Source organism: Mesorhizobium sp. BR1-1-2 (assembly GCF_020165435.1).
Lineage (GTDB): Bacteria > Pseudomonadota > Alphaproteobacteria > Rhizobiales > Rhizobiaceae > Mesorhizobium.
Genome location: NZ_JAIUID010000008.1, coordinates 1 through 57,064 on the forward strand (window position 1 = coordinate 1; position 57,064 = coordinate 57,064).

General features: G+C 64.0%; 49 protein-coding genes and 1 tRNA gene (1 of these 50 cut by a window edge). 20 read left to right on the plus strand and 30 right to left on the minus strand.

From position 1 onward, the window contains the following. Positions 1-157: 157 nt before the first annotated feature. Complete coding sequence (locus LB551_RS19075; RefSeq protein ID WP_224629732.1) at positions 158-1,078, minus strand: hypothetical protein; 921 nt, start codon at positions 1,076-1,078, stop codon at positions 158-160. Between the two features lie 355 nt (positions 1,079-1,433). Here LB551_RS19075 and LB551_RS19080 point away from each other — a divergent pair, with 355 nt between their 5' ends. After that, on the plus strand, positions 1,434-2,675 hold the full coding sequence (locus LB551_RS19080; protein ID WP_224660123.1) for a helix-turn-helix transcriptional regulator: 1,242 nt from the start codon (positions 1,434-1,436) through the stop codon (positions 2,673-2,675). Between the two features lie 390 nt (positions 2,676-3,065). Next, on the plus strand, positions 3,066-3,245 hold the full coding sequence (locus tag LB551_RS19085) for a hypothetical protein (protein ID WP_224660124.1): 180 nt from the start codon (positions 3,066-3,068) through the stop codon (positions 3,243-3,245). A gap of 234 nt (positions 3,246-3,479) precedes the next feature. On the opposite strand, the gene gyrB is transcribed toward LB551_RS19085, so the two are convergent. Then, positions 3,480-5,951 carry a DNA topoisomerase (ATP-hydrolyzing) subunit B gene (gyrB, locus tag LB551_RS19095; RefSeq protein WP_224660125.1) on the minus strand — a complete coding sequence of 824 codons (2,472 nt, stop codon included), beginning with the start codon at positions 5,949-5,951 and terminating at the stop codon, positions 3,480-3,482. Positions 5,952-6,369: 418 nt separating this feature from the next. Continuing rightward, entirely contained in the window at positions 6,370-6,939 is a 570-nt protein-coding gene (locus tag LB551_RS19100; RefSeq protein WP_140550315.1) for an NADPH-dependent FMN reductase, read from the minus strand. Between the two features lie 230 nt (positions 6,940-7,169). On the opposite strand from LB551_RS19100, the gene LB551_RS19105 reads away from it, so the two are divergent. After that, a complete protein-coding gene (locus LB551_RS19105) occupies positions 7,170-8,540 on the plus strand; it encodes a cytochrome P450 (RefSeq protein WP_224660126.1) in 1,371 nt (456 codons plus the stop codon). Positions 8,541-8,561: 21 nt separating this feature from the next. On the opposite strand, the gene LB551_RS19110 is transcribed toward LB551_RS19105, so the two are convergent. The 7 genes from LB551_RS19110 to LB551_RS19140 all read right to left on the minus strand — a co-directional run bounded on the left by LB551_RS19110 (position 8,562) and on the right by LB551_RS19140 (position 14,840). Next, on the minus strand, positions 8,562-9,536 hold the full coding sequence (locus tag LB551_RS19110; RefSeq protein ID WP_224629742.1) for a complex I NDUFA9 subunit family protein: 975 nt from the start codon (positions 9,534-9,536) through the stop codon (positions 8,562-8,564). A 278-nt stretch (positions 9,537-9,814) separates the two neighbouring features. After that, positions 9,815-10,096 (minus strand): hypothetical protein, encoded by a 282-nt coding sequence (locus LB551_RS19115; RefSeq protein WP_140512869.1) that lies wholly within the window; start codon positions 10,094-10,096, stop codon positions 9,815-9,817. A 236-nt stretch (positions 10,097-10,332) separates the two neighbouring features. Next, positions 10,333-11,334 (minus strand): Ldh family oxidoreductase, encoded by a 1,002-nt coding sequence (locus LB551_RS19120; RefSeq protein WP_224660127.1) that lies wholly within the window; start codon positions 11,332-11,334, stop codon positions 10,333-10,335. 74 nt (positions 11,335-11,408) lie between these two features. After that, positions 11,409-12,218: an ABC transporter permease gene (locus tag LB551_RS19125; protein ID WP_140497262.1), complete on the minus strand. Its 810-nt coding sequence runs from the start codon at positions 12,216-12,218 to the stop codon at positions 11,409-11,411. Beyond that, on the minus strand, positions 12,218-12,883 hold the full coding sequence (locus LB551_RS19130; RefSeq protein WP_140497260.1) for an ABC transporter permease: 666 nt from the start codon (positions 12,881-12,883) through the stop codon (positions 12,218-12,220). The genes LB551_RS19125 and LB551_RS19130 overlap by 1 nt, the downstream gene beginning before the upstream one ends. A gap of 287 nt (positions 12,884-13,170) precedes the next feature. After that, positions 13,171-13,971 (minus strand): transporter substrate-binding domain-containing protein, encoded by an 801-nt coding sequence (locus LB551_RS19135; protein ID WP_224660128.1) that lies wholly within the window; start codon positions 13,969-13,971, stop codon positions 13,171-13,173. Positions 13,972-14,024: 53 nt separating this feature from the next. Next, entirely contained in the window at positions 14,025-14,840 is an 816-nt protein-coding gene (locus tag LB551_RS19140; protein ID WP_318012739.1) for an ABC transporter ATP-binding protein, read from the minus strand. 211 nt (positions 14,841-15,051) lie between these two features. Here LB551_RS19140 and LB551_RS19145 point away from each other — a divergent pair, with 211 nt between their 5' ends. The 4 genes from LB551_RS19145 to LB551_RS19160 all read left to right on the plus strand — a co-directional run bounded on the left by LB551_RS19145 (position 15,052) and on the right by LB551_RS19160 (position 19,066). Further along, complete coding sequence (locus LB551_RS19145) at positions 15,052-15,924, plus strand: dimethylarginine dimethylaminohydrolase family protein (protein WP_224660129.1); 873 nt, start codon at positions 15,052-15,054, stop codon at positions 15,922-15,924. Further along, positions 15,894-16,565, plus strand: a complete 672-nt coding sequence (locus LB551_RS19150) for a TetR family transcriptional regulator C-terminal domain-containing protein (protein ID WP_140497252.1) — start codon at positions 15,894-15,896, stop codon at positions 16,563-16,565. The genes LB551_RS19145 and LB551_RS19150 overlap by 31 nt, the downstream gene beginning before the upstream one ends. Then, the gene (locus LB551_RS19155; RefSeq protein WP_224660130.1) at positions 16,565-18,145 is read left to right on the plus strand and encodes a 5-guanidino-2-oxopentanoate decarboxylase; all 1,581 of its coding nucleotides are present in this window, start codon (positions 16,565-16,567) and stop codon (positions 18,143-18,145) included. The genes LB551_RS19150 and LB551_RS19155 overlap by 1 nt, the downstream gene beginning before the upstream one ends. A gap of 213 nt (positions 18,146-18,358) precedes the next feature. After that, positions 18,359-19,066 carry an SDR family NAD(P)-dependent oxidoreductase gene (locus LB551_RS19160; protein WP_224660131.1) on the plus strand — a complete coding sequence of 236 codons (708 nt, stop codon included), beginning with the start codon at positions 18,359-18,361 and terminating at the stop codon, positions 19,064-19,066. Positions 19,067-19,173: 107 nt separating this feature from the next. Here the strand turns inward: LB551_RS19160 and rpsA are convergent, their stop codons facing one another. From rpsA to aroA, 3 genes are all read right to left on the minus strand, one after another. Beyond that, positions 19,174-20,871 carry a 30S ribosomal protein S1 gene (gene rpsA, locus LB551_RS19165; protein WP_140497246.1) on the minus strand — a complete coding sequence of 566 codons (1,698 nt, stop codon included), beginning with the start codon at positions 20,869-20,871 and terminating at the stop codon, positions 19,174-19,176. Between the two features lie 203 nt (positions 20,872-21,074). Beyond that, positions 21,075-21,725: a (d)CMP kinase gene (gene cmk / locus LB551_RS19170; protein WP_224660132.1), complete on the minus strand. Its 651-nt coding sequence runs from the start codon at positions 21,723-21,725 to the stop codon at positions 21,075-21,077. Between the two features lie 256 nt (positions 21,726-21,981). Further along, complete coding sequence (aroA, locus tag LB551_RS19175; RefSeq protein WP_224624762.1) at positions 21,982-23,340, minus strand: 3-phosphoshikimate 1-carboxyvinyltransferase; 1,359 nt, start codon at positions 23,338-23,340, stop codon at positions 21,982-21,984. Between the two features lie 207 nt (positions 23,341-23,547). Here aroA and LB551_RS19180 point away from each other — a divergent pair, with 207 nt between their 5' ends. From LB551_RS19180 to LB551_RS19190, 3 genes are all read left to right on the plus strand, one after another. Further along, the gene (locus LB551_RS19180; RefSeq protein WP_140497238.1) at positions 23,548-23,937 is read left to right on the plus strand and encodes a TIGR02300 family protein; all 390 of its coding nucleotides are present in this window, start codon (positions 23,548-23,550) and stop codon (positions 23,935-23,937) included. Between the two features lie 173 nt (positions 23,938-24,110). Further along, positions 24,111-24,186 (plus strand) — tRNA-Ala (locus LB551_RS19185). Between the two features lie 290 nt (positions 24,187-24,476). Then, positions 24,477-24,962 carry a hypothetical protein gene (locus LB551_RS19190; RefSeq protein ID WP_140550304.1) on the plus strand — a complete coding sequence of 162 codons (486 nt, stop codon included), beginning with the start codon at positions 24,477-24,479 and terminating at the stop codon, positions 24,960-24,962. Here the strand turns inward: LB551_RS19190 and LB551_RS19195 are convergent. The 5 genes from LB551_RS19195 to LB551_RS19215 form a co-directional block, all read right to left on the minus strand. Beyond that, positions 24,952-25,470 carry a hypothetical protein gene (locus LB551_RS19195; protein ID WP_224624763.1) on the minus strand — a complete coding sequence of 173 codons (519 nt, stop codon included), beginning with the start codon at positions 25,468-25,470 and terminating at the stop codon, positions 24,952-24,954. The genes LB551_RS19190 and LB551_RS19195 overlap by 11 nt on opposite strands. Further along, entirely contained in the window at positions 25,463-28,345 is a 2,883-nt protein-coding gene (locus tag LB551_RS19200) for a sarcosine oxidase subunit alpha family protein (RefSeq protein WP_224660133.1), read from the minus strand. The genes LB551_RS19195 and LB551_RS19200 overlap by 8 nt, the downstream gene beginning before the upstream one ends. Then, positions 28,342-28,608, minus strand: coding sequence for a sarcosine oxidase subunit delta (locus tag LB551_RS19205; RefSeq protein ID WP_224624765.1), 267 nt, complete (start codon positions 28,606-28,608; stop codon positions 28,342-28,344). Before LB551_RS19205 ends, LB551_RS19200 begins: the two co-directional genes overlap by 4 nt. 34 nt (positions 28,609-28,642) lie before the next feature. After that, positions 28,643-29,896, minus strand: a complete 1,254-nt coding sequence (locus tag LB551_RS19210; protein WP_224624766.1) for a sarcosine oxidase subunit beta family protein — start codon at positions 29,894-29,896, stop codon at positions 28,643-28,645. Positions 29,897-29,991: 95 nt separating this feature from the next. Beyond that, positions 29,992-30,651: a TetR/AcrR family transcriptional regulator gene (locus LB551_RS19215; RefSeq protein ID WP_224624767.1), complete on the minus strand. Its 660-nt coding sequence runs from the start codon at positions 30,649-30,651 to the stop codon at positions 29,992-29,994. A 264-nt stretch (positions 30,652-30,915) separates the two neighbouring features. Between LB551_RS19215 and LB551_RS19220 the strand changes: the two genes are divergently transcribed. Further along, entirely contained in the window at positions 30,916-32,355 is a 1,440-nt protein-coding gene (locus LB551_RS19220; protein ID WP_140550298.1) for an aldehyde dehydrogenase family protein, read from the plus strand. 57 nt (positions 32,356-32,412) lie between these two features. Continuing rightward, positions 32,413-32,994 (plus strand): DUF1349 domain-containing protein, encoded by a 582-nt coding sequence (locus LB551_RS19225; protein ID WP_140550297.1) that lies wholly within the window; start codon positions 32,413-32,415, stop codon positions 32,992-32,994. 31 nt (positions 32,995-33,025) lie between these two features. On the opposite strand, the gene LB551_RS19230 is transcribed toward LB551_RS19225, so the two are convergent. The 4 genes from LB551_RS19230 to LB551_RS19245 form a co-directional block, all read right to left on the minus strand. Then, the gene (locus LB551_RS19230; protein WP_224624768.1) at positions 33,026-34,555 is read right to left on the minus strand and encodes a mercuric reductase; all 1,530 of its coding nucleotides are present in this window, start codon (positions 34,553-34,555) and stop codon (positions 33,026-33,028) included. Further along, positions 34,545-35,888, minus strand: coding sequence for a glucoamylase family protein (locus LB551_RS19235; protein WP_224624769.1), 1,344 nt, complete (start codon positions 35,886-35,888; stop codon positions 34,545-34,547). The genes LB551_RS19230 and LB551_RS19235 overlap by 11 nt, the downstream gene beginning before the upstream one ends. Positions 35,889-36,105: 217 nt before the next feature. After that, positions 36,106-36,858, minus strand: a complete 753-nt coding sequence (locus LB551_RS19240) for an SDR family NAD(P)-dependent oxidoreductase (RefSeq protein WP_140550294.1) — start codon at positions 36,856-36,858, stop codon at positions 36,106-36,108. 195 nt (positions 36,859-37,053) lie between these two features. Beyond that, positions 37,054-37,833 carry a helix-turn-helix transcriptional regulator gene (locus tag LB551_RS19245; RefSeq protein ID WP_224624770.1) on the minus strand — a complete coding sequence of 260 codons (780 nt, stop codon included), beginning with the start codon at positions 37,831-37,833 and terminating at the stop codon, positions 37,054-37,056. 87 nt (positions 37,834-37,920) lie between these two features. On the opposite strand from LB551_RS19245, the gene LB551_RS19250 reads away from it, so the two are divergent. The 5 genes from LB551_RS19250 (at position 37,921) to LB551_RS19270 (ending at position 45,318) form a co-directional block, all read left to right on the plus strand. After that, positions 37,921-40,086: a hydantoinase/oxoprolinase family protein gene (locus LB551_RS19250; protein ID WP_224660134.1), complete on the plus strand. Its 2,166-nt coding sequence runs from the start codon at positions 37,921-37,923 to the stop codon at positions 40,084-40,086. Positions 40,087-40,099: 13 nt separating this feature from the next. Beyond that, on the plus strand, positions 40,100-42,295 hold the full coding sequence (locus LB551_RS19255; RefSeq protein ID WP_224660135.1) for a hydantoinase B/oxoprolinase family protein: 2,196 nt from the start codon (positions 40,100-40,102) through the stop codon (positions 42,293-42,295). Positions 42,296-42,300: 5 nt separating this feature from the next. Next, positions 42,301-42,807 carry an acetone carboxylase subunit gamma gene (locus LB551_RS19260; protein ID WP_224624773.1) on the plus strand — a complete coding sequence of 169 codons (507 nt, stop codon included), beginning with the start codon at positions 42,301-42,303 and terminating at the stop codon, positions 42,805-42,807. A 124-nt stretch (positions 42,808-42,931) separates the two neighbouring features. Further along, positions 42,932-43,759 (plus strand): SDR family NAD(P)-dependent oxidoreductase, encoded by an 828-nt coding sequence (locus tag LB551_RS19265; protein WP_224660136.1) that lies wholly within the window; start codon positions 42,932-42,934, stop codon positions 43,757-43,759. A gap of 257 nt (positions 43,760-44,016) precedes the next feature. Then, a complete protein-coding gene (locus LB551_RS19270; RefSeq protein WP_224660137.1) occupies positions 44,017-45,318 on the plus strand; it encodes an O-antigen ligase family protein in 1,302 nt (433 codons plus the stop codon). Positions 45,319-45,535: 217 nt separating this feature from the next. Here LB551_RS19270 and LB551_RS19275 read toward each other — a convergent pair whose 3' ends face one another. After that, positions 45,536-46,789: a polysaccharide biosynthesis/export family protein gene (locus LB551_RS19275; protein ID WP_224660138.1), complete on the minus strand. Its 1,254-nt coding sequence runs from the start codon at positions 46,787-46,789 to the stop codon at positions 45,536-45,538. A 110-nt stretch (positions 46,790-46,899) separates the two neighbouring features. Continuing rightward, complete coding sequence (locus tag LB551_RS19280) at positions 46,900-47,577, minus strand: sugar transferase (protein WP_140550286.1); 678 nt, start codon at positions 47,575-47,577, stop codon at positions 46,900-46,902. Between the two features lie 599 nt (positions 47,578-48,176). Here LB551_RS19280 and LB551_RS19285 point away from each other — a divergent pair. Further along, positions 48,177-48,452 carry an exopolysaccharide production repressor exox gene (locus LB551_RS19285; protein ID WP_140550285.1) on the plus strand — a complete coding sequence of 92 codons (276 nt, stop codon included), beginning with the start codon at positions 48,177-48,179 and terminating at the stop codon, positions 48,450-48,452. A 17-nt stretch (positions 48,453-48,469) separates the two neighbouring features. On the opposite strand, the gene LB551_RS19290 is transcribed toward LB551_RS19285, so the two are convergent. The 6 genes from LB551_RS19290 to LB551_RS19315 all read right to left on the minus strand — a co-directional run bounded on the left by LB551_RS19290 (position 48,470) and on the right by LB551_RS19315 (position 54,320). Then, entirely contained in the window at positions 48,470-50,314 is a 1,845-nt protein-coding gene (locus tag LB551_RS19290; RefSeq protein ID WP_224660139.1) for an ABC transporter ATP-binding protein, read from the minus strand. Between the two features lie 6 nt (positions 50,315-50,320). Then, on the minus strand, positions 50,321-51,292 hold the full coding sequence (locus LB551_RS19295) for a serine kinase (protein WP_224660140.1): 972 nt from the start codon (positions 51,290-51,292) through the stop codon (positions 50,321-50,323). Beyond that, on the minus strand, positions 51,289-53,205 hold the full coding sequence (locus LB551_RS19300) for a lasso peptide isopeptide bond-forming cyclase (RefSeq protein ID WP_224660141.1): 1,917 nt from the start codon (positions 53,203-53,205) through the stop codon (positions 51,289-51,291). The genes LB551_RS19295 and LB551_RS19300 overlap by 4 nt, the downstream gene beginning before the upstream one ends. A 3-nt stretch (positions 53,206-53,208) precedes the next feature. Next, positions 53,209-53,583 (minus strand): lasso peptide biosynthesis B2 protein, encoded by a 375-nt coding sequence (locus tag LB551_RS19305; protein ID WP_224660142.1) that lies wholly within the window; start codon positions 53,581-53,583, stop codon positions 53,209-53,211. Positions 53,584-53,701: 118 nt separating this feature from the next. Next, positions 53,702-54,001: a PqqD family protein gene (locus LB551_RS19310; protein ID WP_224660143.1), complete on the minus strand. Its 300-nt coding sequence runs from the start codon at positions 53,999-54,001 to the stop codon at positions 53,702-53,704. 166 nt (positions 54,002-54,167) lie between these two features. Next, positions 54,168-54,320 (minus strand): lasso peptide, encoded by a 153-nt coding sequence (locus LB551_RS19315; protein WP_140497189.1) that lies wholly within the window; start codon positions 54,318-54,320, stop codon positions 54,168-54,170. A gap of 524 nt (positions 54,321-54,844) precedes the next feature. Between LB551_RS19315 and LB551_RS19320 the strand changes: the two genes are divergently transcribed. Together LB551_RS19320 and LB551_RS19325 are read left to right on the plus strand one after the other, a co-directional pair. After that, positions 54,845-55,972 carry a nucleotidyltransferase family protein gene (locus LB551_RS19320; protein WP_224660144.1) on the plus strand — a complete coding sequence of 376 codons (1,128 nt, stop codon included), beginning with the start codon at positions 54,845-54,847 and terminating at the stop codon, positions 55,970-55,972. A 70-nt stretch (positions 55,973-56,042) separates the two neighbouring features. Further along, positions 56,043-57,064, plus strand: partial view of a glycosyltransferase family 2 protein gene (locus tag LB551_RS19325; protein WP_224660145.1) — the 5' portion only. Its footprint extends 1 nt past the window's final position; only the first 1,022 of its 1,023 coding nucleotides appear in the window; the start codon lies at positions 56,043-56,045; the stop codon is cut by the window's right edge — 2 of its three bases fall inside, at positions 57,063-57,064.

Sequence of the window (57,064 nt, forward strand, 5' to 3'; positions counted from 1 at the left end):
ACAAGGACGGCACCATGATGCTGCTCGGCGACGCCAAGAAGATGACCGAGGAAATCGTCAAGGCCATGGATCACTGACCCGACGGTGTTGATCACAACGAACGGAAAGGAGCCCGGTTCGATGCCGGGCTCTTTGGTTTCCGGTGTCACGTCCGCATTCAACGGCTGGTCAGGAACACCTCCTCCTCGTCGTCGCGCTGCCTGCCGCCAAGGGCGGCGGCTGCACTGGCGATGAAGGCGCCGATGACAAGCGACAGGGCGCCGAGAAGCGCAAAGGTGGCGCTTGCCTTCCTCGCCGCGTCGGCTGCCTGCTGCGCCTTGACTTTCGCGTCTTGCGCTTTCGCAAGCAGCGTGTCGACCCGCGTCTTGGCGTCTGCCTCGGAGAGGCCGGTGCGCGCGGCGACCAATTGTGCAAGGTAGGTCTTGTCTTCAGCCGACACCTCGCCTGCGGCGGCACCGGCGATCAGGATGCGAGAGGCCTGCCCGGCCGCGGCGGCTTCGTCGCCTGGATTGGCAGCCGCGAGCTTCGTTGGATCAGCCGGCCGGAACAGCGAATCAACCAGATAGGAGGTCGCATTGTCGACCGAGGCGTTGCCGGCATTGGCGGAGGCGCCGGCTGACGCTCCCATTGCAGCGCCGGCAGCCACATTGGACGCGGCCTGTACGCCCGAACCAATCGCGGCGGAAAGCGCCGAGCCGAGCACGCCGACGACCAGCAATGTGGCGAGTGCCCAGGCGAGGAAGCCGTGCGCGGTATCACGGAAATAGACCTCGTCGGTGTGAATGCCGACCCATTTGGTGCGCAGTCGGCCCGCCAGGTACCCGCCGACGCCCGACGACAGCCATTGCACGACAATGAGCCAGATGGCAGTCGATACCGCGAAAGTGGTGGCCGAGGCACCGGAACCCGACCACGGCGAAATCATGCTCAGTCCAAGGCCCGAGCCGAGCAGCATGAGGATGAAGGTCAGCGTCGAAGCCGCGAAGGCGCCGGCGATGATGGGGCCCCAACTGACGGCCGTGGCCGACGATTCCGTTGAAGTTGACGCGCCGACAGCCGTTAGGGTGGAGGACTGCATGGCGGCCCCCTATCGCATGAAAAGCATGAGGAGAATGATGATCGGAATCGGAACTCCTAGCAACCAGAGTAAGATGCCGCGTCCCATGAAAGCCTCCTGCAAGAGATTGTGATCGACATCGTCACAATGTCTTGGAAGGCCTTCTGTTCCGGCGCGGCTTCATTATTGGCGCTCGTGGAGCACGCAAGGATTCAAAAAGCTGGTTGGAGGCTGAGACCTCAAATGTCCAGGTTGGCCGATTGCGGTCTCATCGGCACCAAATCCCGCAAAGCGGAGAAACTATGCCGATTGACCGGGGCTCCCTTCCCTGAAACGATAGTTACGCCGGGGGAAAGCAAATGAATCTCAAGCGGATTTGGCTATTCGCGATCGTTCTACTGCTGGGCGCACGATCGAGAGCAGCAGCTGGTGGAAAGGGTTCAACGTGATCGGCTTGGACGGAGTCTCCGCCAACGCGTTATCCGACACCATCGGCACGATCTATGACTGCGCGCTCGATCCGCACCAGTGGCCCGACACTTGCCGAAAGATTGCCGCACTGTGCGAAAGCACGGGGGGCGGAATATGCGTTCATGATATGCGGCAGGTGCAAAATGACCAGTTGTTTGTCTTCGGATACCAACCAGAATTCCTTGATAGGCTGGGGAGCCACTATGCAGAAAGTCCGATGGCGGCAGCGGATATCGTCGCCGAAATCGGCCACGTCAGTGCGCTCTCCATGGAAGAGCTCGAATTGGCCGAAAGCCGGTTCCATCAAGAAGTGCTGAAGCCGTTCGGACTACTAGATATAATCTGGTTTCCGGCGTTGAGGACTGGGGGGCGGATGGCCTCGATGCATGCCTCCAGGAGCGACGCGGCTCCGCATTACCAGCAGCGTGAAATCAGCCTGTTCAAACTTCTTTCACCACATGTCTGCCGCGCACTCGCGATCTCAGATGCACTCGACATTAGAGCGCTGAGGTCGGAAATGCTGGAAAAGACGCTTGATGTCCTTGTCGCGGGTGTTTTCCTTACCGCACGGGATGGCCGCGTGGTCTATATGAACGCCGCTGCCGAGCGCCAAGTCAGAACCGGCAATTCCATCCGCATCGTGAACAACCGCATTTTTCCGGCCGATCCCGCGGCGCGCGCGGCGCTGTCGAAATCCATTGACGAGGCGTCGCGAGATGACATCGACAAGGATATGAGCGAACATTCCGTGGCGATCCCCGGTGTGAACGGCGCCGGCTATGTCGCAACCCTCCTTCCGGTCGATCGCGGCGAGCGACGCGGCATTGTCGCGCCGTTTGCGGCATCGGTCGCTCTGTTCATGCAGGATCCCGTTCAGTCACCACTCATGCCGGGCGAGGCCTTTGCCAGGCTTTATAAGCTGACCGGCGGCGAGCTCCGTGTGCTTCTGGCGCTTGCCCAAGGGCTGAGCGGCAAAGAAGCGGCTGACATGCTCGGCATCAGCGAGCCGACCGTGCGCACCCACTTGCAGCACATCTTCTCCAAGACCGACACGCCCCGGCAGTCGGACCTCCTGCGCCTGTTGCAGAACTCGACGCCGGCGATCCGGGGCCCACAGCGACCGGCATTGGTTCCTGGCCGGTTCTGACGCGGCCTGGCTCTCGTTCGTGACCTAGGCGGCCGGACCGGCGAAACCGCGATCAACTGCGTTTTTGAGCGCGGCGAACTATTTTCCGTCATCCACAATGTCGGCGGCATGGCCAGCTGGCCGGTGAAAATGGCAGGTACGCTGCCCATGGCCGACGAGCCCGAGCTGCAAGACCCCGAAGGCGGCACGGCAAAATAGCAAAACAGTCTCATTGGTTCCGATGACGCGGCGGCTGCGGTCGATTGCATAACATCTCGCATCGCCAATCTTGGACGGTCGCCATGCTTGCTCCTGCCGAACCGCTGGCTTCACCTTGGACGACACCGTCGGAGAGCCCTTTGATCACATGTTTCTCGAGCATCGGCCGGCATGCAGAAGGATAGGCAACAGATGGACCCGCAAACGACTTCCCTCGCATTAGCGAAAGACAGAACGCTCCAGGAGACAGAGCATACATTCGCGATGCGGCTTGCACGGGTGTTCAAACGTGCGAAGAAAGCTCCCATCGAGAGCTATCCGATCACCTCCGCGGAGAAAGCTCTGATTGCCAACCTCATGGCGATGCGTTGATAGCGCAAACTTGCCGCCAGCATGTCAGGTGCTTCCAGCCACCAACAAGGATATCGGCCGCCAGCCGCGGCTCAGTATCGTCCCGCGAGCCATAGAGTTGGCTCCGACGAGTCCCGCCATAATACCGATCGCATCGAGCGCGATTAAAACAAGCCCTTCCGGGAATGTCTGGCGCAGGCTGCCTCTGGGCGGACGCGAACGAAATCGCAGAGGTTTGTGGCCCGCGTCCAGCGCTCAAATGTCCAGGTTGGCCACTGAAAGCGCGTTGTCCTGGATGAACTCGCGCCTCGGCTCGACCTCGTCGCCCATCAGCCGCGAGAACAGCGAATCGGCATCGGTGGCGTCGTTCACCTTGACCTGCAGCAGCGAACGCACGTTCGGATCGAGCGTGGTTTCCCAAAGCTGCTCGGCGTTCATCTCGCCCAGGCCCTTGTAGCGCTGCATGGTCAGGCCCTTGCGGCCGGTCGCAAACACCGCGTTGAGCAGTGCCAACGGTCCCGAGATGGGTTCCGAGACATCCTTGCGGCGCAGCACGGGCGGCGCCCCATAGACGTCGCTGAGCCGTTGCGCGTAGCGGTCGAGCTGTCGCGCATCGGCTGAATTGATCAGCGCCATGTCGAGATGGGCGTATTCCTTGACGCTGCGCACCGTGCGTTCGAAGACATAGCCGCCGATACCCTCATTCGAAGTCGACATCCGGCCGGTCCAGCCGCGCTCGGTGTCCTCGGCAATGATGTCGAGACGTTGCGCGATCCGCTCCGCCATTGCATTGGCGCGGCCAAGATCGGCGACGATGTCGGCGTTCAGCCCGCCGGCGATCGCCGCCTGTTCCACGACGCCCCTGTTGTAGCGCGTGTGCAGGCCGTTGATGAGTTGGCGCACGGCAAGCGCATCGTCGATTGCCGCCCGCAGGTCCTGCCCGGCGCGAACCTCGCCGGAGCCGAGCGTGAGCGAGGCTTCTTCCAGCCCCGAGCCGATCAGGAATTCCTCGAACGCGCTTTCGTTCTTGATGTATTGCGAGCTCTTGCCGCGCGTCACCTTGTAAAGCGGCGGCTGGGCGATATAGAGATGGCCGCGTTCGATCAATTCCGGCATCTGCCGGAAGAAGAAGGTGAGCAGCAACGTCCTGATATGCGCGCCGTCGACATCGGCGTCGGTCATCAGGATGATCTTGTGATAGCGCAGCTTGTCGGCGTTGAACTCGTCCTTGCCGATCGACGTGCCGAGCGCGGTGATCAGCGTGCCGATCATGTCGGAACTAAGCATGCGGTCGAAGCGGGCGCGCTCGACATTGAGGATCTTGCCGCGCAGCGGCAGGATGGCCTGGTTCTGGCGCGAGCGGCCGCCCTTGGCGGAGCCGCCGGCCGAGTCGCCCTCGACGATAAAGATCTCGGACTTCGCCGGATCGCGTTCCTGGCAGTCGGCAAGCTTGCCGGGCAGCGAGGTGACGCCCAGCGAGGTCTTGCGGGTGATGTCGCGCGCCTTGCGCGCGGCCTCGCGCGCCGCCGCGGCCTGGATCACCTTCTCGACCACGACCTTGCCTTCGCTCGGATGCTCTTCGAGCCAGGTGCCGAGCGCCTCGTTGACCAGCCCTTCGACCACGGGCCGGACTTCAGAGGAGACCAGCTTGTCCTTGGTCTGTGAGGAGAATTTCGGGTCGGGAACCTTGACCGACAGCACTGCCGTCAATCCCTCGCGGCAATCGTCGCCGATCAGCGAGACCTTTTCCTTCTTGGTCAGGCCAGAGGAATCGCCATAGCCGGTGATCTGACGAGTCAGGGCGCCGCGAAAACCGGCGAGATGCGTGCCGCCGTCGCGCTGCGGGATGTTGTTGGTGAAGGCCAGCACATTCTCGTGGTAGCTGTCGTTCCACCACATCGCCACTTCGACGGTGATGCCGTCGCGCTCGGCTCTGATGGCGATCGGCTTCTCGATCAGCGGCTTCTTCACCCGGTCGAGATATTTGACGAACTCTTCGAGACCTCCGTCATAGTGCAGTTCATGCTTCACAATGTCGGCATGACGGGCGTCGGTCAGCACGATGCGCACGCCGGAGTTCAGGAAGGCAAGCTCGCGCAGCCGGTGCTCCAGCGTGCCGTAGTCGAACTCGACCATGGTGAAGGTCTCGGACGACGGAAAGAAAGTGATTTCGCTGCCGCTGCGGCCTTCATAGGTGCCGGGCTGCTTGTTCTGCTCGTAGGTGCCGGTGACGCTCAGCGGCGCGTCGGCATTTCCATGCGTGAAGCTCATCTCGAAGATCTGGCCATTGCGGCGAATCTTGAGCTTCAGCCAGGCCGACAGGGCGTTGACCACCGAGACGCCGACGCCGTGCAGGCCGCCGGACACTTTGTAGGAGTTCTGGTCGAACTTGCCGCCGGCATGCAGCTGCGTCATGATCACTTCGGCCGCCGAAATGCCTTCGCTGGGATGGATATCGGTGGGAATGCCGCGCCCATTGTCGATGACGGTGACCGAGCCGTCGGGATTGAGCGTCACCGTGACGAGGTCGGCATGGCCGGCCAGCGCCTCGTCGATGGCGTTGTCGACGACCTCATAGACCATGTGATGCAGGCCCGAACCGTCGTCGGTGTCGCCGATATACATGCCGGGCCGTTTGCGGACGGCATCCAAGCCCTTCAAAACCTTGATGGAATCTGCGCCGTATTCGGCTTCGGCGCCGTTGGCGTTCTCAGTCTGGTCGCTCATGAAAACCTGTTGTCTAGAGGCGGCTGGTGGAGCGCGAAAAATCGCTCCCGAATCGCGCTTTCAATATCGCCTAGATATAGGCCTTAAAGGTGGTTTTTCCAAGGTTTGCAGGCATTTCCGGGCGCAAAAGCGCACTGTCGGCCAACGATTTGCGAGAGCCTTTGACCCCAGCCAGCCAGGCGCGCAGGAATTTAGATCGTGAACGTGTATCTTGACGCCGGCTGTCCCTTGCGGTCGAGCTCCAACCTCCCGTCCAGCGCCTTCGAAAGCACGGCCGAAATTCCTGGCGACTTGCGCGTAATCGACATAGGCAACCCCCAGATTGCGCTGCCACCCGGTATAGGCAGGGTCGCCGTCCGCGAGCGCCCGGGCTTGCGCAAGTCTCTTCCGCCGCCGCGGTGGCGGAGGTCAAAAAGCATCAGCCGGCGCGCATCGGCTTCAGCGCCTCGCTCCAGCGCAGCAGCTCCTCCAGCATGGTTCTTGCCCCGCCCTGCACCTGCTCGCTGGCTTCGAAGGAGCCGTCGGTTCCCAGCAGCTTCTGGTACAGCGGCAGCGAGACGCCTTCCGGAACCGGCATGACGCAGACGGAGGTCAGAAGCGGCTTGAGCGCCTGTGCCGCGCGCAGGCCGCCGGAAACGCCGCCATAGCTGAAGATGGCGGCGGGCTTGTATTTCCATTCGCGCGAGAGATAGTCGATCGCGTTCACGATGGCCGGTGCGACGAAGTAATTATATTCCGGTGCCACGAAGACGAAGGCGTCGGCGGCATCGACGGCCTTCGACCAGGCCTTGGTATGATCGTTCTGGTAGTTGCCGAGCCTGGGATGGTGCGGCTCGTCCAGCACCGGCAGATCGAAGGCGGCGATGTCGGTCAGCACCGGTTCGAACTTGCCGTGCTCGCGCGCGAACCGCTCCAGCCAGTGCGCGAAAACCGGTCCGGCGCGGCCCGGCCGGGTGCTGCCGATTATGATGTTCAACTGGTGCTTCAAGGCGGGCTCCTTCGATTGACGGTATCTGTTGGTGACCGTGACCTACGGCAGAGCGCCGTCAGGGACAAGACCGCGCCGTTTGGCGGGCGGTCACAATCAGATGATGGGAGCATCGCTCGTCCCTTCGAGGCCACGGCTTTTACCGTCCGTCGCATGGACGCGCCGTGCGTCAGTCACTACATTTGGACGGAGGCAAGGACTAGCGCGACGCGCTTTCCAGCGGAGCAGCCATGGACACCCAGCCCGCCCCCTTCGTTCCGCCGGCGCCGAGGCCGCGCACATCGCCGCCCTCGACGCTGGAGATGATGCGCATCGTCTACCGCAACCCGCTCGAACTGTGGGGCGAGCCGACCTACAACGAGCCCTGGATATCGGTGAACGGCGTCGGCGGACCGCTGGTCATCGCCAACGACCCCGGCCTCATTCGCCATGTCCTGGTCGACAATGCCAGGAACTACAAGATGGCGACGGTACGCCAGCTGATCCTGCGGCCGATCCTGCGCGACGGCTTGCTGACGGCCGAAGGCGAGGTCTGGAAGCGTTCGCGCAAGGCGATGGCGCCGGTGTTCACGCCGCGTCACATCTTTGGTTTCGCCGGGCCGATGCTCAAGCGCACGCTCGAATTCGCCTCTCGCTACGAGGATGGCGGCATCTCCGACATCGCCCACGACATGACACTGCTGACCTACGACATCCTGGCCGAGACGCTTTTCTCCGGCGAGATCGCGGGGGAGCCGGGCAGTTTCGCCAAGGAGATCGACCGGCTGTTCGAGACCATGGGCCGCGTCGATCCGCTAGACCTGCTGCGCGCGCCGGAATGGCTGCCGCGGCTTACCCGCATCCGCGGCCGCAAGACCATGGCCTATTTCCGCAAGATCGTCAGCGATACGGTCAAGATACGCGAACAAAAATTCAGGCGCGATGCCGATGCCGTGCCGCAGGATTTCCTGACCCTCCTGCTCAAGGCCGAGGGGCCCGACGGGCTGACACGCCCGGAAGTCGAGGACAATATCATCACCTTCATCGGCGCCGGCCACGAGACCACGGCGCGAGCCTTGGGCTGGACGCTCTATTGCCTGGCCGAGGCGCCATGGGAGCGGGAAAAGATCGAGCGCGAGATCGATGCCGTGCTGGCGCGCGAGCCCGATCCGACGAAATGGCTGGACGCCATGCCGCTCACCCGCGCCGCCTTCGACGAGGCGCTCAGGCTCTACCCGCCGGCGCCGTCTATCAACCGCGAGCCGATCGAGCCGGAAAACTGGAAGGATCTCCACATCCCGAGGCGCGCCGCCGTGCTGGTCATGCCTTGGGTCGTCCATCGTCACAGGAAGCTGTGGGACAGGCCGGATGCGTTCCTGCCGGAGCGGTTTCATCCGGGAAACCGCGAAAAGATCGACCGTTTTCAGTACCTGCCGTTCGGCGCCGGGCCGCGCGTCTGCATCGGCGCCAGCTTCGCCATGCAGGAAGCGATCATCGCGCTCGCCGTCCTGCTGTCGCGTTTCCGCTTCGACTCCATCGCGCAAACCAGGCCGTGGCCGGTCCAGAAGCTGACCACGCAGCCGCAAGGCGGGCTGCCGATGCGGATCACCTCGCGCCTGTAGTCGCCCGTCATCGGCCTATCGTCAGACCGCCGGTTTGCGCTGGAACTGGCCGGCCGCGCGAAAACGCCAGAGATAGCTGGGCAGGATCGTGCCCAGCGCCTGCGGCTGGATGCCGAGGCCGGCAAGCGTGCGGTTGGCCCTGGCGGCCTCCTCCGACACGACATTGTGCTCGCGCAATTGCAGCACCTGATCCTTGGTCAGCAGCGGGTTGGGCAGGAGGCCCAGGATCGACGCCTGCAGGTTCGCCACCCACCACGGCACCGGAACCAGCAGGCGCTTGCGCTCGATCACCGCGAGCATTTCCTGCATGCTTTCCTTGAAAGTAAGCACCTGCGGGCCGCCAAGCTCGTAAACCTGGCCGCCCTTGACCTTGCCGTCGACCGAGCGCGCCACCGCTTCGGCGACGTCGCCGACATAGACCAGCTGGAACTTGGTGTGGCCGCCGCCGATCAGCGGCAGTGCCGGCGAATAACGCGCCATGTTGGCGAAGCGATTGAAGAAATTATCTTCCGGCCCGAAATTGATCGACGGTCGCAGGATGACAGCGTCCTTGACCGTCTCCAGAACAGCCTTTTCACCAAGCGCCTTGGTGCGTGCATAGTTGGATGCGGCTTCCAGGTCCGCGCCCAGGGCCGAAATATGGGTCAGGCCGGCGCCGGCGGCGCGTGCCGCTTCGGCCACCGCGCGAGCGCCGAATTCGTGCACGGCCGTGAATTTCTGTCGGCCGCTCTCATGCAGCACGGCAACCAGGTTGACGACGTGATCGGCACCCTGCACGGCGCGGTCGACAGACCAGCGCACGCGCACATTGGCCTGCACCGGCTGGATCTGGCCGACGTTGCCGAGCGGCTGCAAATGGCCGGCGAGATCGGGCCGGCGGCAGGCGACCCTGATGCGATAGCCGCGCTTGGCCAAGGCCCGCACCACGTGGCGGCCGACAAAGCCCGACCCGCCGAAAATGACGACGAGCTTGGGGGTCTGCAGGATTTCTGTCATGGCTGGCTCCGGCGCTCGAAAGCTTGGCTGAAGCCGTTTCATAATCGGTTTCGCGTCAAACGCAAAGGGTGACGCGTCGTCGCTGCCGCCCTGGTTCTCAGAGCAATTCCAGGAAAAAGTGTGAAGCGGCTTCCCAGGAAAACAGCTTGGGAATTGCGTCAGGACAAAAGCGCTTCAGAACGCCTTGCCTGACGCAGAAAACCCCGCCGAGGCGGGGTTTTCCGGATGACATCCATGCGAAGCCAGGGGCCGACGGAGCGGCCTGACCTGAGACGGTATCAGGAGGGCGTGAAGCAAGTACGCCCACCCCAGCCCTGGACATCCGACATGGTGCCACCGACCTTCTTGCAGGCCGCGATGAAATCGGCGCTGCAACTGGCGAATTTCGCGTGGCCGTTCTTGCAATAGTGGTCCTCGGTGGCGCCGCCGCCCGGCGCGGCGATGACGCCTGGACTGGACGGCTTGACCGGCGCGGCCTTCAGGTTGGCCGCCTGGGTCGCGCCCATGAACGAGCCGAGGAGAAGGACGGCGGTCAAAATGGTGGTCTTGGTGCTGGTCATGATGGTTTCCTTTCATTGAGGTTGGTTTTTCCGGGACGCGAAGGGCATGCCTTGGCGTGAAGCAGGTTTCGATGTGACGCGCTGTTCCCCGGTCTGGATCGGGCAAGCTCATCCTGCCCTGGACAAGCATTGGTCGCCCCGACGCTCGAAAAGGTTCAGACCGCGCGCGAAAAAAAACGCATAGCCATGCCGCAGGCAGGCGCCGGCAGCTAATGAGCTGAAAAGAAGGAATTATTTCAGGCCGAATAACGTTCGGCGAATTCGGAAATGCGCTGCACCACGGCCTTGGACACGTTGATGCCTCGTGCCTCGGCCTTCTCCGCCGCCTCGGCCCGGGAGCGGCCCGGTATGTGCACGCCGTAGCGCCGGCGCAGCCGGTCGAGTTGATCCTTCATCCGCTGCTCGAAATCCGGATCGAGCAGCTTGGGCTCGACGGCCAGCACGAACAGGCCGGTGCCGGGGTTGTCCGCGCCGCCGGTGAACCAGGGCGCATCGAGCGACCAGTTTGCGCCCGACAGACCCGCCGCCAGCACCTCGACCATCAGCGCGATGTTGGCGCCGCGCTGGCCACCGAAGGCGAGCATGGCGCCTTTCATGGCTGCAGCCGGATCTGTAGTGGGATTGCCGCTGGCATCGAGCGCCCAGCCTTCGGGGATTGTCTTGCCGTCCTCGGCCGCCTTGCGGATATTGACGAAGGCGGTAGCGCTCGACGATTGGTCGATGACCAGCGGCGGGCCGTCGGCGGCGGGTGCGGCGAAGGACATCGGGTTGGTGCAATAGACCGGCTTGACCGAGCCCGAACCGGCAAGCACGGCGGGACCGTTGGTGGCGGCGAAGGAGACCAGCCCCTGCGCTGCCAGCCTTCCGGTAAAGTAGCCGAGGGCGCCGCATGTATAGGCATTCTTCTGCGAGAAGATGGCGACGCCGAACAGTCTTGCCGCCTTGGCGAGATCGTCCATCGTACGATCGAAGCCGGTATGCGCCAGCCCCGCTTTTGCATCGGAAAGATAGACTGCGAGCGCCGGCCGGGTGATCACCGGCTCGGCATTGCCGTCGATGCGGCCGGCTTCCAGCGCTTCGAGATAGTCTATGAAATGCGACAGCCCGACGGTCGAGAGTCCTTCCGCCTCGGCCGATATGATCGAGGCGGTGAGCGATTGCGCCGCTTCCTCGTTGGCGCCCGCACCCAGCGCCGCCATGCGGCACAGCCCGGTTGCCTGTTCGAGACTGAGTTGCATGGCGATTGCCTTTAGTGAGTAGTGAGTAGTCAGCAATGGGTGGTGGCGGCTAGCCACTTCCTACTCACTAGGTCCTAGCCGATCTTGTTCGGAATCCGCGCCTCGATCCTGCCGAAGGCGAAGACCAGAATGCCGGTGATCGCCATATAGATCAAGGCAAGCAGCAGCAAGGGCTCATAGGTGAGGTAAGTGTCCTGTCTGACCTTCGACGAAACGGCGAAGATGTCGATGACGCTGATGGTCGCCACCAGTGGCGTCGATTTCAGCTGCAGCACGGTTTCCCCGGTCAGCGTCGGCAGCGCCCGGTAGAAGGCCTGCGGCAGCCAGATACGCCGGAAGATCTTCCAGCGGCTCATGCCGAACGCACGTGCGGCTTCGAGCTGCCCCTTCGGCACACCGGCAAAGGCGCCGCGCATCACTTCGCCCTCGTAGCCCGCGAAGGAGAGGGTCAGCGCCAGGACGGCATAAGGCCATGCCTGCCTGAGATAGGGCCACATCCAGGATTCGCGGATCCACGGATATTGCGGAAACAACGAACCCAGCCCGTAGTAGAGCAGCCACAGCTGTAACAGCAGCGGCGTTCCCCTGATGACGGTGCAGAAGACCTTCGCCGGCGCCGCGAACCAGATCGGGCCGCCAGCCTGCGCCAATCCGACCGGCACCGCGATCAGGAAGCCCAACAGGCAAGTAACGGCCAGGATCCACAGCGCGCGCCAGATGCCGAGCAGGGCCAGGCCGTAATATTGCGGGAGCCAGTCCCAGCGCATGAAGAAGGCCGCGGACAACACCAGCCCGAGCGCAATCAGGATCAGCACGATGCGATGCGGTTGCAGCCAGAGCGAGGCGCGGGCCGCGCTGTTGATGATGGCCGCTTCGCTCGCCATCAGCGCGCTTCCTTGATCGACGGCATGCCGCGCCGCGCCCATTTCTCGACGCGACCAAGAACGAGGTTCGAAAACAGCGTCACGGCCAGATAGAGCATGCCGGCCGCGAGGTAGAATATCAGATAGGCCTTGGTGACGCCCGCCGCCTGCCGCGTCGCCAACGTCAATTCGAAGAAGCCGACCACGGCCAGCAGCGCCGTATCCTTGGTGGCGATCAGCCACAGATTGGCGAGACCCGGAATGGCGAAGGGCAGCATTGCCGGCAACGTGATGCGCCGCAAGAGAAGGCCGGGAGACATGCCGTAGGCGCGGGCGGCTTCGATCTGGCCTTGCGGGACGGCAAGGATCGCGCCGCGTATGACCTCGGTCGAGTAGGCGCCTTGGACGAAACCGAGCACCGCGATGCCGGCCACCAGCCCGCTGATGTCGACGCGCTGATAGCCCATGGCGGTCAGCATCTGGTTTATCAGGTCCGTACCGGCGTAGTAGAGGAGCAGGATCAGCACCAGTTCCGGTACCGCGCGCACGATGGTCGTGTAGACCGCCAGCAGGTCGCGCACCACGGGGCCGCCATAAAGCTTGCCATAGGCACCGCCGGTTCCGATCAACAGTCCGACGATCGTGGCGCCAACGGCGATCTCAAGCGAATGCAGCAGCCCGAGCATGAGCGTCCCGCCCCAGCCGACGGGCGCGGGCGACAGGAGTTCGATGATGCCGGCCGCCGAGGCCGGAAGAAATGAATCGATCAGCTTCGCCCCCGGATTGCTGGCTCAATCCGCCGGCGCGAGCGGCCGGCGGCAAGGGTGCGTGGGAAAGGTCGGGCCGGAGGACTTGGCGTCAGCACCTTGTCTTCCAGCCCATGCGATGGTCGTCAGTCCGACTGCGTGGCATCGCCACGTCAGTCCGACTGCGCGGCGTCGCCACATCAGTTCGACTGCGTGGCATCGCCACGTCAGTTCGACTGCGTGCCGTCGCCGCCATATATGTCGAAATCGAAGTATTTCTTCGAGATCTCGTCATACTTGCCGTTGGCGCGGATTGCCTTGATGCCGGCGTTGATCTTTTCCTTCAACTCGGTGTCTTCCTTGCGCACGCCGGCGCCGACGCCCGGTCCGAGCACTTCGTCGTCCGGAGCCACCATGCCCTTCAGGTCGCAGCAGGCCTTGCCCTGGTCGGTCTTGAGAAACTCGCCAAGCGCGATGGAATCGGCCTGCACCGCATCGAGGCGCCCGGCGGCAAGGTCATTGTTGGCCTCGTCCTGCGTCTGGTATTCCTTGATCTCGGATGCCGTGGCGCCGAAATGCTTCTTGGCGTAGACGGCATGCACGGTCGACACCTGGACGCCCAGGATCTTGCCCTTGAGGTCGTCCGGCGCGGACCCGAATTTCTGGTCCTTCGGTCCGATTATCGCCGTCGGCGTGTTGTAGTACTTATCCGAGAAGTCGATCGTCTTCTTGCGTTCGTCGGTGATCGACATCGAAGAGACGATGAGGTCGATCTTCTTGGTGGTCAGCGCCGGGATGATGCCGTCCCAGGCGACGGGCGTGATGACGCAGTCGAGCTTCTCCTCGGCGCAGACCGCGTCGATGAAGTCGATCTCCCAGCCGACCCATTTGCCCGAAGCATCCGGCGAGGTGAAGGGCGGATAGGGCTCGGCGGCGACGCCGATCTTGACCGGATCGGCCTTGGCCACGCTCATGGCGGCGACGCCGAGCAGCAGCGCTGCGGCGAACGTCTTCAGAACAGTCTTCATTTCACGACTCCCAGTTTGTTGTTGGTTCCCGGTTTTCTTCCGCCCTCGGTTTGCTAGCCGATGTTGCGGATGAATTGCTTGAGCCTTTCGGATCTGGGCGCGCCGAAGATCTGCTCCGGCGGGCCTTCCTCCTCGACCAGTCCATTGTAGAGATAAACGACATGCGTCGCGACCTCGCGCGCAAACTTCATCTCGTGGGTGACCAGCACCATGGTGCGGCCTTCGCGCGCCAGGTCGCCGATCACTCTAAGCACCTCGCCGATCAGTTCGGGGTCGAGCGCCGAGGTCGGTTCGTCGAACAGCATGACGCGCGGATTGATCGCCAATGCGCGAGCGATCGCGGCGCGCTGCTGCTGGCCGCCCGACAGGTAGGCCGGATAGACATCCCGCTTTTCGGCGAGGCCGACGCGGACGAGCAGCTTTTCGGCCTGGGCGATCGCCGCGTCGCGCTTGACGCCCAGCACATGCACGGGAACCTCGATGACGTTCTCGATCAGCGTCATGTGGCTCCACAGATTGAAATTCTGGAACACCATGCCGAGCTTGGAGCGGATGCGTTCGATCTGCCTGCGGTCGGCCGGCACGGTATGGCCGTGGCTGTCGGCCTTCAGCTTTATCTCCTCGCCATTGACGCGAATGATGCCGCTGGTCGGATTCTCCAGGCAGTTGATGCAGCGCAACAGCGTCGATTTGCCTGAGCCCGAACCGCCGATGATGGCGATGACCTCGCCGTCGCGCGCCGACAGCGAGACGCCCTTCAGCACATGCAGCTCACCGAATTTCTTGTGCAGGTTCTCGACGTGGATGGCTTCGGCGGCGCCGTTTTGCGCCTCACCGGATGGGGCTGCGGCAACTCCCGCCGTGCTCAACGGGTGACCTCCGTGTGGTCGATGGCAGCTCGTCGAACGTCTACCCGGCTAATCAACATACGCTGTACTGCCCCGCTCCAGACTTCAGCATGGACCCAACGGCGCGAGCCCGTCAATCCCGCTCATTACGGCACTTGCGGCCTTGTTGTGCAAGTGTATAAATAGCCTTTCATGAAATTTTCTCGATTTTTTTCAGCTAAGAAGGGCACCGATGAGCGCTTTCGGATCACAGTCCATGGCGGCGACGCTGCGGCGCGTGCTGATGCGGTCGGCTGCCAACGCAATGCGCGACGCCGACAGATCTGCCTGGCACTATGGCCCGGGGTTCAATCCGGCGAAAGCTGCCTCGCAGCACGCGGCCCTTGCTGAGTTGGTAGCGGCTTCCGGCGCTGAAATCGAATGGATCGAAGACAAGGCCGACGGACTTTCGGATTCGGTGTTCACGCACGACCCATCGCTGATGACGAGTCGCGGCGCGCTGATCCTGTCCATGGGTAAGCCATTGCGCGCCAGGGAGCCCTCGCTGCATGAGGAAACATACACAAGGCTGGGCATTCCGATCCTCGGCCGCGTCGAGGCTCCTGGTCAGGTCGAAGGCGGTGATTGTGTCTGGGTGGACGCCCGCACGCTGGCGATCGGGCGCGGTGTCCGCTCCAACCAGGAAGGCATCCAACAGGTTTCCAACCTGCTGACGCCGCTGGGCATTTCCGTCTACGGCTTTGATCTGCCGCTGTGGCAGGGCGAAGAGGCGTGCCTGCATCTGATGTCGGTGATCAGCCCGTTGGCCGACGACCTCGCGCTGGTTTATTCACCGCTTTTGCCGGCCCCGTTCTATCAAATGCTGAAGGCACGCGGCATTCGGCTGGTCGAAGGGGACGCCGAGGAGTTCGCTTCTTCCAACGGCCTCAGCCTTAACGTACTGCCGACCAGCCCGCTCAAGGTCATTGCCGTTGCAGGCTTTCCCAAGACCAAGGCCGCGATGGAGGCCGCCGGCTGCATGGTTGAAGTCTTCGAGGCGGATGCGCTCTGCATCGCCTGCGAAGGCGGGCCGACATGCCTGACGCGGCCGATCCTGCGCCAATGAATGCGCCATCCCGCCGCAAGTTCCGTCGCGAGGGCGAGGAGCGGCGGCGGCAGGATCTGATCGAGGCGACCCTGGACAGCGTGGCCGAACATGGGCTGCAGGGCGCCACCTTGCGCACCATCGCATTGCGTGCCGGCGTCACCGCCGGGCTGATCCGGCACTATTTCCCCGGCAAGGAAGAATTGCTGCAGGAGGCCTATACGGCACTGGTCGGCCGCATGACCGAGCAGGCGAAAGCAGCATTGGTCATGGAAGATGCCTCGCCTCGGCAACGCCTTGCGGCTTTCGTCACCGCCAACCTCAACGCGCCGATCATCGACGCGCGGGTTTTTTCGCTCTGGGCAACCTTCATCGGCCGCGCCGGTGCGGATCCGACCCTGGCCCGTGCCCACCGCGAAGGCTATCTCGGCTTTCGCAACGAGGTGGAGGCGGTTGTGGCCGAAGTGCTCGCCGCCGAACAGTGCAAGCCGGACGCAAGCCAGTTGCGCCACCATGCCATCGCGATCAACGCGATCATCGACGGACTCTGGATCGAAGGCTGCCTGGCCGGCGAGATGTTCTCGCCCGGCGAATTGGCGGCGATCGGGATCAAGGCTGTCGAAGCCGAGCTCGGCCTCGAGCCGGAAAGGGGAGAACACTAATGACGACCATTGGCGAAGCGTTGATTTCACTGCTCGAGTCGCATGGCGTCGACACCGTGTTCGGTATTCCCGGCGTCCATACGGTCGAGCTTTATCGCGGGTTGGCGCGTTCGAAGATCCGCCATGTCACGCCGCGCCACGAGCAGGGCGCGGGCTTCATGGCCGACGGCTATGCGCGCGCCGGCGGCCGGCCGGGCGTGGCCTTCGTCATCACCGGGCCGGGGCTGACCAACACCATCACCGCCATGGGACAGGCGCGTGCCGATTCGGTGCCGATGCTGGTGATCTCGGGCGTCAACGCCACGCCGACGCTGGGCAAGGGCCTGGGCTTCCTGCACGAACTGCCGGACCAGCGCGGCATGATGGAAAAGGTGGCGCTGTTTTCGCAACGCATCACCGAAGCCGGCGAACTGCCCGGCGCGCTCGCCCGTGCCTTCGCACTGTTTTCCTCATCGCGGCCCGGCCCGGTGCATATCGAGATTCCGACCGACGTCATGGTCAAGCCTGCGGATGGGATCGCGGCGGAGCTGAGCAATGCCGCGCCGCTGGCCGCTGCCGTCTCGGCCATCGCCGCGGCGGCCAGCCTTTGTGCGACGGCCAGGCTCCCGCTCATCCTGGCCGGCGGCGGCGCCAAGCGCGCCGAGGATGCGCTGCGGCGCCTGGCCGAAAGGCTGGGCGCGCCGGTCGTCGAGACGACCAATGCGCGCGGCCTGCTCCACCGTCATCCGCTCTGCGTGCCGGCCAGCCCCAGCCTGAAAGCCGTGCGCGCGCTGATGGGTGAGGCCGATCTGGTCATCGCCGCCGGCACCGAGTTCGGCCCGACCGATTATGACGGCTATGGCGATGGCGGATTTGTCCTGCCGGCCAATCTGATCCGCATCGACATCGGCGCCGATCAGCTGGCGCGCCGTCCGGCGACGGTGGCCATCCAGGCCGACTGCGCCGAGGCGATCGAAGCCTTGCTTGCCGCGCTCGGCTCGGCCGACGAGGACAGAGAGGACGGGAAGAACCGCGCCGCGGCGGCGCGAAAGGCGGCTCGCGCCGAACTGACCCCCGTCCATGCGGCGCAGGTCCATGCGGTGGAAGCCATCCGCGACGCCTTGCCGGGCGCGATCATCGTCGGCGACTCCACCCAGCCCGTCTACGCCGCCAACCTCTATTACGATCACGACCGTCCGGGCGGCTGGTTCAACGCCGCCACCGGCTTCGGCGCGCTCGGCTACGGCCCGCCGGCGGCGGTGGGCGCGGCGCTCGCCATGCCCGACGCGCCCGTCGTCTGCCTCACCGGCGACGGTGGCTTCCAGTTCACCTTGCCCGAGCTTGGCGCGGCGCTCGATGCCGCGGCACCCGTTATCTTCGTCGTCTGGAATAACAGGGGCTATCGCGAGATCGAGACTTCGATGCTCGATGTCGGCGTGGAACCCGTCGGGGTGTCCCCGGCACCGCCCGATTTCTGCAAACTGGCCGAGGCCTATGGTATCGGCGCCGAACGGCTCACGGATGTCGGCGCCTTGCCGCTCGCGCTGAAGCGCGCCCGGGCAACGGGGCTGCCGCGCGTCATCGAAATCACGGTCGATTGAAACTTCACGCCGGCGTCGATTCTCCTAACTGCATCGTGGTCATTCGCCGGCTTGGCTTTTCCGCGGCAACAATCGCCGCTGCCCGACACATGCAAAGACGCGACGGCTGCCATGTCGAGATATCAATTGAGTGATCGCATGAAAGGCGCGACGCTTCGCGTCGGCGCGGCGAAACAAGCGACATAATCAAAAAAATGACAGGAGCGGTCCAGGATGACGGAAACACTTCAGGGCAGGCATATCGTTGTGACCGGTGGGACCGGTGCGCTCGGCGGCGCGGTCGTCGGCAAGCTGCTGGGCGAGGGCGCGGTCTGCCATGTGCCGAACGCCCATGCCGCGGCACCTTCGCATTTCCCTTTCACCACCCATGACAACGTCAGGCTGGCGCACAATGTCGACCTCTCGGACTCGGCCAAGGTCGAAGCCTTCTATGCCCAGGTTCCCGCCCTGTGGGGATCGATCCATCTGGCCGGCGGCTTTGCCAAGGCGCCTGTGGAGAAGATCGAATCCGCCTCCTTTGCCGAGATGATGGATACCAATGCCCGCACCGCGTTCCTCTGCAGCCGTGCGGCGGTGCGCTCGATGCTGGCGGCGGGAACCGCCGGCCGCATCGTCAATGTCACGGCTCGCGCCGGGCTCGATCCGCGCCGCGGCTCGGGCATGGTCGCCTACGCCGCCTCCAAAGCGGCGGTCGCGGCGATGACGGTGGCGATGGCCGAAGAGCTGAAGCACCAGGGCATCCTGGTCAATGCGGTGGCGCCCTCGACGCTCGACACGCCGGCCAACCGCGCCGACATGCCGGATGCCGATTTCAGCAAATGGGTCAGCCTCGAAGCGGCGGCCGAGGCCATCGCCTACCTTGCCTCGCCCGCCAACCAGGCGATGAGCGGCACACTGGTACCGCTCTACGGCCGCGCATAACGCGCATAGTTGAATTCGACTTCGGGCTGTGCCCGAGGTTTCGCCAAAGAAAAAACCCCGCCGGAGCGATCCGGCGGGGTTTTGTTTCGGGCCTGTGCGAAAGGCGATTAGCTGCCCTGCTTCTTCAGCGCCGCGCCCAGGATGTCTCCCAGCGAGGCACCGGAGTCGGTCGAGCCGTACTGGGCGACCGCTTCCTTTTCCTCGGCGATTTCCAGCGCCTTGATCGAGACCTGCAGCTTGCGGGTCTTCTTGTCGAAGGCGATGACGCGGGCGTCGACCTTCTGGCCGACGGTGAAGCGCTCGGGGCGCTGCTCGTCGCGGTCGCGGGAAAGGTCGGAGCGCTTGATGAAGGTCTCGATGCCGCTTTCGACCAGCCGCACTTCCAGACCGCCATCCTTGACGCCGATGACCTCACAGGTGACGACGGCGTTCTTGCGCAGTTCGCCCGAGGTCGCCGCTTCGCCAACCGTGTCGCGGGCCAGCTGCTTGATGCCGAGCGAGATGCGCTCCTTCTCTATGTCGACGTCGAGCACCTGCGCCTTGACCATGTCGCCGCGATTGTACTCCTCGATCACCTGCTCGCCCGGACGGGTCCAGTCGAGGTCGGAAAGGTGCACCATGCCGTCCACGTCGCCTTCCAGGCCGATGAACAGGCCGAACTCGGTCTTGTTCTTGACCTCGCCCTCGACCTGGCTGCCGACCGGATGGCTGCGCGCGAAGGCCTCCCACGGGTTCTCCAGCGTCTGCTTGAGACCGAGCGAGATGCGGCGCTTGGCCGGATCGACTTCGAGCACCACGACATCGACTTCCTGCGTTGTCGACAGGATCTTGCCGGGGTGCACGTTCTTCTTGGTCCACGACATTTCCGAAACGTGGATAAGGCCTTCGATGCCCGGCTCCAGCTCGACGAACGCGCCGTAGTCGGTGATGTTGGTGACGGTGCCCTTGATCTTCTTGCCGATCGGGAACTTGGTGCCGATCTCCGACCACGGATCGCTCTCGAGCTGCTTCATGCCGAGCGAGATACGGTGCGTTTCCTGGTTGATGCGGATGATCTGCACCTTGACCGTCTGGCCGATGTTGAGGATCTCGGTCGGATGGTTGACGCGACGCCATGCCATGTCGGTGACATGCAGCAGGCCGTCGATGCCGCCGAGGTCGACGAACGCACCGTAGTCGGTGATGTTCTTGACCACGCCTTCGACCACCTGGCCCTCTTCGAGGTTCTGCACGATTTCCGAACGCTGTTCGGCGCGGCTCTCCTCGAGCACGGTGCGGCGCGACACCACGATGTTGCCGCGGCGGCGATCCATCTTGAGGATCTCGAAAGGCTGCGGGTTGTGCATCAGCGGGGAGACGTCGCGGATCGGGCGGATATCGACCTGGCTGCGCGGCAGGAAGGCCACGGCGCCGTCGAGGTCGACGGTGAAGCCGCCCTTGACCTGGTTGAAGATGACGCCTTCGACGCGCTCACCCTTGGTGAACTTCTCTTCGAGACGCACCCAGCTCTCTTCGCGGCGGGCCTTCTCGCGCGACAGCATGGCTTCGCCAAGCGCGTTCTCGATGCGCTCGACATAGACTTCGACCGTGTCGCCGACCTTGAGGGTGGATTCCTTGCCCTTGGCGCCGAATTCCTTCAGCGGCACGCGGCCTTCGACCTTGAGGCCGACGTCGATGATGGCCATATCCTTTTCGATCGCGGTGATCGTGCCCCGGACAACCTGGCCCTCGCCGGAATGGCCGGCGGTGAATGATTCTTCGAGCATGCTCGCGAAATCGTCGCGAGAGGGATTTGCTACAGACATTGTTTCTCCTGGAATGCCACGCATCTTTAGCGGGGCGTGCGCCGTGGGTTAGCGTTGCGTTGGCCTGCCGGCGTTCCGGGCAAAGAGCCCTTGGCCGCTTAAGGCGGCAAGTCCGGCGCATGAAGAATGCTGGCAGGCTGGTTCGTGCCCGATATGGGTATTTCCTTCGCCTCCAGCAACGGAAGCACGAGGGAAAACCCGGATCAGGCCTTGTTTCCCTTGGACAGCACGTCGTCGATGACAGCTCTGGCCGCGAGAAACGCGGCTTCTATAGCCATTTCGCTGGTATCAAGCAAGTGCGCGTCGGGGGCAGGTTTCAGGGGCGAGTCGGCGCGGCCCATGTCACGCTCGTCGCGGCGCCGGATATCGGCGAGGATTTCCGCGAAATCGGCCGTGCCGCCGATGCTCTCGATCTCGGCCAGCCGCCGTCGCGCCCGCACCTCGGCGCTCGCGGTCACATAGAGTTTGATGTCGGCATCGGGGCACACCACGGTGCCGATGTCGCGACCGTCGAGCACGGCGCCCGGAGGGGATTTGGCAAACTCGCGCTGTTTCTCCACCAGGATGCGCCGCACCGTTGGAAACACCGCGACCTTCGAGGCCGCTTCGCCAACTGCATGAGCCGACAGCACGGCCCGGTCGAGCTTCGCCAGGTCGACTTGGCGCGCTGCCGTCTCTGCCGCCGAGACATTGTCGAGCGGCAAGCCAAGCCGCAGCAAGGCATGGGCGACGGCACGGTAGGTGAGGCCGGTGTCGAGCAGGTTCAGTCGGTAATGATCAGCCAGGCGGCGGGCCAGCGTGCCTTTGCCGGCTCCGGCGGGACCGTCGATGGCGATGGTGAAGACGTGTGTCATTGGCCACTCGCCGCGATTGAAAGGTGCGAAGAATACGGCGAATGCCGCGTTCCTTCGCGCCCACCTCTGTCCTGCCGGACATCTCCCCCACGAGGGGGGAGATCAGTCGTCGTCGCGGCTTTCGCCAATCGCCGAAGGCGCAGGATTGAGCAGAGCGTCGAAGCTGCCAATCTCCCCCCAAGTGGGGGAGATGTCCGGCAGGACAGAGGGGGGCGCTGTCCCGCCAACGTGCCAAGGCTATTGGTTGCCACGACCGTCACTCTATTTCCGCGCCCAGCCCCGTCATCAGGCCCATAAACTCCGGGAAACTTGTCGCGATCATGTTGGCGTCGTCGATGGTCACCGGCTTCTCCGTCGCCAGCCCCATCACGAGAAAACTCATGGCGATGCGGTGGTCGAGATGGGTCTGCACGGTCGTGTCCGGGCCATTGGGATGGCCGCCGAGGCCCTTGCCGCCGGGCTTTCCGCGCACCGCGAGCGATGCCTCACCCTCTGTGCAGTCGACGCCATTAAGCTTCAGTCCATTGGCGACCGCCGACAGTCGGTCGGATTCCTTTACCCTGAGTTCCTCCAGCCCCTGCATCAGCGTCTCGCCCTCGGCGAAGCTGGCGGCAACCGCCAGCACCGGATACTCGTCGATCATCGACGGCGCCCGCTCGGGCGGCACGGTGACGCCCTTGAGTTCGGAATAACGCACGCGCAGGTCCGCGACGTCCTCACCGCCGGCGTTACGCGGGTTCAAGATCTCGATCTGGCCGCCCATCTCCTGCAAAGTCAAAAGCAACCCCGTGCGGGTCGGGTTCATCAGCACGTTTTCGATCACGATGTCGGACCCCGGCACGATCAGCGCCGCCACCAGCGGGAAGCCGGCCGAGGATGGGTCGCCCGGCACCGCGATCGTCTGGCCGGTGAGCTTGCCCTGGCCCTCGATGAAGATATGGCGCACGCCGCGCTCGTCGGTCTCGACCGACAAATTGGCGCCAAATCCCTTCAGCATCTTTTCGGTGTGGTCGCGCGTCATGACAGGCTCGATGACGGTGGTGATGCCCGGCGTGTTGAGGCCGGCGAGCAGCACCGCCGACTTCACCTGCGCGGACGCCATCGGCACGCGATAGGTGATGGGGGCGGCATGTTTTGGCCCATGCAGCGTGATCGGCATGCGGTCGCCGGGCGTTGCCTTCAGCACCTGCACGCCCATCTGGCGCAGCGGCTCCAGCACGCGGCCCATCGGCCGGCCTGACAGCGAAGCATCGCCGATGAAGGTCGTTTCCATGTCATAGGTCCCGACCAGGCCCATGGTCAGCCGCGAGCCGGTACCGGCATTGCCGAAGTCGAGCGGCCCTTCCGGCTGCAGCAGCGCGCCGTTGCCGGTGCCGCGGATCACCCATTCGTCGCCGCGCTTCTCGATATGCGCGCCCATCGCCTTCATCGCGGCACCCGTGCGCATCACGTCCTCACCTTCGAGCAGGCCGGTGATGCGGGTCTCGCCGGAGGCGAGCCCGCCGAACATGAAGGATCGGTGCGAGATCGACTTGTCGCCCGGCACGCGCGCCGTACCGGAAAGCGCTTGACATTTGCGGGCGGTGGCCGGCTTGGAAGCGGCGGCGTGAGACATGGAATTTCCCTGGACGGAATGCCGGCGGGCCGGCGCTTTTCATTTGTTGCGGCGGTCTCGTATCACGGTGGGCCGAAATGGTCATCCCCCATGGTCATCACTTGACGCGAGGCCTTTCAACACATGGTTTTGTGACGCCGGCTTTTGGCTTTGACAGCGCTGCAAACAGTGGTTAAGGGGACCACTCTTTTATCGACGAGGCTTGCCGTGGCAAAAACCGAACTTGGCACAAAGCGTATCGACCCTGAAACGGGTCGAAAATTCTACGACCTGAACAAGGACCCGATCGTCTCGCCCTATACCGGCAAGACCTATCCGCGTTCCTATTTCGAGGAAGGCAAGATCGCCGCCCTCGAGGAGGAAGAGGAAGTGGCCGAGAAGGAAGTGGACGCCGAGGACGAGGAGGGCGTAGAAGTCGTCTCGCTCGAAGAGGCCGACGAAGACGTCAAGGGCGACGATCTGCCCGATCTCGGCGACGATGAGGATGATGTCGACCTGGGTGACGACGAGGACGATACGTTCCTCGCCGACGAAGAGGAAGAAGACGACGATGTCGCCGACATGATCGGCGTCGGCGACGACGACGACGAGGTCTGACAAGGCCGGGAACGCAAGCGTTTGCCGGCTTTCGCAGCTTGTGAAGAAAAAGCCGCTGATGAAGGCTTGATATTGACGAAGGGCGGGGTTAGAAGCCGCCTGCACTAACGGCGCGGTCTCCAACCCGCGCCGGATCTCTTCGCCGGAAACGGCGCCGGTTGACTGCCGGAAGTGGGGCCATAGCTCAGTTGGGAGAGCGCTTGAATGGCATTCAAGAGGTCGTCGGTTCGATTCCGATTGGCTCCACCAAACAGTCACTTCTCAAATTTCCAGGGTTGTGAAACCGGATTTTAGCTTCGAACATCGCTGCGCGCGGTAGCCTGAAGCGCGCCGCTCAAGTGGTCGATCGGGTCGATTTCGTTCTGGCCGCCCGCTCCAGGGGCAGCGTCGCCGCCGAATGGATGGCAAGTGAGGATGAGCCGGCAGCGCGGCGCGGTGCTGGGCTGCCGATTTCGCCGCCGTCGGGCGCGCCGGTGCTTACGCAATATGCGGCCATTGACTAAAACGGTTCCTATTGATTCGCTTTGAACGGGACCGTCATGAGCAAAGCCCTCACGTCCTTCGCCCTGGTCGCGGTGCTGGCCGCGCTGCTCATGGCCTTGAGCCTGGTGGTGGCCAGGCATGGCTACCCCTACGGTGCGATCGGCGTCAGGCGCCTCGACGGCATTGCCGATGCCGGGATGTTCATACCACTCGCCGCCGTCTATTTCTTCAGCGCGCTGCTGATGATGATCCTGCCGATCAGAGCCGCCAGCATCGTGCTCACCCATGCAGCCGATGCCATCTTCTGGACCGTGATCGTGCTCCTTGCCTCCATCGTAGGCTGTCTCGTCGCCAGATGGGCATTCGGCCAGCGCGACGCCCTATGGGCGCTGCTGAACTGGCGTTTCCTGTTTGCGGCGGCCATTGTCGGTTGCCACTTCGTCATGAACGAGCTTCGCCGCAACGTGCTCTTGCGCAGTCTGTTTTTCGTCGTCTTCGCGGCGGCCACGCTGGCCTGCCTGTTCTGGTCGTTCACGCTTTGAAAGCCGTTTCCATCCACGTCCAGAGATAGGATGCCAGGCCGCGATCGACATGGATGCGCAGTCGGTCCCGGTGGCGGTAGACGATGGCACTGACGCCGGCGAAGGAAAGTGCCGCACTGGCGCTTTCCTGCTTTGGGTCAAGCGTTGATCCGCGCGCGATGAAAGCGTCGATCGCCGAGCCTTTGACCTCGAACACATGAAGTCCGGCGCTGATCGTCGTCACCGCGAAACCTTCCGCGTGCCAGCCCGCGGCGATGGCGAGCGGTGTGCTCGACACGACGAGCAGGCGGTCGCGCGCCAGCCGTGCCGCATAGCGGTCACCTTGCGCGCAGCCGAAGGCGCCCACGCCGTTGCCGTCCATGCCGGATATTCGCGCCCAGGCGTCGAGGTTGCCGCTGACCAGCAGTTGGTGGAGACCCGGGATCGTGCGCGCTTCGAGACCCGGTGCACCGATGGTTGCCGACTGCCAGTCCGGCGCTGCCGGCCATTTTTGGGCGAGATCACGCATTGAGCCGGTCTCCTGCCGGGTCGAAGGCGCAAGGCGCCGCGATCGTCGCCGTCATCGCCTTGCCGAGATGCTGGATTTCGATCGTTTCGCCGTGGCGGGCCGCGCCGCGCTCGATCAGGCCGAGCGCAACCGGCCGGCCAAGCGCGGGGCTCCGGTAGCTCGAGGTGACAAAGCCCTGGCTGCGCAGCTTGCCGCCACTGCGCTTGATGCCATGCGCGCCGGTCGGCAGCGGCGCTTCGCCGGACGGGACCGTCAGCCCAACCAACTGCATGCGGTCGTCGCGCGAAGCCTCCTCGGTGAGCAGCGAGCGGCGGCCGACGAATTCGGTCTGGCGCTTTGCCCGCGGGCCCCCGACGCCAAGGTCGTGCGGCAGCGTGGTGCCGTCGGTGTCCTTGCCGATCACGATGAACCCTTTCTCGGCGCGCAGGATCATCAGCGCCTCGAGGCCGATAACAACCGCATCGAACGCCTGCCCGGCGTCGCGCAGGCGCGCCCACAGAGGCTCGGCGCGATCGGCGCGGATGGAGATCTCGTAGCTTCTGTCGCCGGTGAAGCTGACGCGGGCGATGCGCACCTCGTCGCCGTCATAGCTGCCCTGGCCGACCGCCATGTGCGGCAGCTCGCCATCGTCGAGCGAAAGGCCGAGATCAATCGTCTCGAGAAGTTTCCGGGCGTTCGGTCCCGAAACGGTCAGGGTCGCCATTTCCGCGGTGGCGTTGTGGATGTAGACGGCGCCGCGTCCAAACCGGTCCTGGCGCCACTCCTCGAGCCGCGCATGCACGGCGGCCACGTGCGAGGACGAGCACGACACGACGAAGCGATGCTCGTCCAGGCGCACCAGCACGCCGTCGTCGAGGACCACGCCGTTCTCGGACAGCATGAAACCGTAGCGGCAGCGGCCCGGCTTCAGCGTCGACATGGTATTGTAATAGACGAAATCGACGAACTCGGCCGCCTTGGGCCCGATCACCTCGATCTTGCCGAGCGTCGAGCCGTCGAACAACGCGACGGACTGGCGGGCGCGGCGGGCCTCCTCCTGGATCGAGCGATCCGCATCGGCGCCGCCGCCGTAATGGGCCGGGCGCAGCCAGCCGCCATACTCCTGGAATACGGCGCCGCCGGCGCGATGCACGCTCTCCAGCGGCAGCCGCCGCACCGGCGCCATCAGTTCGCCGCCGCGCGCGCCGGCGAAGCTTGCCAGCGGCACCGGCGTGAACGGCGGACGATAGGTTGTGGTGCCGACTTCCGGCACCGTGCGGCCGGTGATCCCGGCCATCAACGCCAGGCCCGGCAGGTTGGAAGTCTTGCCCTGGTCGGTCGCCATGCCGAGCGTCGTGTAGCGCTTCAGATGTTCGACCGAGACGAAATTTTCGCGCGCCGCCAGCTCTATGTCCTTCACCGTCACGTCGTTCTGGTAATCGATCCAGATGCGTCCCTTCGAACCGGGCGTGGGCCATGCCGCTGTTATGCCGCCGGTCGCCTCGGTTCCGCTGCTGCGCGGCACTGCGGCCTTCGTCGGACCGAGCGACGCGACGGCTTTCTGCGAGCCGGCGAATACCTCCGACAACGAGACCGCGCCTGCGGCAGCTCCGGCCACCGCCATGCCCTCTACCGGATCGCCCGGCAGGAAGGCCGCGCGCGCCTCGCTCCAGGCGAGCTTGCCCTTGGCCTGGCCGAAGAGATGGATGGTCGGCGTCCAGCCGCCCGACACCAGCACGCAATCGGCGTCGAGCCTGGTGCCGTCGTCCAGCGTCACACCCTGGACGCGCAGCTTGCCGGCTGCGGCGGTGAGCGCACGCCCCTCGAGCATCCGCACCTTGCCGAGCGCAGCGGGCATGCCGTCGCGCCTGCTGTCGACAAGCGTCACGTCGGCGCCGGCCTCGGCGGCCGCCTCCGCCACTTCATAGGCGCTGTCATTGTTGGTGGCGACGACGATGCGGCGGCCGGCCAGCACCGCATGGCGCCTGAGATAGCTGAGTGCCGCGTCCGCCGAGAGAATGCCCGGCAGGTCGTTGTTGGCGAATGGCAGGGGCCGCTCGATGGCGCCCGTCGCCAGCACGATCCGGCGCGGCCTGATCCGCCACAGCGTGTCCGGCCGGCCGTCGAAATGGCGTTGGTTGAGCCCGACCAGATTGTGGTCGTAGATGCCGAAGGCGGTGGTCGAAGGCAGGACCAGGTGACCGCCGGCGGAAAGCTCCGCAACGGTCTCTTCGACCCAGACGGCCGCCGGCTTGCCGTCGATCTCGCCGGCGCGGTGGCCAAGCGAGCCGCCGGGCTTTTGCTGGTCGTCGACCAGCATGACGGACTGGCCGGCGCCGGCCGCCAGCCTTGCCGCTGCCAGCCCGGCCGGTCCAGCGCCGATCACCAGCACGTCGCAATGATGGTTGATCTGGTCTGCCGGGCCGGGCGACGTCCAGTCCTTGTCTACCCGACCCAGTCCCGCCATGGCGCGAATGCGTGGCTCGAACATGTGCCAGTCCGGCCACATGAAGGTCTTGTAGTAGAAGGCGGCCGGAATGAAGCGGGAAAAGCGATCGAGGAAGGCGTTGCGGTCGGCCAGCGCATTGGGTGTCGCGTTGACGCTTTTGGCCACCAGCCCGTCGCGCGCCGGCTCGGTCGTCGCGCGTGTGTTCGGCGTGGCCCGCGGACCGCCAATATCCACCAGCGCGTTCGGCTCCTCCACGCCCGCGCCCCAGATGCCGCGCGGCCGGTGGTATTTGAAGCTGCGGCCGACGACCGCGACATCGGCGGCCAGCAGCGCGGAGGCGATGGTGTCGCCGGCGAATCCCTGCACGGCGGCGCCGTCGAAGCTGAAGCGGATCGGGTGCGAGCGGTCGATGGCGCTGCCGCCCGTGCTACGGCGCGAGGCGGTCACGCCGCGCGCTCCCCGCCCAGGGCAGCCGAAGACAGCACCTTGTGGGTGACCGTGTCGCGTTCCATGACGAAGAACTCGCTGCAGTTCATATGCACCCATATCTCGCGCGCCGCGCCTTTTGGGTTGGAGCGCAGATAGAGATAGTTGGCCCAGTGCTCGATCGGCACCTCGGCGCCATCAGGCCTGACATTGCCGGCATCGCCGCCATAGTGGAACTCGGTCTCGTCGCGCGGGCCGCAGAACGGGCAAGGGAAAAGCTGCATGATCGCCTAGTCCTGGTCTTTGTCTTTGTGCATGTCAGTGCGCGATGCCGGAGCCGGCCGCTTCGTCGATCAGCCGCCCGCTGGCGAAGCGGTCGAGATCGAAGGGGCGGCTGATGTCGTTATGCCTGCCCGTTGCCAGCAGGTTTGCCAGCAGCGTGCCGCCGGCGGGGATCGCCTTGAAGCCGCCCGTGCCCCAGCCGCAATTGAGGAACAGATTGGGCAGCGGCGATTCACCGATGATCGGCGAGGAGTCCGGCACGACGTCGACGATCCCGGCCCACTGCCGCATCAGCTTCAGCTGGCCGAAGATCGGGAACATTTCCAACAGCCCCGCGATCACTCCCTCCAGCGTCGGCAAATTGCCGCGCTGGGCATAGGAAGGAACGCGGTCGAGCCCGCCGCCGATGACGATCTCGCCCTTGTCGGACTGGCTGACATAGACGCCCGTGCCGGGGGACAGCACCACCGTGTCGAGGATCGGCTTGACCGGTTCGGTTACGCAGGCCTGCAGCGCATAGGAATTGATCGGCAGCCGGAAGCCGGCCCTGGCCGCCAGCACCGAGGAATGTCCTGCCACGGCCATGCCGATACGGTCGGCGCGGATGGCGCCACGCGTCGTCTGGACGCCGCGGCAGCGGCCGCCCTCGACGATGAAGTCGGTGATTTCGCAGTTCTGGATGATGTCGACGCCGCGCCGGCTCGCCGCCCGCGCGTAACCCCAGGCGACCGCGTCGTGGCGCGCCGTGCCGGCGCGGCCTTGCCAGATGCCGCCGAACACGGGAAAGCGCGCACTGTCTGTGAAATTGTAGATCGGCGCCACCCGGCGCACATCCTGGGGCGAAAACAGCTCCGCATCGATGCCGTTGATCTGCATGGCATTGACGGTGCGTGCCGCGATCTCCATTTCGGCGGTCGAGTGGCACAGGCTGACCATGCCGCGCTGCGACAGCATGACGTTGTAGTTGAGATCTTTCGACAGCCCTTCATAGAGCCGGTGCGCCAGCCCATAGATCTCGACACTCTGCGGATAATAGTAGTTGGAGCGCACCACGGTCGTGTTGCGGCCGGTGTTGCCGCCGCCGATCCAGCCTTTTTCCAAAACCGCTACTCTGGCGATGCCGTGATTCTTTGCCAGGTAATAGGCCGTCGCCAGCCCGTGGCCGCCGCCGCCGATGACGATCGCGTCGTAGGACGCCTTCGGCTCGGGCGAGCGCCAGGCCGGCTGCCAGCCGGTCTGGCCGGCGAGGCCTTCCCTCAAAAGCGACAAAGCGGAATAGCGTCTGGTCATGGCGTGCCGGAAGAGGTTGGTTCAATGGATTGAGGCGTAACGCCATTGTACATTTATGTCTAGTTCGTGCCGTGATGTGAAAGCGGCGGCTGTTGCTAGCGGCTGCGCGAAAGCGTTTCCTCGACATAGCGCGAAAATTCCTCGACATCCTGCGCCGTGGGCTCCTGGCCGGTGAAGCTGCGCAGATAGGACGCGACGTGCGGCAAGCGGCTGCTCATCGGTTCGTTGAGCTCGAGCGAGTAGTAGCCGATCTGCATGAAGTAGAGCACGCGGGCGCGCACGAAGGCGTCTTCCTCGTCATAGCCGTGGCGCCTGAACATGTCGCGGATGGCGTCGACGCGCTCCTCGTCGGCCTCGTCGAGAGCCCGCCTGATGGCGGGCGAACGCCGGGCCCACGCCCTGATCGCGAAATCCAGCTGCGGATCGAACAGCTTCTCGTCCACCCAGCACTCGAAGATGCTCATCACCCCGCGGATAACGGTCGCGGAAGGCCGCGCTGCGCGTTCGACGATGAACCTTGTATTGGTCTGCCGCCAATAATCCAGCAATTGGTCGAGCAGGTCCTGGCGGCTCTTGAAGTACCAATAGAAGCTGGAACGCGACACATCGAGCTTCTGGCCGAGCGTCTGTACACGGACGCGTTCGACGCCGTCCGAAATCAGCGTTTCAAGCGCAAGCTTGAGCCAGTCTTCCCGGGTGACCTTGATGTTGCCGGTGGCGCCGGCGCGCTGGGTTGTCGTGTCGGTGGCTTCCATCGACACGACGCATGACACGCCGCCCCGGGCAAATCAAGACTATGGACATATGTGTATAGACCCGTTCGCGTTGATTGGAACGATGTGTCGCCAAAGCTGTTGGGTCGAGGGCGATGCGGCGCGGGCAGCATGTCGCGCGGGGCCGCGAAGCGAGAAACTTTGTCGCGGTCGCCCACGCAGAGCGCGCTTTCCCGCAGCGCAATTGTCTGGCAAATACAAATCAGCAGATGCCGCCTCGCGGCGAACCAGCAGGAAAGACACGACATGGCACCGCTTCGACAGAACCTCATCGACGGCGAGTGGGTCGGCGATGCCGGCTCCCGCAACATCAACCCGTCCGATACCGGCGACATCGTCGGCGAATACGCTTCCGCGGGTGTCGAACAGGCGGGACAGGCGATCGCCGCGGCCAAGGCGGCGTTTCCCGCCTGGTCGCGCTCGGGTCTGCTGGCCCGCCACGCGGTGCTGAAAAAGACGTCGGACGAGATCCTGGCGCGCAAGGACGAGATCGGCCGCAACCTGGCGCGCGAGGAAGGCAAGACGCTGGCCGAAGGCATTGGCGAGACCATTCGCGCCGCCCAGATCTTCGATTTCTTCGCCGGTGAGACACTGCGCCTCTCGGGCGAAGTCGTGCCAAGCGTGCGGCCGGGCGTCGGTGTCGAGATCACGCGCGAAGCGGTCGGCGTCGTCGGCATCATCACGCCGTGGAACTTCCCGATCGCCATTCCCGCCTGGAAGATCGCTCCGGCGCTTGCCCATGGCAACACCATCGTCTTCAAGCCGGCGGACCTCGTTCCTGAGAGCGCCTGGACCATCGTCGACATATTGCACCGCGCCGGCCTGCCCAAGGGCGTGCTCAACCTCGTCATGGGCAAGGGCTCGGTGGTCGGCCAGGCGATGCTGGACAGCCCGGACATCAACGCCATCACCTTCACCGGCTCGGTCGGCACGGGAAAACGCGTCGCCGCGGCGAGCGTCGAGCACATGCGCAAATTCCAGCTCGAAATGGGCGGCAAGAATCCGCTGGTGGTGCTCGACGATGCCGATCTCGCTACATCAGTCGATTGCGCGATCAACGGCGCTTTCTTCTCGACCGGCCAGCGCTGCACTGCTTCGTCCCGGCTCATCGTCACGGACGGCATTCATGACCGTTTCGTCGAAGCGCTCAAGGAACGGATGGACAAACTGGTCATCGGCGATGCGCTCGACGCGCAGACCCAGATCGGTCCCGTCGTCGATGCGACGCAGCTCAAGCAGGACGAAGACTATATCGCCATCGGCGTCAGGGAAGGCGCGACGCTCGCCTTCGGCGGCGAGCGGCTCGACCGCAAGACGCCGGGCTTCTTCCTGCGGCCGGCGCTGCTGACCGATGCCACCAACGCCATGCGCAGCTCGCGAGAGGAGATTTTCGGGCCTGTCGCCAGCGTCATCCGCGTCAAGGACTATGATGAGGCGCTCGCCGTCGCCAACGATACGCCATTCGGGCTGACGTCCGGCATCTGCACGTCGAGCCTCAAGCACGCCACGCATTTCAAGCGCAATTCGGAGGCCGGCATGGTGATGGTCAACCTGCCGACGGCGGGTGTCGATTTCCACGTTCCTTTCGGCGGCCGCAAAGGGTCGAGCTACGGTCCGCGCGAACAGGGCCGTTATGCCATGGAATTCTACACCACCGTGAAGACCGCCTACACATTCGCAGGCTGATCGGGGCGCCGGCCGACCGGGCCGGCGAAGCCTTCGCATGCATCAAGAGACGAGGCGATGACAGTTCAAGACGAGGATCTGACCTGGCTCAATCCGCCGCCGCATCATTCCGTCGATGGCGATGCGGTTCATGTGCGCACCGGCAAGGAGACGGACTTCTGGCGCGAGACCTTTTATGATTTCTGGCGCGACAACGGCCATTTCCTCTACAAGCGGGTGGAAGGCGATTTCACCGCGGAAGTCACCGTCAACGGGCGCTATGAGGTGCTCTACGACCAGGCGGGGCTGATGCTCCGCCTCAGCGAAACGCATTGGATCAAGGCCGGCATCGAATATACCGACGGCGTGATGTATTTCTCGGTCGTCGTCACCAACGATGCCTCGGACTGGTCGTTGGCCACGATTCCGGCCGGGCCGGATGGCGTTGCGATCCGGTTGACCCGCCACGCCGAGACCATCCGCGTCCAGTATCTGGATGTCTCCGACGGTCATTGGAAGCCGGTGCGGCTCGCCTACTTCCCGGTCTCGAAGGCGGTCGATGTCGGCATGATGTGCTGTTCGCCGCAGCGCGAGGGCTTCGAGGTCACGTTCACCGGCTTTTCGGTCGGCCCGCCGATTTCGCGGGACCTGCACGGCTGAAGCCCGCGCCAACGCCGACAGGACGCAAGCGTCATCGCCTGGACCACGCCAGCCACCGTGCCGCCAGATGCTTCCAGAAAGGGGTGAACCGCGTTCGCCTGTAAGCGTCGCCGGCCATCTTGATGCCTTGCGCCTGTGTCGGGAAGGGATGGATGACGTCGGCCAGCGCGTGCAATCCCATGCCCGACCTGATGGCGAGCGACACCGCATTGATCATCTCGCCGGCATGGGCGGCGACCACCGTCGCGCCGAGGATGCGGTCTGATCCCTCCCTGACATGGATTTTGACGAAACCCTCTTCCTCGCCGTCCATCACCGCGCGGGCGACATCGTGCATCAGCACCGTATAGGTCTTGACCGGAATGCCGTCGCGGCGCGCCTCCACCGGATAGAGGCCGACATGGGCGATTTCCGGATCGGTGTAGGTGCACCACGGAACGACCAATTCGCTCAGCCTTTTGCGCCCGAGAAACAGGGCGTTCTGCACCACCATGCGGGCTGTTGCCTCGGCGGTATGCGTGAATTTATAGTCGAGGCAGACATCGCCCGCCGCATAGATGCGCGGGTTTGAGGTCCTGAGATAATCGTCCACCTTGATGCCTTTGGCGTCGTGGGCCACCCCCGCCTCGTCGAGGCCAAGACCGTCGACATTGGGCGAGCGGCCTATGCCGGTGATGATCTCGTCGACGGAAATGGTCGTCGTGTCGCCGTCCCGCATCAGGTCGGCGAGCTTCTTGTCGCCGTCCCTGCGCACCGCCACCACTTCGGTGTTCAGGCGGACCTCGACCCCCTCGCGTGCCAGTGCCTCCGAAAGGATCTGCGCGGCGTCGCGTTCCTCGCCGGGCAGGAACATCGGCTCGCTCTGCGCCAGGATGACCTTCGCGCCGAGCAGGCAGAAGGCCTGCGCCGTCTCGCAGCCAAGCGGCCCGCCGCCGATGACCAGGAGCCGCTTCGGGCAGTCGACAAGGTCGAACATCGTCTCGTTGCTGAGATAGCCGGTTTCGACCAGGCCGGGAATGGACGGAAACTCCGGTCTCGCGCCTGTCGCGATCAGCGCCTTGCGGAAGCGCAGCGTCGTTCCCGCGACGGTGACGCAATCGCGTCCGTCGAACCGGGCCTCGCCGAAATAAACGTCGATGCCTAGTGCGGCGAGGGCCTCCGCGCTGTCGGCATGGCTTATCCGTTGCCGGATGCGCCGCATCCTGGTCATCGCGCGCTGGAAATCGACGCGGAGATGGTCCGGCGTATCGGCGCCGAAATTTTCGGCATCGCGCATGTCGGCATAGAGCCTGGATGTGCGGATGATCGACTTGGACGGGATGCAGCCGGTGTTGATGCAGGTGCCGCCGATCAACCCGCGTTCGATCAGCGCCACTTTCGCGCCGAGGCTTGCCGCCTCGCTCGCCGCGGTCAGGCCGGCCGGCCCGGCGCCGACGACGACGAGATTGTATTGTCCGCTGGGCGGCGGGTTTCGCCAATGCGGCGGATGGGCGCCCCTGACCAGCTCGACATCATTGTGGTCGGCAGGAAAACCGGCAGCTTTCGTCCTTTCAAGCGACATCGCGGCCACCCGGGCTTGCCGGCTGCGACAGCCATCCGCCTGTGAACCCCGCCTTGTCCAGGCCGCGGCGGATGTACTGGTTGGAACGCATCAGCTCCCAGACCAGGCGCGAGCGGTGGTTCTCGATCATCATCACCACGATGCCCTGGTCGAGGCCGAAATGGCCTTCCGACACCCAGCCGTCGCGGCCGAATTTTCGCCGGTTGGCCAGCGTCGGATTGAAGCCGCTCGGCAACCGGAAATTGTCGATCACCTGGGGATAGCGGTCCGCGAGATGGCGCAGCGCCGCCATGCAGATGTCGGGCGCAAAAGGCAGCGACGCCGGATAGGACCACGGCGCGATCGTGCCGTCGTCCGGCCCGAAGGGCGCACCGCGCGCGACGTAGCCGGAAAACCGGCGCCGCCGCCGTTGTATGCTGCTGCGAAAGCCGCCGGGTCCGTCCCCGGCCGAAAGCCCCCAGAGGTTCTCTCCGTAGCCGTCATAGCCATAGGGGTTGTGCCGGGCATAGTCGCGGTGCAGGTAGGTCGAGCGGCGGCTGTTTTCGAAATAGTCCGAATTCTTCTCGCGCATGAAAGCGTCGCGGATGCCGGCGAAATCGATCCAGGCGTGTGAGAACTGGTGCATGAACAACGGACCGCCATAAAGCACGTCGTAGCCGTAGATGTTTTCCCACTGATAGGTCGCCGTCCAGCCCTCGTAGCTGTCGTCGGACGTCGGGCAGTCGGGCGAGGCCATCGACAGGACATAGAGGATCGTCGCTTCATTGTAGCCTTCCCAGCCATAGTGGAGAAAGCCGCTCTTCGGTTTCCAGCCCTGTCGCAAGGTCGCACTGCTGCCTTGCGCCCATCGCCAGTCGACGCGCCGGTAGAGCGCCTCGGCCAGTCGGCGGATTTCGGCTTCCTCGTCATTGTCGCCGCGGAAATAGGCGCCTGCCACGAGAATGCCGGCCATCAGCAATGCCGTATCCACCATCGACAATTCGCAGCGCCAGACCCGAAGTCCGGTGCGCATGTCGAGGAAATGATAATAAAAACCCTTGTGGCCGGTGACGTCAGCGCCACTGCCTTGCGTGCTGGTCCAGAAGAAGCGCAGAGCCGCGAGCGTCAGCTTCACCGCCGCTTCCCGCGCCATCCAGCCGCGCTCGACCCCGATCGGATAGCAGGAGAGCGCAAAGCCGACAACCGCGATGCTGGCCGGTGAATTCGGCCGCGACGTGTCGGCGACCAGCCCGTTTTCGAGGTTCACGTTTTCCAGGAAATAGTCGAAGGCCGCGCGCTGGAAACGATCCAGAAGGTCGTCGTCCGACAGGATGGCAGGCTCGACTTTAAGCAAAAGCGGCAACCTCCAGCCTGGTCGTCGCGATTGCTGGGGAACGGTGCAGGAATTGCGCGCGGGCCGGACTGTCACGCCTTGTCATGTCTCGCCCTCGTTGTTGCCGTTGCCGATTCGGGCCTCGGCCATTGTACGCTTGTCCAGCTCCGTTGGTTGCTTCCTCACGCGCAATTGTAGTTGCTTGCCGCCGGTCGGTCGGGCGGCGCGCCGCGCTGCATCAGTAGGTGGCGCGGCCGCCGGAGGCGTCGAAGACGGCGGCCGTCGTGAACGAGCATTCCTCCGAGGCGATCCAGCAAATCAGCGCCGCCACCTCGTCGACCTCGCCAAAGCGCGCCATCGGTATCTTGGACAGCATGAAGTCGATATGCTCCTGGCTCATCTGCTTGAAGATCGCCGTGCGCACTGCCGCCGGCGTGACGCAGTTCACGGTTATCCCGGTCCTGGCCAGTTCCTTGCCGAGCGATTTGGTCAGGCCGATCACCGCGGCCTTGGATGTGCTGTAGGCGGAAGCGTTGGGATTGCCTTCCTTGCCGGCGATCGAAGCGATGTTGACGATGCGGCCGTAGTTGCGCCCCAGCATGTGCGGGACGAGCGCCTTGTTGCAGTAGAAGACGCCGTTGATGTTGATGTCGATGACCAGGCGCCAGTCCTCCACCGAATAGTCCCAGGCGGTCATGTTGGGACCGGTGATGGCCGCGCTGGTGATCAGGATGTCGACCCCGCCAAGCGCCTCGATCGTCGACCGCGCCGCCCGATCCACCGCCGCCGGGTCGGCGACGTCGACGGTCTGGCCATGCAGTGTCGGGATCAAGGCCCTGGCCGCTTCGATCTGGGCGGGGTCGCGGTCCCAAACCGCAACGCGCCCGCCTTCCTCGACCAGCCTCTGTGCGACGGCGAGGCCGATGCCGGATGCGCCGCCCGTAATCACGGCCGAGCGTCCGGCAAACCGTTCCGCGAAAGTCGTCGGCATCTCGTTTCCCCTGTCGTGGCGCAAATCGGCTCCGCACGGCGCAACCATGTTCTGCGGTGACTGTGAGGTCGCCGCCGGCCAAGTTCAAGCCGGCATGCAACTCGATCGTCTGGGCCAATCCCCTAGGCGCGTTACGCCGGGTTCCCCTCGAGCTGCCTGCCCAGCGCTCGCACCATCGCCACCAGCGGCGGATCGCTATTTGTCCGACCCATACAGGAAGAACTGCAGGAACAATTCCCGCTCGGTGGTGATGTCGAGCTTCTCATAGATGCGCCGGCGATGGTTCTTGACCGTGCCGACGGTGATGCGGAGCCGCTCGGCAATGTTGGCGGTCGGATGGCCGGCCAGGATCAATTGCACGAGCTCCCTTTCCCTGACCGACAGTTCCGGCCACAGGCTCGCCGGGATCGTGGGCTGCTGGCGCGCCGGGGCGCCGGGGCTGGAGGGCGCCGAGCTGCGCGAGAAGTCGCTTCCGCGCGTCTTGATGTCGAGCGCGTGCAGCGCCTCGAACACCGGCAGCCGCTCGGCCAGCAGGGCGATCTCGCCGTCCTTGAACGCGGTGGTCGAACGATCGAGGAAAATGCCGAGGCACCAGTCGCCGCCATCGGCCAGCATGATGCCGACTTCATCGCAGATCTCCGATTGCGCGAGGAAGCCGGCTATGTACTGGCCGCGCTTGGCCTCGTCGTCGGCCAGCCGCTTGAGCGGCATGATCCCCAGCCGGCGCTCGCGCCGCCAGGAAGCGTAGAAGGGGTCGAACACGTAATAATTATCAAGGTAGCGCCGCACCATCTCGTCGGAGAAGCGCCGGTGCTTGACGAATTGCGGCGTCTGCGTGGCCGAGTAGCGCGTCACCGTCACCAGGTCATGCGCGATGTCGGCGCCGATCAGGTCGATCAGGCAGTCGACATGCCTGTCGGTGCCGGTGGCGGCGATCGCCATGGCGAGCGGCGCCCAGATGTTGCCCATGCGCATGCCCCTTTTTCGGCGACGAGCTCCCACCCGTCATTGTGCCTTTAGGCATATGGCGCGATCCGGTCCCGCGAATCTAGCCTGTGGTCAATGCTCGGCAAGGGGAGGCGACCCGTGGACCAGATCTCTACCAATCCCATCGTCATCGGCATCGATGCCGGCGGCACCATGACCGACACCATCCTTGTCGATCAGGACGGCCGCTTCAAGATCGGCAAGTCGGCGACGACGCCGAAGAACGAGGCCGAGGGGTTCCTCGCCTCGGCCGAGGACGCGGCGGACGCCTGGGGCATCTCGCTCGAGGCGCTGTTCTCGGGCGTCAATGTGGTGCTCTATTCCGGCACCGGCATGCTCAACACGCTGCTGTCGCGCACCGGCAGGAAACTCGGCCTGATCACCACCAAGGGCCTCGAGGACATGATCCTGATGGGTCGCGGCCTGCAGGCCTGGGCCGACTATTCCTATGCCGACCGGCTGCACGCGGTGACGCATCATCACCCCGATCCGCTGGTGCCGCGCCGCCGCACCCACGGCGTCACGGAGCGCATCGACCAGTTCGGCGACATCATACTGCCGCTCTATGAGCATGAGGTCCGTGCCGCGGCGAAAAAGCTGATCGCCGACAAAGTCGAGGCGGTCTGCATCATGACGATCTTCTCTCATGTCAATCCCGTGCATGAGAAGCGCATCGCCGAGATCTGCCGCGAGGAGATCGCTGCTGCCGGGGCCGACATCCTCGTCTACAGCAGCCACGAGGTTCGCCCGGTCATCCGCGAGCAGTCGCGGCTGAACTCGGTGCTGATCGAGGCCTACGCCACCTCGCGCGGCCGCAAGCAACTCAAGGGGATCGAGGACGTCTCGAAGAAATACGGCTTCAGATACGGCGTCCAGACGCTGCTCTCCTTCGGCGGCCTCACCTCGATCAACCATCCGCGCCTGCACGAGACCATGATCTCCGGCCCGATCGGCGGCATTCTGGGCGCGGCTTATGTCGGCAAGCTGATCGGCAACGACTCGCTGATCTGCTCGGATATGGGCGGCACCTCCTTCGACATGGGCGTCATCACGCGCGGCCAGACGCGGATCGAGAACGAGCCGCTGATGGACCGCTTCAAGCTGAATGTGCCGACGCTGCATCTCGATACGATCGGCGCCGGCGCCGGCATGATCCTCAAGGTCGATCCGCTGACGAAAAAAGTCTCGCTCGGGCCGGAAAGCGCCGGTGCCGATCCCGGCCCGATCTGCTTCGCCAAGGGCGGCACCGAGCCGACCATCGCCGATTGCGACGCCATCCTCGGCCGGCTGAACCCCCATTATTTCCTCGGCGGCAAGGTCGTGCTGCAGGTCGAGAAGGCGCGCAAGGCCTTCGAGGAGAAGTGCTCCAGCCTGCTCGGCGTCGGCGTGGAGGAAGCCGCCGAAGGCATGATCGACATGCTGGAGGCAGACGCCAACAACGCGCTGCGCCGCGTCATCTCCGGCCAGGGCATCCACCCTTCCGAGTTCACATTGCTTTCCTATGGCGGCTCGGGGCCGCTGCATCTGGCCGGCTGCTCCAGGGGCATCGGCTTCAAGGATATCATCACCTTCCAGTTCGCAGCCGCCTTCTCCGCCTTCGGCTGCACCACGGCGGATTTCATGCGCCGCCATTCGGTGTCGACGCAGATCGACATCGGCGCCCGCGCAAGCGACGACGAGCTGGTCGCCTTCGGAAGCAAGGTCACCGCCGTCTGGAACGACCTGACCAAGGCCGCTGTCGACGAAATGGTCGCCGACGGCCATGCGCTCGGCAAAATCAAGACGGTGCCGTTCCTGATGATGCGCTACACCGGCCAGCTCGAGGATGTCGAGGTGATGGCGCCGCTCTCGGCGGTTCATTCGGCCGACGAGATGCGCAAGGTCATCGACGAGTTCGAAGCGGTCTACGCCAAGGTCAACCATCGCATCTCGCGCTATGGCGAAGCCGGCTTCTCGATCACCGAGCTCGGCCTCATCGCCACCGCCGACAAGGTCAAGCCCGTGCTGCTCAAGCGCCCGCTAGGCCGCTCCAGCCCCGCATCCGCGCACAAGGGCGTGCGCGAGGCCTATATTGGCGGCCGCTGGCACAAGGCCGATCTCTACGAGATGGATCTTCTGCTGCCCGGGCATGAGGTGACCGGTCCTGCCATCATCGAACACCCCGCCACCACGCTCGTCGTCCATCCGCAGGACCGTGTCTTCGTCGACGAATGGACGCTGCTCCACTATTCCCATGCTTGAGAGGGCGAACGCCATGCTGGACAAACCCGCCTCCGCCCTGCGTCTGCGCGAGCGGCTGATCGAATCCGAACGGCTCATGGACGAGACCGGCTGCTATGACGGCATTACCGATCTCGAACTGCGCAACCAGGACCCGCTGAAATTCGAGACGCTGCACACCAAGCTGCGCGCCTACTGCGTCTCGGCGCGCGAGATGGCGCGTCGCATCTCGGCTTCGCCCGGCGTGCGCGAGGTCGGCGAGATGGTCGTCGCCATCTACACGCCCGAAGGCGACGCCATCGCGCTCTCCAACGGCATCATGGTGCATGTGCACACGATGAGCCGCTTTATCAAATGGATGATCAGACAAGGCTACGAGGAAAATCCCCGCATCGTCGACGGCGACATCTTCGCCAACAACGACGCCTTCATCGGCACCGTGCAGGTGCCCGACGTGATGGACGTGGTGCCGATCTTCCACTCGGGCAAACTCGTCGGCTGGGCGGGCGCGGTCTGCCACGAACTCGAGGCCGGCGGCATCACGCCGGGCGGCGACGTGGCGCTGGCACAGGAGCGCTTCACCGAAGGCCTGTTCGTCTGCGCCGAAAAAGTCGGCCAGAACGACGAACTGCGGCGCGACTACGTGATCCGCTGCGAGCGCAATCTGCGCATGCCCATCTACTGGGTGCTGGACGAGAAGGCCAAGGTCGCCTCCTGCATCGACATGCGCGAAAGCGTCAAGGCGCTCATCGACGAGATCGGCCTCGACTATTGGATGAAGGTGTCGAAGGAATTCATCGAGGAGGGCCGCCGCGCGCAGCTCGCCCGCACGCGGCAACTGACCGTTCCCGGCATCTATCGGGGGCATACTTTTTACGGTCATGTCACCAGGGGCAAGCCGGGCTACCAGCCGCTCGGCGATCCCGACTGGCTCTACAACATTCCGATCGAAATGGAGATCACCACAGGCGGCAAGATCGTCATGGATTTCGAGGGCACGCAGCCCTGGGGCTACCATTCCATGAACTGCACGCCGGCCGGCATGGATGGCGGCATGTTCGTGACGCTGACCCAGCACATGAATTTCGAAGGCCTGGTCAATGACGGCGCCTGGATGGCGACGGAGCTGAAGCTGCCGCATGGCACCTGGACCAATCCCGACAACGAGATGGTGGCCACCGCCACGTCCTGGGCGCTGCTCCTGCCGGCCTATGGCGTCTTCCAGCGGCTCCTGTCGCGCTCGTTCATCGCCCGCGGCTTCGTCGAGGAGGCCTTCGTCGGCCAGGTCAACAGCCCGATGATCGAGATGGGCGGCACCAGCCAGTACGGCACGCTGTTCGGCATGGCGCATTTCGAATGCGCGGCCGCCGGTTCCGGCGCGCTTGCCATCAAGGACGGGTTGGACACCGCCTATGTCGGCTGGAACCCTGAATCCGACATGGGCAACATCGAGATCTGGGAACAGAACATGCCGATGGTCTATATCGGCCGCTCGATCGTTGCCAATTCCGGCGGCGCCGGCAAATATCGCGGCGGCTGCGCCTTCCTGTCGACCTGGCTGGTTTCGAAGACCGATCACCTCCGGCTGGTCACCTCGGAACATTCCTCGCGCGTCTTCGACAATGGCGGGCTTTGCGGCGGCTATCCGGCGCCGACCTGCCAAAAACACCGCGCGGTGCGCGACAGCAACATCTTCGAGCTTGCGCAGAAGGGTGCGCCGCTGGCGCACCATACCGGCACCAATCCTTATCGTTCCGAACTCGAGGTCCGGCTCGAAGGCCAGCACGTGACGATGGAAGGGCCTTATATCACCGCGCCCCACAAGACCGGCGACGTGTTCACACATTCCTACAATGGCGGTGGCGGCTATGGGGACGTGCTGGAGCGCGATCCGGTCAAGACGGCATCGGACGTCGAGAACGGCTATCTCACCAGGGAAGCCGCCGAAAATGTCTTCGGTATCGTGCTTGACGAGGACGAGGACGGCTATCCCGTCGCCGATCCCGAAGCCACCAAGCGCCACCGCGCCGAGATGCGGTCGCGCCGGCTTGTTCGGGCCAGGCCGGTCTCGGAGTGGATGGCCAAGGAGCGCGAGCGGGTGAAGGCGGCCGATTTCGCGCCCGAGGTGAAGAAGATGTATGCCAGCGCCTTCAAGCTTTCGCCGCGCTTCGCCAGGGATTTTTCAAGCTTCTGGGATGTTGACGCCAAATCGACCTTCGGCGTGGAGTAGGGATCATGACCTCGTACAGCAAGGAAGTCATCGCCGATCTGGTCGCGGGCACGCTGCCCTGGCCGCAGACGCGCCGCGTCATGAGCGCCTACAAGGACGACGATCGCTTCTTCAAATATGTTTCGGTTTTGCAGGACCGAGTCGGCTGGAGCGATCCGATACTGCTCCCTGTTGGCGACCACCTCTTCATCTGCCAGAGCGGCGACGAGCGGGTAACCCGTTGCGAATGCGGCCATTCCTTCGGCGACTACCGAAAGAACTGGAAGCTGAAGGCTTCGATCATCGTGCGCGACACAGAGGAGGCGCTGCGCGAGATCTATCCCAACAGCGACCTGCCGGATCCCGAATGGATGGAAATCCGCGAGTTCATCTGCCCGCAATGCGGCACGCTGCACGAGGTCGAGGCAGCGGCGCCGGGTTATCCCATCGTCCACGATTTCGAGCCCGACCTGGAAGGTTTCTACCGCGACTGGCTGGGCAAGCCGCTGGAGCCGATGGACAAGGAAAGCTGATGGCAAGGACACGAGATTCGTCACCGGCTCCGAAACGGGCCTCGATCGAGGCTATTTTGCCGTATGAGGTTCAGATCCTCTCGGGACTGATGGACCGTCCCGTACCGTGCGGAGCCTATGCCCGATGACAAACCTCTCCGGCCGCAGCGCAATCGTCACCGGCGGGTTCTCCGGAATGGGTCTGGCGATTGCCACGGCATTGGCGCAGGCCGGCGCCAATGTCGCCGTCGGCTCCTACGTCGCTCCTGCCGGCGCCGAGAGATCCGACGCCGCCTACTATCCCGGCGCCGACGAGATAGAGCGCGTGCGTTCGGCTCTCGGCGCGCATCGAACGAGGATTTACGCCGCCCATCTCGACGTGCGCGACAGCGATGTGACGAACCGTTTCGCGGCTGACGCCCAGGCGGCGGTCGGCCCTGTCGACATCCTGGTCAACGCCGCCGGCACCACGGCCGAGCAGCCGGTCTGCGGCCATTCCGACGCGCTGTGGGAGAAGATCGTCGACACCAATCTCACCGGTGCCTTCCGCGCCACCCGCGCCGTGCTGCCCGGCATGATCGGGCGCGGCTGGGGCCGCATCGTCAACATCGGCTCGACCGCCGCCTCGGTCGGCTGGAAGGACAATCCTGCCTATTGCGCCTCCAAGGCCGGTCTCCTCGGCCTCACCCGTTGCGTGGCGCTCGAAGGGGCGGCGCATGGCGTCACCTGCGTCATGATCAGCCCGACCTGGGTCGAGACCGAACTGATGCGCCGCAACGTGGCGCAGGTCGTCGAGCGCGAGGGCAAGGGCCGCACGGCCGAGGACGCGATGGCCGAGATCGCCAGGGGCAATCCGCAGCAGCGTATCCTCCAGCCGCAGGAGATAGCGGCGCTGGCCGTGTTCCTCTGCTCCGATATGGCCAAGGGCATTACCATGGAAAACATACAGATCACCGGCGGAGCACTTTGGTAGCGCGCACGGCTGGCTATGGGCCTCGGTGGAGGAGGCCGGCACTGAACGAGAACTCCAATTCCGTCCGGGCGGCTGTCCCGGACGTGATCTCTCGGCGCTCGCCCGGCTGTAAGACAAGGTGACGGGATTTGCCATTGAGCGCGGGGCGCGATAGGTTATATTGCACTGCACAATGGAGATGCCGTCGATTGCACCCTTCTTACGGAGATGCCTGCCGGCTACGCGGCGGTCCGGGGTAGGCTCGGCGAGAACCTGAGATGAAGATTCCAAAGTCCTTGCTGATCGATCCCGAGAGGAACTCGGTCTACGGCAGTTTTGCCGTTGCCGTTTCGGTCTGGGCATTCTCCTACTCCGTCATATTCGGCCAGGTGCTGATCCTGGCCTATTATGCGGTGTGGCTGCCCCTCATCATGGTCGACTACAGGCGGTTCCTGCGGCATCTGTCCAGCGCCTGGCTGCCATTGTCGTTCGCGGCCTATGTATGCTTCTCCGTCTTCTGGTCGGACGCTCCCGGCATCACCGCGAGGACGGCCGTCCAGTACTTCTCCCACATCGCCTGCGCCTATGTCGCGGCGCGCGCCGTCAGCGTGCGGACCCTGACGATAGGCGCCCTGGTCGGCATATTCGTCGTCCTGCTCTATTCTCTCAAGGTGGGGGCCTATTCCGAGGACGTCCTTGACGGCACGTATAATTTCGTCGGCGCTTTCGCCTCCAAGAACCAGATCGGATTCGTCGCCTCGCTCGGCATCTATTTCAGCGTCGTCTTCATCGCCTTCCTCAGGCACGGCCGGCTAAGCCTGTTCCTGACGGTGCCGGTCGTGCTTTTGTCGGCCTATCTGCTGGTCATCTCGCATTCGGCCACCTCGATGGCCTCGACACCGGCGGTGCTGGCGCTGGTGATGCTGCTTGCCATGAGCAAGGTGCTGTCGCGACGCTATCGCCGGGTGATCTTCCTGGTCGGCACCGGCATGCTGGTCGTCACTATCCTAGTGGCGCTGAACCTCGGCCTCATGGACTTCGTCCTCGGCCTCTTCGGCAAGGATTCGACGCTCACCGGGCGCACCTATCTGTGGGAGCAGGGCTGGAACGCCGCGCAGAGGGCGCCCATGCTCGGCGTCGGCTATGCCGCATACTGGGTCCAGGGTTTTGCCGAAGCCGAGCGCCTGTGGAACGAGTTCTACATCACCACCCGCACCGGCTTCCACTTCCACAATACCTACATCGAAGCCCTTGTCGAACTCGGCTTCGTCGGCGCGACGCTGGTTTCGCTGGTCATCCTGCGCACGCTCTACGGCCATGTCTCGGCGGTGGCGTTCGGGACATGGCGGGCGGACTCGGTCGTTCTGGCCGGCGTCATGGTGCTGCTCCTGATCCGCTCCTTCGTCGAGGTCGAGATCCTCAATCCCTACATCATGGGTTCCTTCCTGATGTATTTCAGCTTCTTCAAGCTGGCGCGGCTGCCCGTTGCCCGTCCTCGCCGGTCTGCGGCAAGGATCGAGGAGGCGAATGCCGCCAGAGGCTGGAGCGGGCCGGAGCCCGGCACCGACGCGGCTCGATGAATGCGGATCGGTTTCCCGTTTGGGCTTGCTTCAAAACAAGGCGATAGAGCGGCTGGCGATTCGCTCAAACGCCGCCCCGCGCCAGCAATTCCAGGAAAAGTGTGTACGGCTTCCCCGGGGGACGCGCGCAGCGGTTTTCGTCCGGATTGCGCAAAAACAATGACATAGAGCAGCTCGCCGTTTCCGTGAAACAGTGAACGGCTCTATCTCAAGCGGCCTACTGGCTGGGCATTGGCGCCAGCTTGACCTTGATCACATCGCCCGGCAGCACGGGCGTGTCTTCCTTGACCGCAATCTCGCTCGTCTTGCCGTCGGCAGCGCGCAGCAGTGAATAGATCAGGGTAGGCTCTTCGTTGGTTGCGGTGGCGGGATCGGTGGCCTGGGCCATCAATCCTTTCTGCATGTTGACCCTCAGCGCGGCCTCGTTCAGGTCGGCTTCGGTCTGCTGCCGGTCGGCGGCGAGGCTCGAGCTCAGCGTGTTCTGGGCATCGATGGCATCCTGCGTTGCCTTGCTGATCGCTTGTTTGGCGGTGAGGATGGCCGTTTCGTAGTCCAGGATCTTGCCCTGAAGGTCGGTCACGGACTGCTGCGAATCCAGCAGTCTTGCGTTGGCGACCAGGCCTTTCTGGGCCAGCGGGCCGATGCTGGTGAGTTGCTGCTGCGCCAGGTCGACCTGCTTCTGCTGGTTGACGATCTTCTTCTGCAGCGATTCGATCTCGGCCTGCAGAACCCCTTTCAGATCGCTGAGCGCCTCGAGCTTCAGCTTCAGCGCCTTCTGGTCAGCCGTGAGGATCGTCATCTCGTCCGCGACGATGGCCTGCAGTCTGGGATCGCCCTCGACCTCTTTCGGTACCTCGAAGCTCGACTTGCCCGCAAGGTCGGCATCGATGCGCGCGCGCTTGACGATCAGTCGAACGCGCTGATCGTCATATATGTCGAAATTGCCTTTGGCGGTGACCAGGTCCTTGCCGAGCTGCGGGCCGTAGTCGGCGCTTCGCCGGATGCCGCCGGCGATGCTGACCGCCTTCAGCACCGTCAGATCGGGCACATAGGGGAATTGGCCGGGGTTCTGCACCTCGCCCGAAATATAGAACGGCCGGAACTGCGCCATTTCGACCGATGCCTCGGGCCGGTCCGACAAAGCGAGCTTGTGCTGCAGCGCCTCGCCGATCGCCACCGCGACTTCGGCCGTTGTCTTGCCGGATGCCGGCAGTTCGCCGACGAAAGGCACCGACAGCATTCCGGCCGGCCCGACCGTGTATACGCCATTCACCGCCGACCAGTCGCGGAACGTGCCTTCGACGGTCTGCCACTCCGCGATACGGATGGTGAGCTTGTCTTGCGATCCGAGATGGTACTCGTCGGCAATGGCGATCCGAGGCAGGGCGAGCGACAGGGCCAGGCAGCTGGCCACGAGCCGCAAACGCCGCGAGCGGCCCGAATGCGGGCCGCTGCAAAAAACTTCGAACATGTCTATCTTCAACTGAACGTTCCGATCCGCTTTGGCCCCACCAGCCCGATGAGCCTGCGCCCGATGCCTGCCGGGAGAGATCCCCCGCGTGCGATCCGGTTCGCGACCGCTCAGTAGCAGCCGCGCGACATCCAGACAGCCGGAACTGTCTTGATGATGATGCGAATATCCTCGAAAAGTGACCAATTCTCGACATAGTGGCGATCGAACGCGACGCGGCTGTCATAGGAGACGTCGTTGCGGCCGCTGACCTGCCACAGGCCGGTCAAGCCGGGGCGGGACTTCAGGTAATACACGGCGGCGCTGCCATAGATCTCCAGTTCGTCGCGCACGACCGGGCGAGGTCCGACAAGGCTCATGTCGCCCTGAAGGATGTTGATGATCTGCGGCAACTCATCGAGACTGAGTTTCCTCAGGACCGCGCCGACCCGGGTGACGCGCGGATCGTTCTTCAGCTTGCGGGTGGCTATCCATTCCGCCTTGGCGTCCGGATTGGCCGCCAGATAGGCGGCCAGCACCCTTTCGCCGTCCGGCACCATGGTGCGGAACTTGAGGCAAGGGAAAATCCGTCCGCCACGCCCGATTCGCCGGTGACCGTAGAAAATCGATCCGCCATCGGAGAATTTGACGAGCAGCGCTATCATCACGAACAGCGGGCTGAGCGCGATCAGGGCGGCCAGTGAACCGGCAATATCGAAACTTCGCTTGATAAGGCCGCCGATCGGCGGTGGAAAATCGACGCCAGCCTGCGAAAACTCCGCTGTGGCCGACTTGGCAACGTCCCTCATGCCAAAACTCCATGCGTTGACCGGATGGTTTACCGCACGATATCAAAAAAATGTTGCAGCGCAACACACAATTTCCCGTACCCTTGAAATAGTCACGTCATGAATTGACTAAATAATAAGCGAGCCCTGCACAAATTTCGGAATATTTAGCACATTTATGACAATAAATGGGCATAGCCGGAAAAATAGAGGCCCTTTTGGGGCAACTTCTGGGCGCTGCGTTCTTTATGCCCCTGAACCGAACTCGTTGGTGCTTTAGCACGACAGGATATACGAGGGCATTCTAATAAAATACTATTCGATATTGTAGAGTTTACTGAAAAGCACCGAAGTGCCAAAGTTGCGCGTAATCCCCCCGTGTGCGTTGCAGCACGAGCGAGTCGAGCGCAAAAGCTCACCTAAAAATAAATGCGGTTGCCCTTGCGGCCATTTGCTCGCCTTAATAGAATTGCAAATTATACCTGTCAAAGTGGCGGCAGGTTGAAAGGCCGGAAGCAACCGGCCGGGAGCGGGCGACTTAACAAGCCCGCATGACAAGGGACGACGCTCGGGTGGGGCAATGACTTGATATACCCGGGCCGGTTTGTGGGCTGTTGGGTATGTCGCTTCCAAAATTCATCGTTGGGATGATTTTCGCTCTTGCGATCGTCGTCGGCTGGTCATGGCTGGGCGGCGCTTCAATAGGCACGACGCTGCTGCGCGTCATCATCTGTGCCGTGGTCATCCAGGCAGGCTACTTCGTGCTCGTCTATGCCATGATCGTCAGAAGCGCGCCGACGCCGGCCGACAGGACACGCGAGGCCGAAAGAAAGCTGAGTTCGGCCGAGGTGGCCGAGGGTGAAAAGCTGGGCGGCGCCGGGCGAAGCCTTCACTGACCCAGATCGGGCCGGCCTCAGGCAACGTCGGCGGGTTCGGACTCTGACTGTTCGCCCGAAAGCATCCGGGACAATCGGCTTCCGGCTTTCGCCTTCAGCCGCCGATATTGCCCGACCTCGACGACACGGCCGTTTTCCATCGCCACCACCCAGTCGGCGAAGGCGATCATCGATGGCCGGTGCGCGATGGTCAGGATCGTCATCGAGCCGCGCAGCCCGTCGATCGATTGCGCGATCAGCGCCTGGTTTTGCCAGTCGAGCGCGCTGGTCGCCTCATCGAGGATGAGCAGCGAGGGCTTGCGCAGCAAGGCGCGCGCCAGCGCGATCCGCTGGCGTTCGCCGCCCGACAACCGCACGCCGCGGTCGCCGACCACCGTTTCGAGCTTGAGGTCGAGCCGTTCGACGAATTCGGCCGCATGGGCCGATCGCAATGCGACCCATAATTCATCGTCGCTGGCTTGCCGTGCGGCCAGGCGCAGGTTCGCGGCGATCGTGTCGTGCAGGAGAAACACGTCCTGCGGCACGTAGGCGACCTGGTCGCGCCAGCCCCGGCGATTGCCGGCGTCGATCTCGACGCCGTCGACGAGGATCGTGCCGGCTGTCGGCTCGAGCAGGCCGAGCAGCATGTCGGCGATCGTGCTCTTGCCTGATCCCGAGGGGCCGATAAGGGCGGTGACCTTGCCGGCCGGAAGGCCGAAGGTGATGTCGCTCACCACGGTCTTGGCGGCGCCGTCCTCGTAGGCGAAGGAGACACCGCGAACATTCAGTCCGAAATCGAGCGACAGCTTTCGAGCGTCCTCGATCCCGGCATGGCCAGGTTCCCGCTCGGCGTCGAAACGCATCTGCAGGCTGCGCATCGCGGCATAGGCGGGCAGGTTGATCAGGACCTGCTGCGCCTGCGTCTGCATGTCCATGAAGCGCGGCGCGATGCGCATGAAGACCAGCAGCAGCACGACGATCTCGGCCAGGGACAGGTCGAAGCGAACCAGTGCCACATAGATGAACAGGCTCAAGCCGATAACGCTCGCCACCTGGAACAGGGCGGTGCCGGTCGAACTGTTGCGCACATAGGCGATGTTGTCGGCCTTCATCCTTTCGAGTGTCGTCTGCAACTGCGCGAAATAGGTCGCCTCGATGTTCAGGCTCTTGGCCACCTTGATGCCGCCGAGGAATTCCGAGACCGTCCGGTATTGATCCTGACGGTTGCTGGTCAGGACCTGGCCAAAGGCGGTGGCCCGCGACCGGAACGGCCGCAGCGCGAGGAACATCAGGATGCCGATGACCACGGCGAACAGCGTCATGACCGGCGAAATGAACATGGAGATCACGAGATAGCCGGCCAGAAGCACGGCGATCTGTACCAGCATCAACAGCGAGAAGGCCGCGCCCTGGACGCGGTCTATGTCCCCGGTCAGCGCATGGTCGAGGTCGGAGCCGCGCATGCGCGTGAAGACGCCCCACCGTGCCTTGCCGATGCTTTCGAACAGGTTCATGCGCAGGCGGTTGATGAAATCGAAGAGAAGCCTGGCCATGTAGACCGACTTGAAGCGGTTGAAGGCGGCCTGCAGCGCGACCAGCGCGACCAGCATGCAAAGCATTGTCGTCAGCTTCAGCGTGCCGTCCGGCACCAGCCAGCGCACGAAACCATTGTCGGGCAGCCTGATCGCGAAATCCTGGCCGGAGCGTCCGACCAGCTGCAACAGCGGAACCAGCAGCAGGATGGAGATGCCTTCGGTCAGGCTGCCCATGATCAGGAAGAGCAGCGCCGTCCAGGCCCGTCGCCCGCCTATCTGGGCGATAACGGCGCCGAACCCGGCGATTTCCCGAAACAATGACGGGCGAAGGAGCGACGGTTTCGACATCTCCTGCTACCCCTTTCCGGCCATCAGATCATGCTCGACGAGGCTCACGACCTCGCCGATCCTGTCGAGGCCCGTGGGCACTTCGAGCCTGCACACGCCGACGCGATCGGCGAGCCGTGCGCAGTGCCCGAGATGCGCCGCCGCGAAATCGCCGACCAGGGCGGCTCGGCCGAAGCGCGTGACGTATGAAAATCTGATCACGGCCGGCAAAGCGGCGATGCCGGGCATAGGTGAGATATCAGCCTTTTGGCCGCGCTCGAGAATATAAATGCGGGTCGCCGGAACCCTGTCGCGCGAAAAGGCACCCTGCAAACGGTGCTGGGCCTTGTTGATAGCCGGATGCACTTGCGGCCGCACTTGTGCCCCTTCAAGCGAAATCGCGGCAGCCGCGTCGGCCGCCAGCTTGATCTGGGGAAAACCCGGCACGATCATCGGCTCGTCCGGATGGCTGAGATCGAGCGCCACGACGTCATCGGTAAGCAGTTCGTGTCCGGCGCGGATCATGGCGCTTGCCGTCGTCGATTTGCCGGCGCCCTTGTCGCCCATGAAGATGGCGCTTTTGCCGGCAATCGCGACGGCGCTGGCATGCAGCACGAGCAGGCCGCGCTGGTGCAGGATGAGGGCCATCACCGGTCCCAGCAGCGGGAACGCGATCAGCGCGTCGTCGATGCCGGGCGCCGGCTCGACCTCGATGCGGCAGGCGTCGCTGATCAGGAACGCGCCGACGGCGTGCCACGCCAGATATTGCCGATCCGGTTCGAAGCGGAAAATGGTCGCGGCCTCTGGCGAAGGCTTCGGCATATCGATCGCGCCGACGGTGATCAGCATATCCGCTGCCGCCGGTTCGGCCGGCTCCAGCTCTGGCAAGGCCACCTCGGACGCGATGGTCAGGCCGTAGGCCCGATAAAAACGGCGCTGTCCGCGCGGCCAGCCTTGCGCGTGCGGGCGGAGGGCCAGCGGCTCGTTCAACGGCGTCATGCGGCACTCCCGGCACGCTGCACCTGCCGCAGCCACAGCGACAGCGACGCCGAGCGCCAGACATACTGGACATCGAGCGGCGCCGGCCGGTCGGGCCGGCTGAGCAGCCGTGCATAGGCCGCCTTCACGGCCGGCAGGTTTATGTAGGGCTCGATGCGGCCGGCGTCCGGGCCGAGCACCTGTTCCAGGAGGTCACGGTGGTTGCGCAGCATGCCGTTGACGAGATTGCCGGTGAAATCGATCTTGTCGCGCCGCCACTGGACCGCCGCCGGCAGCACGTCTTGCATGGCGCGGCGCAGCACGTAGCGGCCAAAACCGCGGCTGAGCTTCTCCTTGCCCGGCAACGCCAGGCAGAACTCGACCAGCGGCTTGTCCCAGAAGGGATAACGAGGTTCGACGCCGAAATTGGCGGCCGCCTTGTCGAGGACTTCGAAAGAATGCGGCACATAGCCGTTGGAAAGAATCCAGCGGTGGGTCAGCGCCTCGCTGGCGCTTACGTCGGGCGGCTTGTAGCCGGCTCGGTGAACCCGCTCGATAAGCTCGGTGCGGCCGGCAAGATCGGCATTGATCAGGTCGCGCCAGCTTCCGCCTTGCGAAGCCTGGGGCGGTTTTCGCAGCCTGTGCAGGAGCCGGTTCGCGGTATGCCTGAGCCTGGCCACGCGCCAGGCGGGTCCGTAGATGGTCAGGAACTGGAAGTACATGCCGAGCATGCCCTCGCCATAGGTGTTGGAAGCGCTGCGGATCTCGCGCCACAGCTCCAGCCACTTGCCTGCATTGGCAAGCTCGTGCAGATGGCCGTGGCCCTGCGACACGACTTCGTCCCCGCCATGGCCGTCGAGAAGCACCTTGACGCCTTTGGCGCCTGCCGTCCTGTAGACGGTCCGGGTGAGCGTAAGACCCGGCGCCAGGAACGTTCCTTCCTGCTCTTCCAGCACCCGTTCGAATTCCGCGAACGGCGCGTAGTTGCCGACCGGGATCAGCGTGCCGTCGACGCGCTCCTGTTCCAGCACCGCGTCGATGAAGGGGCTTTCGTCCATCGCCGAGCCGCGTTCGAAAACCAGCGAAAAGGTGGGCAGCCTCGGCTTTCCCTCGGACAGGTTTTGCCGGCCCGCCACGCAGGCGATCGAGGAGGAGTCCAGACCGCCGCTCAGCATGGCTGCGACCGCCGCGCTTCCACGCATGCGGTTGCGCACCGACTGCGAGAAAAGATGGGCGAATTCTTCGGCCGCGTCCGACCGCATGGGCCGCGACGACGGCTCGATCTGCCAGTATCGCTGCAGCGTCACGCGCTGCCCCGTCACAGTGAGGCTATGGCGCGCCGGCAGGCGGAAAATATCTGTGTAAGGCGTCGCTTGCGGATCGTCTGGCAGCCCGGCCAGGAAACCCGAGATCTGATGTTCGCTGAGGCGGGCGCCGGCGCCGGTGACGCCAAGGATCGGGCCGATCTCGGAGGCAAAGAAAAAGCGCTGCCCGTCCGCGTGATAGTAGAACGGTTTGACACCGAAATGATCGCGCGCGCAAAACAGCACCTGCCGCTGGGCATCCCAGATGGCGAAGGCGAAATCGCCTTGCAGATGCACGGGACAGGCTTCGCCCCAGCGCAGATAGGCCCGCATCAGGAGCACGGCGTCGGCGACCGATGCGCCGGGGACGCCGAGCCGTGCCATCAGCTCGTCGCGATTGTCCAGGCGGCAATCCGCGGTGACGGCCAGTTTACCGCCCGCCATCGTCAGCGGGCCGGGGCCGGCTTCATCGGTCGTGTTGAGCCAGGCATGGCCGAGCGCGACAGCCTTGTCGGTCCACCATGAACTGCCGTCGCGGGCGCGATGACGCATGCGGGCCAGCATGCGCTGGATATCGGCGGCGGGCGCCGGCGCCTCGTGCCCGTGCAGGATTCCGGCCACGCCGCTCATCGGTCATTGACCATAGTCGACGAGGGGGACGAACTTGTCTATCGAGCCGCCAAGGACGACATGGTTGCCGCTGATCAGCCAAGCATGCGCCTTCAGCTGCTGCCCGGTGTCGCGCTCGATGCCGATGCGTATCTTCGAGGCATTGCCCTGGCGGGCGAGAATGTACTGGCCGGCGAGCGCCTGGGTGAGACAGCTTGCGCGCGGTACCAGGCGGGCCGCGGCGGCAACGCCCCAGGCGACACGGCGCAGCTCTCCCGTGCTGGCGCATTCACGTGCCTCCAGCCGGGTGACGATGCCGCGGAGGCGGTTGTAGGAGAACAGGGTCAACCCCAGCCGAACGGCCGCGACCACCAGCAGGCAGTGGCAGAGGAACAGCATTTCCGGGCCGCTCAGGGAGAGAGCTCGAAGCCGACGCCGCCGGTGCTTGGTCTGGCCGGGACTTTTCTCCGTCGCAGGTTCTTGCCGCAAAACCGTGACCCGCTTTTGCGGAACCTGCCTAGACAGGTTCCTCATGATGCAGCCTCGCAAGTCCGCTATCGGCCAGACCTTTCAACAGTGCGTCGACATCGGTCTTGCAGCGCTCGGCGTCGACATCATAGCGCGCGAGCACGGCCCGGCGGATTTCGACAATTGGTTTCGGCTCCTGGATCAGCTCCCAGATGAACGTGCCTACCCCGTTGAGGCTGTAGTAGATGTTGGATTTCAGGTTGAGAAGCGCCAGGCCATTGCCGAATTCGCAGGCGACCGCTTCCTTGGTCGCACTTACGCGATCGTGGTCAGATGGGTTCCAGTTCATCCGAAAACCTCGTTTGCTACACACTGTCCGCAATGCGTGCCGACAATTCTGGCGATAAAGAAAAGCCGGTTCAGGCAATGAAGAGAAGCCGGGATTTTCACCCCGACTCCCTTTATGGTTCTTGGATTCCAGAGGCCCAACGTGTCCCTCTAGAATCAGGACAGGCTCAGGAGAACGTCAGGTCGCCAATCGGCGTGTGCGCAGGAAATGCTGCGTCGAGCGCCGTGTTGCCGCCACCGCCCTGAGTGATGGTTTCAATCGAACCATGAACCGTCAGGCTGGGCGTTTCGTACTCCTGCTTTTCAACATTCTGTTCCATTTTACACTCCATCAAGGACTGGAAACGGCCTGTCGATTGCCGGCGGCACTTTCATGCTGCGATGCAATAGCTGCATGGCAGCATTTATGAGTCAAGCCTGATTTACCGCGCATTAATCAATTATGGACTGCACGCGCAGACACAGTCGTGAGTAACGATCTCAAGCTTTGGCCTTCATCGCCTTCACATCCCTGCATATGGGCCTGATGCACTAGGTCAGCATAAGAAATTGATTTGCAAATATAAACTTTTTAACCCCTGTCACTTCAAGGCATGGCGACAAATAATACCGCAGCGCCGGGTCTCCCGGTAAGGTTTGCTACGGAACGCCGAAAACGCCACTCGTCCCTTGTGGTCCAGTGGTTCTCCTCACCGTTCGCCCGAGCCGGTTTCGATAAACGTCGTGGCTGGATTTTTGCGCTGCAAAAGGAAAAACTGGACGGCGCCAAGGTTTTTGGCGATGCTTTGCTTCGCACCTGCAGCATAGGCGTCATGCCGATCGCTTCTGGAGAACCGTGCGCCCGATGGCTCTGACCGAACGTTCATATGAGCGACTGCGCGCCGCCGATTGCGCCGGCGAGATCGCCTATGTGCAGGCCTGTCTGCGGCTGTTTTTCGCGGCGCGGTCCGGCGCCGCGCCCGGCGATGCCTCCGGGCTCGCCGTAGCCAATGTCACCGACATAGCCAGGTTGAACAAGGTCTCGACCTTTATCCTCAAGGTGCTGTCGCGCGCGCCCGCGAACGGGCCGCCGGCCCAGCTCTCCCAATGGCTCGACGCCTACCGCCGGAAGACCGTTTCGATGAACGCGTCCTGCATCATGGATTCGATGGCGATCCAGGCGGCGCTGCGCGACAGGCAGATCGATTTCGTTTTCCTGAAAGGTCCCTTCCAGCAGCATCTGCTTTACGACGATCATTTCATGAAGCCTTCGGGCGATGTCGACATATTGGTGGCGCCGGCCGGGTTCTTCAGGGCGCGCGAGGCGCTCCGCTCGATCGGATACGAGATCGCCGGCAAGTCGCGCTCCGTCTGGTGGGTCCGTTTCCTCGGCGAACAGCACATGATCCGCGGTGACGGGCCGACGCAATCCACTGTCGATCTGCATTATCGGCTCCAGCAGCCCGGCTCGCCCAGCCCGCGCGACGCGGATGGCTTCCTGCGGCGCAAACGGCAGGTCGAGATCACCGGCGTCGAGGTGCCGTTCACATCGGCGGCCGACACTCTGCTGTTGTCCTGCATCAGCGTCGCCAAGGCGCTTTTCAACCGGGAACCCTGCGCCGGTTACGTCTGCGACGTGCGTGCCAGCGCCGACCGCCTGAACGAAGCCGAGCAGCAGCGCCTGCTCGATGCCGCCGCGGCGCAGGGGCTGGACGACACGCTGCTGCTTGGCCTGCGCGCCGCCGACGTGCTCCTCGGCGGCGCCGGCACGCTCCTGTCGCAGCGCGCCGCGCGGATGCTGTCGCGCATCGGCAATGAGGACCTGCTCAACATGGTCATCGCGCCATGGCTGTCATCCCTGCGATGGCCGCAGCGGCGCACTGTGTTGTGGGAGTTGTGCGGTCGTGCGCCGGTCCGCTATCTGGCGGAGGCCGGCTGGGCGGCATCGGCCGACATCAGCCGCCGCATCTTCGAACGGCAGGGCAGCCCGTGACGGGAAGCCCGTCGGACATCGAACACGTACAGGGCGAGGGCAGAACGGAACCTGTGCAAGAGGCAAATTCATGTCGATGACGGAATCAAAGGTCTGCGTGATCATCGCGGCCCGAAACGCGGCGCGAACAATCGCGGTGGCCATCGCGTCCGCGCTGCGCGAACCGGAAGTGGCGGAAGTCGTCGTCGTCGATGACGCCTCCACCGATGACACGGCCCAAGCCGCCCGCGCCGCCGATGACGGCAGCGGCCGGCTCGCGGTGATGCGCCTCGACGTCAATCGCGGCCCCTCCTTCGCCCGCAATGCCGCCATCGCGGCCTCGCAATCGCCGTTCATCGCCATTCTTGACGCCGACGACTTCTTTCTCGCGGGCAGGTTTCACAACCTGTTTGCCGGCGCGGACTGGGATTTCGCGGCCGACAACATCATGCTCATCAGGGACGACGCCTTGAGCGATGTCACCCAGATCGTCGCTCCGAAGTTCGCGGCCGAGCCGGAATTCCTCGACCTCGAGCGCTTCGTCGAAGGCAACATCTCCAGACGCAACGTGCGCAGAGGCGAACTCGGTTTCCTCAAGCCGGTGATCAGCCGCGCTTTTCTCGACAGGCACGGCCTGCGCTATGACGAGAGCTTGCGTCTGGGCGAGGACTACGAACTCTACGCGCGCGCGGTCGCCAAGGGCGCGCGCTTCAAGGTCATCCGCTCCTGCGGTTACGGCGCCATCGTGCGGGCCGATTCGCTGAGCGGTCGCCACAAGACGCAGGACCTGAAGCGTCTTGCCGACGCCGACCTGGCGCTGCTGGCGATCGACAGCCTGCCTGAGGGCTCCAAAGCGGTGCTGCGCCGCCACGAGCGCCATGTGCGCGACAAATACCGGCTGCGGAATTTCCTCGACGTCAAGGCCGAGCGGGGCCTGGCGTCGGCCGCGGCCTACGCCTTCGCAAGCCAATCCAACCTGGTTCCCATCGTCCAGGGCGTGGCGTCCGACAAGCTCGAGGCGCTGTTTCGCCGCGTCGGGCTTGGCTCCAGGCATCAGCATGTGCCGCCAACGCGTTTTCTCATGGCCGGCACCAGCACGGGCAAAGAGCCTTG

Excerpts from the sequence above, each read along its gene's own strand:
- LB551_RS19075 (WP_224629732.1), bottom strand. The coding sequence starts at position 1,078 with ATGCAGTCCTCCACCCTAACGGCTGTCGGCGCGTCAACTTCAACGGAA.
- LB551_RS19085 (WP_224660124.1), top strand. The coding sequence starts at position 3,066 with ATGGACCCGCAAACGACTTCCCTCGCATTAGCGAAAGACAGAACGCTC.
- gyrB (WP_224660125.1), bottom strand. The coding sequence starts at position 5,951 with ATGAGCGACCAGACTGAGAACGCCAACGGCGCCGAAGCCGAATACGGC.
- LB551_RS19105 (WP_224660126.1), top strand. The coding sequence starts at position 7,170 with ATGGACACCCAGCCCGCCCCCTTCGTTCCGCCGGCGCCGAGGCCGCGC.
- LB551_RS19110 (WP_224629742.1), bottom strand. The coding sequence starts at position 9,536 with ATGACAGAAATCCTGCAGACCCCCAAGCTCGTCGTCATTTTCGGCGGG.
- LB551_RS19115 (WP_140512869.1), bottom strand. The coding sequence starts at position 10,096 with ATGACCAGCACCAAGACCACCATTTTGACCGCCGTCCTTCTCCTCGGC.
- LB551_RS19120 (WP_224660127.1), bottom strand. The coding sequence starts at position 11,334 with ATGCAACTCAGTCTCGAACAGGCAACCGGGCTGTGCCGCATGGCGGCG.
- LB551_RS19125 (WP_140497262.1), bottom strand. The coding sequence starts at position 12,218 with ATGGCGAGCGAAGCGGCCATCATCAACAGCGCGGCCCGCGCCTCGCTC.
- LB551_RS19130 (WP_140497260.1), bottom strand. The coding sequence starts at position 12,883 with ATGCTCGGGCTGCTGCATTCGCTTGAGATCGCCGTTGGCGCCACGATC.
- LB551_RS19135 (WP_224660128.1), bottom strand. The coding sequence starts at position 13,971 with ATGAAGACTGTTCTGAAGACGTTCGCCGCAGCGCTGCTGCTCGGCGTC.
- LB551_RS19145 (WP_224660129.1), top strand. The coding sequence starts at position 15,052 with ATGAGCGCTTTCGGATCACAGTCCATGGCGGCGACGCTGCGGCGCGTG.
- LB551_RS19150 (WP_140497252.1), top strand. The coding sequence starts at position 15,894 with ATGCCTGACGCGGCCGATCCTGCGCCAATGAATGCGCCATCCCGCCGC.
- LB551_RS19155 (WP_224660130.1), top strand. The coding sequence starts at position 16,565 with ATGACGACCATTGGCGAAGCGTTGATTTCACTGCTCGAGTCGCATGGC.
- LB551_RS19160 (WP_224660131.1), top strand. The coding sequence starts at position 18,359 with ATGACGGAAACACTTCAGGGCAGGCATATCGTTGTGACCGGTGGGACC.
- rpsA (WP_140497246.1), bottom strand. The coding sequence starts at position 20,871 with ATGTCTGTAGCAAATCCCTCTCGCGACGATTTCGCGAGCATGCTCGAA.
- cmk (WP_224660132.1), bottom strand. The coding sequence starts at position 21,725 with ATGACACACGTCTTCACCATCGCCATCGACGGTCCCGCCGGAGCCGGC.
- aroA (WP_224624762.1), bottom strand. The coding sequence starts at position 23,340 with ATGTCTCACGCCGCCGCTTCCAAGCCGGCCACCGCCCGCAAATGTCAA.
- LB551_RS19190 (WP_140550304.1), top strand. The coding sequence starts at position 24,477 with ATGAGCAAAGCCCTCACGTCCTTCGCCCTGGTCGCGGTGCTGGCCGCG.
- LB551_RS19195 (WP_224624763.1), bottom strand. The coding sequence starts at position 25,470 with ATGCGTGATCTCGCCCAAAAATGGCCGGCAGCGCCGGACTGGCAGTCG.
- LB551_RS19205 (WP_224624765.1), bottom strand. The coding sequence starts at position 28,608 with ATGCAGCTTTTCCCTTGCCCGTTCTGCGGCCCGCGCGACGAGACCGAG.
- LB551_RS19210 (WP_224624766.1), bottom strand. The coding sequence starts at position 29,896 with ATGACCAGACGCTATTCCGCTTTGTCGCTTTTGAGGGAAGGCCTCGCC.
- LB551_RS19215 (WP_224624767.1), bottom strand. The coding sequence starts at position 30,651 with ATGGAAGCCACCGACACGACAACCCAGCGCGCCGGCGCCACCGGCAAC.
- LB551_RS19220 (WP_140550298.1), top strand. The coding sequence starts at position 30,916 with ATGGCACCGCTTCGACAGAACCTCATCGACGGCGAGTGGGTCGGCGAT.
- LB551_RS19225 (WP_140550297.1), top strand. The coding sequence starts at position 32,413 with ATGACAGTTCAAGACGAGGATCTGACCTGGCTCAATCCGCCGCCGCAT.
- LB551_RS19230 (WP_224624768.1), bottom strand. The coding sequence starts at position 34,555 with ATGTCGCTTGAAAGGACGAAAGCTGCCGGTTTTCCTGCCGACCACAAT.
- LB551_RS19240 (WP_140550294.1), bottom strand. The coding sequence starts at position 36,858 with ATGCCGACGACTTTCGCGGAACGGTTTGCCGGACGCTCGGCCGTGATT.
- LB551_RS19245 (WP_224624770.1), bottom strand. The coding sequence starts at position 37,833 with ATGCGCATGGGCAACATCTGGGCGCCGCTCGCCATGGCGATCGCCGCC.
- LB551_RS19250 (WP_224660134.1), top strand. The coding sequence starts at position 37,921 with ATGCTCGGCAAGGGGAGGCGACCCGTGGACCAGATCTCTACCAATCCC.
- LB551_RS19255 (WP_224660135.1), top strand. The coding sequence starts at position 40,100 with ATGCTGGACAAACCCGCCTCCGCCCTGCGTCTGCGCGAGCGGCTGATC.
- LB551_RS19260 (WP_224624773.1), top strand. The coding sequence starts at position 42,301 with ATGACCTCGTACAGCAAGGAAGTCATCGCCGATCTGGTCGCGGGCACG.
- LB551_RS19265 (WP_224660136.1), top strand. The coding sequence starts at position 42,932 with ATGACAAACCTCTCCGGCCGCAGCGCAATCGTCACCGGCGGGTTCTCC.
- LB551_RS19270 (WP_224660137.1), top strand. The coding sequence starts at position 44,017 with ATGAAGATTCCAAAGTCCTTGCTGATCGATCCCGAGAGGAACTCGGTC.
- LB551_RS19275 (WP_224660138.1), bottom strand. The coding sequence starts at position 46,789 with ATGTTCGAAGTTTTTTGCAGCGGCCCGCATTCGGGCCGCTCGCGGCGT.
- LB551_RS19280 (WP_140550286.1), bottom strand. The coding sequence starts at position 47,577 with ATGAGGGACGTTGCCAAGTCGGCCACAGCGGAGTTTTCGCAGGCTGGC.
- LB551_RS19285 (WP_140550285.1), top strand. The coding sequence starts at position 48,177 with ATGTCGCTTCCAAAATTCATCGTTGGGATGATTTTCGCTCTTGCGATC.
- LB551_RS19290 (WP_224660139.1), bottom strand. The coding sequence starts at position 50,314 with ATGTCGAAACCGTCGCTCCTTCGCCCGTCATTGTTTCGGGAAATCGCC.
- LB551_RS19295 (WP_224660140.1), bottom strand. The coding sequence starts at position 51,292 with ATGACGCCGTTGAACGAGCCGCTGGCCCTCCGCCCGCACGCGCAAGGC.
- LB551_RS19300 (WP_224660141.1), bottom strand. The coding sequence starts at position 53,205 with ATGAGCGGCGTGGCCGGAATCCTGCACGGGCACGAGGCGCCGGCGCCC.
- LB551_RS19305 (WP_224660142.1), bottom strand. The coding sequence starts at position 53,583 with ATGCTGTTCCTCTGCCACTGCCTGCTGGTGGTCGCGGCCGTTCGGCTG.
- LB551_RS19310 (WP_224660143.1), bottom strand. The coding sequence starts at position 54,001 with ATGAACTGGAACCCATCTGACCACGATCGCGTAAGTGCGACCAAGGAA.
- LB551_RS19315 (WP_140497189.1), bottom strand. The coding sequence starts at position 54,320 with ATGGAACAGAATGTTGAAAAGCAGGAGTACGAAACGCCCAGCCTGACG.
- LB551_RS19320 (WP_224660144.1), top strand. The coding sequence starts at position 54,845 with ATGGCTCTGACCGAACGTTCATATGAGCGACTGCGCGCCGCCGATTGC.